Here is a 55,034-nt window from a genome sequence, read left to right as displayed (position 1 = left end):
AATGAGATAGGCGGTGCGCTCGACCGCCGTGCGCCGACCGACGCTGAGCAGGTTCTCGTCCAGCATGCGCTCCTCGCGCGACGCCAGCCAGGTAATGTCGTAAGCAAGGCCCGGATGGTTGCGGTAGAGCTCGTGCAGGTTTTCACGCTCGAAGACGCACAACAGCATGGGCGACAGCGCCTCGACCGAGTGCTGCATTTCGCCCATCAGGCTGCCCTGCAGCCCGATAAGATCGCCGGGCATGGAGTAGTTCAGGATCTGGCGCCTGCCGTCCGACAATAGTTTGTAGCGGAAGGCCCAGCCCGAAAGCACGGTGTAGAGATGAGCACTTTGGCTGCCTTCGACCAGCACTGTGGCGCCCTTGTCGACGGCCAGTTCGCCCTTCTTGAACATGCTGACATAGGCAAGCTCCTGCTTCTCGAATTCCCGGAACACCGGCAATGGCCGAAGCGGGCAGATCTCGCATGGGTACTGACGGCTGGAAAACGAACGACCATTCTGGCCAGACATTTCGATCCCTCTTTCGAAAGTCTCTTGCCAGAGACTGAGTGCTACGCCTTTGCAAGGCCGCGGTTCCGCTGCCGATGGCATGTCTTTTTTAAATGACAGGATAGCAAATAGCGATCATGACTCGCTACACTCCACTGAGGCGAATTCGAAGCTCGCTTGTGGAGTAGAGCCGGTGGGCGAACTTTTCGGATTAAGGCCTGACCGATCCCCCAAGGTCCGCGATGCGGTTGACTGGAGTCACTGTACCCGATGCTGCAAGAATTGAGGAGAGATTGCCAAGTGCCGCCATTGCTTGAGGGATTGCGAATTCTTGTCTTGGAGGATGAATTCCTGATCGCCATGGATGTCGAGCAGCTTTGCCGCGACCATGGCGCGAACGACGTAGTGATTGCCCGCGCTCTGGCCGAGATCGATGAGCAGAAGGTCGTTGGCGAGTTCGACGCCGCTATCGTGGACCTCATGCTGGGCGGAACGTCCACACTCGATTTCGCCGCGCGGCTGCGCCAATCGGGCCTGCCGTTTGTCTTTGCCTCCGGCTATTCGGACCCCGATGAGATCAAAGGGTCTTTTCCCGGCATCCGCCTGGTCACCAAGCCTTATTCGGGGACCGATCTCGTCGAGGCTCTGGCGGCGGCCTGCGGCCGCGCGCCAGTCTGAGATATCTTCGATGCGTATGTGTAAAGAGCCCAGGCCCGCAAACGGGCCTCCGCCGTCAGGCAGCGTTTGAACCCGTCACCTGGGACGAGATTGCGTCCGGCCCGTATTCGTCTTCACCGGAGATTTTCAGGATCTCCTGCAACCGCGTGCGGGCCCGGCTGACCCGGCTTTTGATCGTTCCGACCGCACAGCCGCAGATTTCGGCGGCCTCTTCATAGGAAAAGCCTGAAGCGCCGATGAGGATGATGGCTTCGCGCTGGTCCTCGGGGAGTTGCTCGAGCGCGCCGCGAAAATCCTTGAGGTCAAGCTGGCCGTGCTGAGCCGGATGAACGGCAAGCCTGGCCGTCATGATGCCGTCGCTGTCCTGCACCTCGCGGCCGCGCTTGCGCATCTGGGAATAGAACTCGTTGCGCAGGATGGTGAACAGCCATGCCTTGAGATTGGTGCCGGGCTGAAAGCTCTCATGCTTGTCCCAAGCCTTGACCAGCGTCTCCTGCACCAGATCGTCGGCCTTGTCGGCATTCTGCGTCAGCGACACGGCAAAGGCCCGCAGGCTCGGGATCGAGCCGAGCAGGTCGGTCTTGAACCCTTGTGAGACAGCTGCCATGCCTCAGTCCTTCTTCTGTGCAGGTTCGGCCTTTTCCAATTGGCTGAGCAACTGGGCAAAGCGATCCGGCACATTGTCCGAGACCAGCTCGTCATAATATTGTTTGAGTTTGCGGCCGATTTCCGAATTCGCCCCGAGCGGGTCGCCGGAATTGGCCCGGCGCCTGTCAGCGGCGCCAGCCAGCGTTTCTTTATTCATGTCCTTCATTTCGCCCTTAAATCCAGCGCCCCGAGCCGCCCCATTACACAACGCAAAGCGGCCCCCTCGTCTGGTTGCCCATCGCACCACAAACGTCGCCCGTACGGTTTCGTTCCACAAGTCTCGGAACTTTTTCGCAAAACCCGCGTTTGGGTGTTGGGGCTTGCAATCAGCTTGACCTGCACTCTATGCAATCACGTCATCTGAGGGAGACGTCTACCATGAGCCTTTCCGCAACCATCGCTCCGCACCTGCCGTTCCTGCGCCGCTTTTCACGCGCCGTATCCGGATCGCAGGAGAGTGGCGATGCGCTGGTAGCCGCGATGCTCGAAGCCATCATCGCCGACGTCGACATCTTCCCGCAAGCGTCAAGCGACCGCATCGCGCTCTACAAGGTATTCGCCAAACTGTTCACCTCCATTGCCATCCGCGTTCCGCAGGAGCAGGCACAATCGGCATGGGAGCAGCGCGCCGCCGCCAATCTGAACGCCATTGCGCCACGGCCACGCCAGGCTTTCCTGCTGGTCGCGGTCGAAGGCTTCGGTGAAGACGAGGCAGCTGAAATTCTCGATGTCGACGCCAGGGAATTTTCCGAACTGCTTGCCCAGGCGAGCAACGAGATCTCTCGCCAGGTGGCGACCGATGTGCTGATCATCGAGGACGAGCCGCTGATCGCCATGGACATCGAGGAAATGGTCGAGAGCCTCGGCCACCACGTGGTCGGAACCGCGCGCACCCATACCGAGGCGGTGGCGATGTTCGGCAAGACAAGGCCGAAGATGGTGCTGGCCGACATTCAGCTTGCCGATGGCAGTTCGGGTATCGATGCGGTCAACGAAATCCTGTCGTCGACTTCGGTGCCGGTAATCTTCATCACCGCCTTCCCCGAACGTCTGCTGACCGGCGAGCGGCCTGAACCGGCCTTCCTTGTCACCAAGCCGTTCAATCCCGACATGGTCAAGGCGCTGATCAGCCAAGCGCTGTTCTTCGACCGGCAGGCCAAGGCCGCCGCGTGAAGTAGGGCCTTCAATCTCCAACTTTTCGCCGCCTCGCAGGGTTGGCGGCACTGGCGATCGCCTAACCCGGCGATCGGCGGCTGCCCGTCGCGCCGTATGGCGCGCACGCGCGCGAATCAATTCGCGTCCGGGCCTCTTCCAAAGACCTTCTTTTTCGGCAAATGGTGGAACAAACAGCAATCACTCACGTTCTTGATCCAGTATCGGAAGGAGACAGATCATGCTCTACTGGGCGCTCGTATTTCTCGTCGTGGCGATCATCGCCGGCGCGCTTGGTTTCGGCGGCATCGCCGGTACCTCGGCCGGTATCGCGCAAATATTGTTCTTCATCTTTCTCGCCTTCCTCGTCATCTCGCTTCTGGCCGGCCTGTTCAGACGGGCATCGTAGGAGCGGGCGAACACTGGAAGCCGCACCCCTCAAACGGTTTCCAGCCACCGCCGGGCGATGTCCTCCAACGGGACATCGTCCGGCGGACCTTTTCTGGGGACCTACTCAGGAACTGAGTCCAAGTGAATCGTTCGGTCCTGATCAGGTGGACAGGTGATTGATGCGTTCCATTGGCGGAGGCGAGAGCGGACAGGGCGACGAGGTGATCGCACTGCACCCGGCTGAAAGCGGAATGCAGCTTGGCCGGGCCTTGCTTCACGCTCTGCACAATGCCGGCATTTCCGTCCTCTATCAGGATCGTGAATTGAAGACTGTATGGGCCCGCAACATGCGTGCGCCGTGGGTTTCCGACACAGCCGACAGCAACGGCGCGTTGCCACCGGCGCAAGCTGAGCAAATCGCCGCCGCCAAAAGCAATGTGATCGCTTCCGGCAATCCGGAACGCCTTGAACTGAGTGTTCCCACCGGTGATGGCATGCGCTGGTTCCAGGTATGGGTCGATGCCGATCGGGGCCATCGCGGCGACGTGCAGGGCGTCGTCACCACGATGGTGGAAACCACCGAGCAGAAACGCCGCGAACAGACGCTGAAGACGCTGTTGCGCGAAGTCAGCCACCGCTCCAAGAACCTGTTGGCCATCATCCAGAGTATTGCCACCCAGACCGGCCGCTATTCCGAGACACCCGACGATTTCCTGAAGCGCTTTCGCGGCCGCCTGCAGTCACTGGCTTCCTCCCAGGATCTGGTAACGTCGTCGAACTGGCGGGGTGCAGCACTTCGCGAGCTTATCCGCGGCCAGGTCGTTCGCTACGGCGCCGATCCCGCGCAGAGCCTGCGCTTCAATGGCGTCAACCCCTACCTCAATCCCAACGCCGCCATTCATATCGGACTGGCAATGCACGAACTCGCCGTCAATTCATTCAGCTACGGCGCCCTGGCGCGGCCGGACGGCTTTGTCGAGGTAACCGCCGATCTGTCGAACGTCGCAGAGGCCGCCGACAAGCCAGCTTTGTCGCTGACTTGGGTCGAGGCCATTGTCGCCAATGATAACAGACGCACCGAGAAACGCTTCGGCAGCGTTGCCCTCGAACGTGTCGTGCCGGCATCGCTGAACGGCACGGCGACGCTGGAGATCACCAGTGACCGCCTCGAATATCGCCTGGTGGTTCCGCACGGCAATTTCGAAACCGAATGAGCGGCGGGATTCCTTAACCGGCTGTTCACCATAAAATCCGATGCTGTGGTTCCCAGAGATTGCTGGATCTTGACCGATTCAACCGATGTTCGGCCGCGGCCTGCAACGCAAGTATGGGAGGAATGATCATGACGGTGGCCGATATGAACAGGCTGGAGCAGGCCGCGCGGGTCTCGATGAGCGGCTTTCAGGATCCTGATGCTTCAGCCTCGCCTTTGCAGCACGCCTGGCACCCCTTGCTTCGCTTCGCCGCTGTCGCGCTCGTCGCCGCTGTTGTGCTGATCGTGGCGTCGCAATTGGCCTGAGCCAGATGCTCAGGTTCACGCTGCTCCCAAGCAGCCTGGCTCAGAAGCTGTCCAGCTCGTAGCCGACCAATTATTAACGCCCCTTTCGGCACAGGAACTTTGACGGCTGTGGACCGTTCTTATGGCGAGAGGACGTGTCACCGTGGAACACATCGCCGCTTTGCTTTTGGTAATTGGCTGTTCGAACAACATGACCGAATGCCGTGAACTGCCGGTGCCGGTCAGTGTTTTCGAAACCGCCGAAGCATGCACGGCAGAACGTCCATTCGCTGCCGGCGACGTGCAGGGTCAGGCCGAGCACGTCGTTGCCAAATGTCTTACGGTGGACCCCGCGCTGGAGGATGATTACGACCAGATCGTCTGGAACGTGCGCCCGGACGGCACCCTCGACGCGTCTTTGCAGATTTCCAGTGTCGTGGTCGCGTCGAACGCCACGCGCCGCGAAAAAGACTCTCTTAGCCAACAATAAGATCGAGCGGGCAAAGGCTGCTGTTTCGTGCTAAATAGCGGCTGGAGCTTACTAAAGTGAGGACAAAAGTGAGGAGAGATTCTATGCGGAAATTGATTATTGCCATGGTTGCGGTGGTCGCCGTCAGCGGCTGCAGCACGACCGAGCAGGATGTCGGTGTCGGCGCCGGTGTCGGTGCTTTGGCCGGCGGACTGATCGGCGGCGGCAAGGGTGCGCTGATCGGCGCAGCCGTTGGCGCCGGTTCCGGCCTGCTGGTGCGCAACCTGCGCAACGGCTATTGCCAGTATCGCGACAATCGCGGCCGGCTCTACACCGCTCGCTGCTGATCCGCTTCAAAAGCATCAGACAATCGCGACGGAGACCGGTCAGCCGGTCTCCGTTTGTTTGACTGCATCAGGCTGCGGGATCCTGATTTCCACCGTAAGCCCATCGATGCGAAAATCTCGGGCAATCGTGCCGCGCAATTCGCGCGTGACATTGAGGTCGATCAGCTTGGTGCCGAAGCCGGTCTTCGCCGGCGCTTCGAGTTCCTTCTGCCCGGCCTCGCGCCAGTTCAGAACCAGCATCCGCTCGGACCCGCGCCCCTCGAACGACCAGTCGACCTTGAGCGCACCCACGGAATTGCCGGCCTCGCCATATTTCAGCGCATTCGTCGCCAGTTCGTGAAAGGTCAGGCCAAGCGCCTGCGTCGTCCTCTCGTCGAGCAGCACCTGAGGCCCTGACAATATCCCTTCCGGAAGCTCCTTGCCGAACACCTGGCCGAGCTCGATGCGCAGCAGGTCGCCAAGATCGGCCTTCTGCCAGCGCGAACGCGTCAGCATATCCTGGGAAGCCGCCATTGCCTGCAGGCGGGCTGAGAAGGAAGTTGAGAACTCCTTCACGTCGGTTGCTTGCGCTGCCGTCTGGCGCGCAATCGCCAGCACCCGCGTGATCGAATTCTTGATCCGATGCTTCATCTCCTGCAGCATCAAATCCTTTTCGAGCAGGCTTTTTTCCGTCGTTTCATGCAGCAGCGACTTGGCGTCGTAGGCGCGCTCCTGATAGCGCGCCACCAACGCGATGGCCCCAGCCAGAAGCAGGCCGAACAGCCCGAGCATGACCGGAATGGCGCGCGAGGACGGTTGCGAAAATGCACTTGTCGGCCGAAACAGCACCGTCCACGGCCGACCGGCGACGATGATCTTGCGCGTCACCAACAGCCTGTCGCCAAAGCTCGCAACCGGCGGCGTTTCCGACTGGAACAGAAGATTGTCGGCGTCGGCCGTGCCGTCATAGACCGCGGTGTTGACCGGCAGCAAAGGCGTGCGGCTGAGCGCGGTCTGGAACAGGTCGCGGGCGCGGAAGGCCGCGTAGAGAAGGCCTGATGTCGATGATCTGGACGCATTGATACCATCCGGCGCGGTTTCGACATTGAGCCTGACGAAGACCAGGAAACCGGTAAAGGTCTGCGCCGCGCCAGTGTCCTGGCCGAGCTGGACCAGACCGCTTGCGTGCTGTGCGTCATCGGCCATCGCTTTTTCGATCGCCTCGCGCCGCACCGGCTCGGTGAACATGTCGTAGCCGATGGTGGATTCGTTGGCAGGGTCGAGCGGCTCGAACAGCACGACGGGCGTGCGCCATGGCTGTGTCGTGTCCGGATAGACCGTGTGGGCGGCGCCGCGGTCGCGCAACATGTCGCGCTCGACCGCCGCTTCGTCACCGGTCTTGGCCAGCCTGAGATAGCCGATGCCGCGCAGGCCGGCGAAATTGTTATCGACATCGAGGGCGCTGAAGAAGGCCTTGAATTCGCTACCTGAAATCTCGCCATTGCGGGCGTCGAACAGCGCCTGCGTCGAGCGCAGCAGTGACAGATGCAGATCGATACGGCTTTCGATGCGGTTGAGCGCGTCGTCGGCCGTCGCCTCGAACTTGATGCGCGCCGCTTCCTGGGTCGCGAAATAGGCGAAGCCCGCCATCGTCAGGCTGATCAGTGCAACGGCAATGAAGGCAAGGATCGGGAAAAACTTCTTCAACGCAGGCCCATGGACGGTTCGGGACCTTTATGGGCAAGTCGCCGCGGCAAGACAATGGCGCGGCCAAGCCATAATGACAGCTGGCATATCATGCATATTTAGCCGGCTTATCGATCTCGAGCATCAGTGAACATGACAGCTGACGATAGCGTGGTCTCAGGCCGCGATCTTCAGCGCACCCGGACCGGGAATGGCGCCGGGCGGGCACTTTCCCAGGATGATCATGCCGAGCACTTCGTCCTGGGTCACATCGGTGGTGCGCGCGGTGCCGACGACCTGGCCGTTCTTCATTACGCAGACTCGGTCGGCAAGCTCGAACACGTCGTGAATGTCGTGGCTGATCAGGAAAATGCCGATGCCGTCGGCCTTGAGCTGCTTGACCAGTTCGCCGACCTGCGCCGTCTCCTGCGGCCCAAGCGCGGCCGTCGGTTCGTCCATGATCAGGATGCGGGCGTTGAACAGGATGGCGCGTGCGATCGCCACCGACTGGCGCTGGCCGCCCGAGAGCTTGATTACCGGCTCCTTGAACCGCTGGAAGCGCGGATTGAGCCGGCCCATCACCTTGCGCGCCTCGGCCTCCATGGCGACATCGTCGAGTGTCCCCCACGCGGTCATCAGTTCGCGGCCGAGGAAGAGGTTGGCGGCAGCGTCGACATTGTCGGCCAGCGCAAGCGTCTGGTAGATCGTTTCGATGCCGTATTTCTTGGCGTCGCGCGGATTGGAGATCGAGGCCTCCTGGCCGTTGACCAAGATCTGGCCGGCATCGCGCTTGTAGGCGCCCGACAGGATCTTGATCAGCGTCGACTTACCGGCGCCGTTGTGGCCAAGCAGCGCCACCACTTCGCCCGGGAAAAGATCGATGGACGCATCGTCGACGGCGCGAATGCCACCGAACGCGATCGAGATGTTGCGCATGTCGATCAGTGGCGTACCGGTGGGAGCAGTTTTTTCCATAATCGTTCCTCCCTAGACGCGCTGGCGGTAGACGGTGTCGAGCCAGACGGCGATGACCAGGACAGCGCCAACGACAATGCTCTGCAGCGGCGAGTCGATGCCGAGCAGCACCATGCCGGATTGCAGCGACTGCATCAGTAGCGCGCCGAGCATGGCGCCCATCACCGTTCCGGCGCCGCCCGCGAGCGACGTGCCGCCGATGACAGCGGCCGCGATCACCAAAAGCTCGTCCAGCGTGCCCAGCGCATTGGTTGACGCATTGAGACGGGCCGACGAGATCGCCGCGCTGATTGCAGCCAGCACACCCATGATCATGAACACCTTCATGGTCACCCAGCGCGTGTTGATGCCGGCGAGTTCCGCTGCCTCCGGATTGCCCCCGATGGCGAAGACATAGCGGCCGAAACGCGTGCGCTTGGTGATGAACGTCATGATGATGCCGACAATCACCGCCATCAGCACCGGTATGGCGATGCCATGCGCGATGAACAGCCCGCCTTCGGGAACGGTGATGCCGTTCTGCTGTGCGTACAGGCGCACGATGCCGATCGGCCATGGATAGGAATTGGCGATCCACACGGCGCCGAGGATGGCCGCGCAAGCGACCACGCCAAGCAAGGTCTCGGCCCAGACGGGGCGCAGTGGAAAGCTGAAGCGCTTGCGCTGTGAGCGACCGTTGAGCAGCGCGAAGGCGACCGCCGCGCAGGCGACGATGCCGACGATCCAGCTGGCAGCGGCGCCAATCGAGCCGCGTGGTCCGCCGCCCATCAGCTGGAAGGTGGCGTCGAGTGGCGCGACCGTGCGCCCGCTGGTGATGAGCCATGCCATGCCACGCCAGACCAGCAGGCCACCAAGCGTCACGATGAAGGCCGGAACCTGCATATAGGCGATGATGAAGCCCTGGAACGCGCCGATCAGCAGACCAAGCACCACGCCGGCGGCAAGCGCGACGACCCAGAGCCAGGGGTTTCCAAGCTGGAAGCCGATGACGCGAATCAGGAATTCGGCCTGTGCCACGCCCATGATCATGCCGATCACGCCTTCGACGGAGCCCACCGAAAGGTCGATGTTGCGCATGACGATGACCAGTACCATGCCGGTCGCCATGATCGCGACCGAGGACGTCTGCACCGACAGGTTCCAAAGATTGCGCGGCGTCAGGAAAAGCCCACCCGACAGCATATGTATGCCGACCCAGATGACCAGCAGCGCGCCGACCATGCCGAGCATGCGCGTGTCGAGCTCGGTCGCTTTCAGGAACCGGGCGACCGCGCCGAGTTCAGACGCTCGTGCCGTATCGGCCTGCGGATTTGAGGTCGTGTCGGTCATGATGTCCTCCAGCGGCTTGCCGTCTGGCGCGGATGCCGGACCACAGCCTAGAAGTTTGCCGCCGATGGCGGAAACACACAATTCTCGTAGAGAAAACGCCGCGGCTTGACAGCCGCGGCGCCTCATTTCTTCAAGTCGTCGAGATCAGTTGCAAGCCGCGACGCTGCCGGCGGCGACGCCCGTGCAGACTTCGTCCTTCTTGATCCAGCCGGCGTCGATGACGACGTTGAGGTTGTCCTTGGTGATCGCGACGGGGGTCAGGAACAGCGACTTGACGGTGTTGCCGCCAGGCGTGGTGAAGTCCTTGGCGCCGGCAATGTCGCCCGTCTTCTTGCCATCGGCAAGCTGCGAGGCGATCTCGGCGGCGTTCTTGCCGAGTTCGCGCGCGTCCTTCCACACCGACACCGTCTGCGTGCCGAGCGCGATGCGGTTCAGAGCGGCATGGTCGCCGTCCTGGCCCGAGACCGGAACCGTTCCGGCAAGGCCCTGCGCCGTCAGCGCGGCGACAACGCCGCCGGCGGTGCCGTCATTGGCCGCAACCACGGCATCGACCTTGTTGTCATTGGCGGTCAGGAACTGTTCCATGTTCTTTTGCGCGTTGGCCGGCAGCCAGCCATCGGTATAGGCCTCGCCGACATTCTTGATCTTGCCCGAGTCGATGGCTTCCTTGAGCACTTCCATCGAGCCCGAGAACAGGAAATCGGCATTCGGATCCGAGCCAGAGCCCTTGATGAAGACATAGTTGCCTTCGGGCTTCGCCTTGAACACTTCGCGGGCCTGCATGCGGCCGACTTCCTTGTTGTCGAAGGTCAGGTAGAAGACGTCCTTGTTCTCGATCAGGCGGTCATAGCCGACGACCGGAATGCCTTCGTCCAGCGCCTTCTGCACCGCCGGGCCGATGGCCGAGGCGTCCTGCGCCAGGATGATCAGCGAGTTGGCGCCCTGCGAGATCAGGCTTTCGACGTCGGTCAGCTGCTTGCCGGGATTGGACTGCGCGTCGGCGGAAATGTACTTGTCGCCGGCAGCCTCTATCGCCGTTTTCATCGCCGCCTCGTCGGTCTTCCAGCGCTCTTCCTGGAAGTTCGACCACGACACGCCGATGACCTTGTCCTTCGCCTGCGCGACCGACATCAGCGCCAGCGACATGGCGACACCCGCCAGCATGGCGGCTGCAAATCTGTTCATCATAATCCTCCCTGCGCCGCGTGCGGCGCGACAAAACTGGCCCGAGGGCCGGCACACAGAGGCGCTATTTTTTCGAGCCTCGAAAAAATACTGGTTCAATGATAACGCGCTGTCAACATCGATTCTGATGGATTCTGATGGCCGTGCCGAATTTTTTCGAGGTCCGCAATAAACAATGACAGGGCTGCCGGCGTCTGCCAATATTTGGCTGGTGCCGTCGAACGCCGTCACTATCATGAGGCGCGAGGAGGCCGGGAGGAAACAAATGTCGGTTGGAATCCGCCACGACGATCTGCGCCGTCGCAACCGTGCGATGGTGATTTCAGCCGTGCGCCGGGCCGGCCAGCCGTCGCGGACCGAGATTGCGGCGACCACCGGCCTCAGCCACTCGACCATATCGGCAATCTCGTCTGATCTGATTCAAGAAGGCATCCTGATTGAAGGCAAACCTGGCGAGACCGGCGCACTGAAACGCGGCCGGCCGCAGGTGGGCCTTGGTCTCAACCCGGAAGCGGCGGCGGTGATGACCGTCGTGCTGTCGCTCAATTTCCTGTCCGTCACCGTCATCGACTATGCCGGCCACGTCGTCGCCGAGGAACAGCGCCGGCTGGACACGCTGACCAAGCCGCGCGACGAGCTGATTGGCGAATGCGTAGCAATCGTCCGGCGGCGGCTTGAGGATCCCGACCTCGATGTCCAGAGCATCGCCCGCATTGCCATGGGCATCCAGGGCATCACCGATTCGCAGGCGCGCGCCATGCTGTGGTCGCCGATCACGCCACTGACCGACATTGCCTTCGCCGACATGTTGGAAGCGGAATTCGGCATTCCTGCCACCATGGAGAACGATTGCAACATGATGGCGGTGGCGCTGCAATGGCGCCAGCCCGAGCGCTACCGCGACAATTTTATCGCCATCCTCTTATCGCACGGCATCGGCATGGGCCTGGTGCTGAAAGGCGAACTGTTCACCGGCACCCATTCCTCGGGCGGCGAGTTCGGCCACATGATCCACCGTCCGGGCGGCGCGCTCTGCCGCTGCGGGCGGCGCGGCTGCGTGGAAGCCTATGCCGGAAACTACGCCATCTGGCGCAGCGCCAAAATGATGGGCGAGGATGCCGAGCCGGTCGATATCGGCGACGCTGATATGCGCGCACTCGCCGCGCGCGCCCGCGAAACCGACGGCCCGGAGCGCGAAGCCTATCGCAGGGCCGGCGAGGCGCTCGGCTTCGGCCTCGGCAGCCTGTTTGCGCTGATCGATCCGGCACCCGTCGCCATGGTAGGCGTCAGCGCCGCCGCCTTCGACCTGATCGAACCGGCATTGCGCGAAGCGATCGCCCAGACCGCCGGCGGCCAGCACTCGAAATCGATCTCCTTCGACACCGAGCCCAACGAGCTGCCGCTGATCCGCGAAGGCTGTGCCATGCGCGCGCTCGGCTTCGTCGATCAGGAGATTTTCGCGCCGGGCATTCAGGCCAAATCCGGCAAGCATGTCGCCTGAATGGCCGGCAACGGCGCGACGCGCAGCATCCTAATCTTCCCTGATCGCGTAGCCGGCGCCGCGAATGGTACGGATGACATCCGGCATGCGGCCGTTGTTGACCGCTTTGCGTAAGCGCCCGACATGGACGTCGACGGTTCGCTCGTCTATATAGATCGTCTCGCCCCAGACATTGTCGAGCAGTTGGCTGCGCGAGAACACGCGGCCGGGATGGCGCATCATGAATTCGAGCAGCCGGAACTCGGTCGGTCCGAGCCTGATCTCGCTCTTCTTGCGGTAGACCCGGTGCGATTCTCGATCGAGCACGATGTCGCCGACCTTGAGCACGCTCGACAGCACTTCCGGCTTGGCCCGGCGCAGCAGCGCCTTCACGCGCGCCATGAACTCCGGCGTCGAGAATGGCTTGACCAGATAGTCGTCGGCACCGGTGGACAGGCCGCGCACGCGATCGCTTTCCTCACCGCGCGCGGTCAGCATGATGATCGGCAGCCGCTCGGTTTCGGGCCGCACTCTAAGCCGCCGGCAGAGCTCGATGCCGGAAACAGCGGGCACCATCCAGTCGAGCACCAGGAGATCGGGCACGTTTTCCTGCAGGCGGATCTCGGCTTCGTCGCCGCGTGTCACCACCTCGACCTGATAGCCTTCGGATTCGAGGTTGTAGCGGAGGAGCACGCCCAGCGGCTCCTCGTCCTCCACGACCATGATGCGTGGCGCGATCATAGGCAGTTCACCCTCATCAGGCCGGCGTGGCCATCGCCGTCTCGTCCTGCTTCGGACGATTGGCGGGCAATTGCTGGCCGGTCAGCACATAATACGCATTTTCGGCGATGTTGGTGACATGATCGCCGATGCGCTCAAGATTCTTGGCGCAGAACAAGAGATGCGTGCAGGCGGTGATGTTGCGAGGGTCTTCCATCATGTAGGTCAAGAGCTCACGAAACACGGACGTGTATTTGACGTCGATGCGCTCGTCGTCATTCCTGAGTTTTGCAAGCGCTGCCGCATCGGTGGCGGCATATTCCTCGACGACGCCTTGCACCTGGATCAGCACCAGTTGCGCCATGGCATCGATGGAGTGCGAGAGGTCGCGCGGCGTGACGCTCAAGCCCACGGTGCCGACGCGTTTGGCGATGTTCTTGGCGAGGTCGCCGATGCGCTCGAGGTCGCCCGCCATGCGGATCGAGCCGACCACGGCGCGCAGATCGTTGGCCATCGGCTGGCGCTTGGCGATCAGCGTGATGGCGCGGTCGTCCAGTTCGCGCTGGCGCGCATCCATGATGGCGTCGTCGGAAACGACACGCTGTGCCAGCGCATTGTCCGAATTGAGCAGCGCCCTGGTCGAGCCGCTGACCATCGAGCCTGCCAGATCGCCCATGTCGCGGATCAGCTTGCTGATCTGCCCGAGCTCTTCATCGAAGGAGGCGACGGTATGTTCACCCATGATCTTGGTCCTCGTGCCTGAAAATTCACCCGCCGGACGGCTCAGCCGAAGCGGCCGGTAATGTAGTCCTGGGTGCGCTTGTCGTCGGGGTTGGTGAACATCTTGTCGGTGGCGCCCTCCTCGACGAGATAGCCGAGATGGAACATCGCCGTGCGCTGCGAGACGCGCGCCGCCTGCTGCATCGAGTGGGTGACGATGACGATCGTGTAGTTCTGGCGCAGTTCGTCGATCAGCTCCTCGACACGGGCGGTGGCGATCGGATCGAGCGCCGAGCAGGGCTCGTCCATCAGGATCACCTCCGGCGACACGGCGATGGCGCGCGCGATGCACAGGCGCTGCTGCTGGCCGCCGGACAGGCCGGTGCCGGGCTCCTGCAGGCGGTCCTTGACCTCGTTCCAGATCGCAGCCTTCTTCAGGCTCTGCTCGACGATCTGGTCCATGTCGGACTTGCGCTTGGCCAGCCCATGGATGCGCGGGCCGTAGGCGACGTTCTCGTAGATCGACTTCGGGAACGGGTTGGGTTTCTGGAACACCATGCCGACGCGGGCGCGCAGTTCGACGACATCGATGTTCTTGTCGTAGATGTCGTCTTCATCGAGCGTGATCTTGCCGGTCACCCGCGCCGAATCGATGGTGTCGTTCATGCGGTTGAGGCAGCGCAGGAAGGTCGACTTGCCGCAGCCGGACGGGCCGATCAGCGCCGTCACCTGGTTCTGGCTGATGTCGAGATTGACGTCGAACAACGCCTGCTTCTCGCCGTAGAAGACGCCGACCTTGTCGCCGCGCATCTTGATGACTTCGTTCGACTTGGCGTTCATTTTGTCGCCCACTGCATTCTCAAGGGACTGTTCGGTCATGATGTTCATACCAAATTGCCTTTTTTCTACCAGCGCCGCTCGAACCGGCGCCGGAGCACGATCGCGGTGATGTTCATGGCCATGAGGAAGACGAGCAGGATGATGATGGCGCCGGACATGCGCTCGACAAAAGCGCGCTCAGCCTCGTTTGCCCACATATAGATCTGAACCGGCAGCGCGGTCGCCGGATCGAAAGGCGTCGTCGGATAATCGGCGACGAAAGCGACCATGCCGATCAAGAGCAGCGGTGCTGTCTCGCCGAGCGCACGCGCCAGGCCGATGATGGTGCCGGTAAGGATGCCTGGGGCGGCAAGCGGCAGGATGTGATGGAACACCATCTGCATCTTGGAGGCGCCGAGACCTAGGGCCGCCGAGCGGATCGACGGCGGCACCGCGGCGAGGGCGGCGCGCGTGGCGATGATTATGGTCGGCAATGTCATCAAGGTCAGCACCAGGCCGCCGACGAAGGAAGCCGAGCGCGGCATGCCGAGGAAGTTGATGAACACGGCAAGGCCAAGCAGACCGAAGACGATCGACGGCACCGCCGCGAGATTGTTGATGTTGACCTCGATCAGGTCGGTGAAGCGGTTCTTCTTGGCGAATTCCTCGAGATAGATCGAGGCGGCGACGCCGATCGGCAGCGCCAGCAACAGCACGATCACCATCATGTAGAACGAGCCGATGATCGCCACGCCCATGCCCGACGTTTCGGGCCGGCTGGAGGCGCCATAGGTGAACAGGCCGGTGTTGAAATGCTCGGCCATCACGCCGTCGGCTTTAAGCTTGTTCATCCAGTCGATCTGCTGGTTGGACACCTTGCGGCGCGCTTCATCGACGCCGAGGTCGATCTGACCCTTGAAGGCCGAGTCGAGGTTCGCGGCAGCCAGGATGTCGACGTCACGCGTCCTGCCGATCACCGACGGATCGGCGGAGACGATGTCGCGCAGCTGGACGCGGGCGCCTTCCGACAGGAAGCCCCTGAGCTTCAGCATCATCGGCTTGTTGGCCGGATCGATGCCGAGCTTGGCCACCAGCGCGTTTTCGGCGAGCTTGGGATAGTTCGCCTTGATCAGCACATTCGGGTCTGTGGCACGCTTGTTCGAGGGGTCGATGACCTTCTCATCGAAGGTGATCGGAAGCGTCACCGTCGTCTGCCAGAAGGCGGTGTAGCCTTTCGAGACGATGGTGATCAACATGATGGCCAGGAACGCCAGGCCCACCGAGATCGCAATCACGCCATAGATGCGGAACCGGCGTTCGGCGGCATAGCGCGCCTTCAGCCCGATGTCGCGGCGCGGACGCGCGACGGCACCCGCCATCGTGTCCAGGGGGATGTCGGTCATTCGTACTGCTCCCGGTACTTGCGCACGATGTAGAGGGCGACGATGTTCATCACCAGCGTCAGCGCGAACAGCGTCAGGCCGAGCGCGAAGGCGACCAGCGTCTGCGGCGAGTTGAACTCGAGATCGCCGGTCAGCTGGTTGACAATCTTGACGGTGATGGTCGTCATCGCCTCGAACGGATTGGCCGTCAGATTGGCGGCGACGCCCGCCGCCAGCACGACGATCATCGTCTCGCCGATGGCGCGCGACGCCGTCAACAGGATGGCGCCGACGATGCCGGGCAGTGCCGCCGGCAGGATCACCCGCTTGATCGTCTCGGAGCGCGTGGCGCCGAGGCCGAGCGAGCCGTCACGCATTGCGCGCGGCACCGCGGTGATGATGTCGTCGGACAAAGAGGACACGACCGGGATCAGCATGACGCCCATCACCAGACCGGCGGTGAAGATGCTCTGGCCCTGGATGAAGGGCGAGCCGCCGGTGAGTGCCGCCGACAGGTCGCGCAAGAACGGTCCGAGCGTGACAACGGCGAAGATGCCGTAGACGATGGTCGGAATGCCGGCCAGCAGTTCCAACGCCGGCTTGACCACCGAGCGCACACCGCGCGAGGCATATTCGGACATGTAGACCGCCGACATCAGCCCGACCGGCACTGCGACCAGAAGCGCGACGGCGGCGATGTAGAGCGTGCCGGCGAGTAGCGGGATCAGGCCGAACTGACCCTGGCTGCCGCCGGAACCGGCGGCGGCGAAACGCGGATCCCACACCGTGCCGAAGAAGAAGCTCATCGGCGATACGCTCTCGAAGAAGGTGATCGTCTGGAACAGCATCGACAGCACGATGCCGACCGTGGTCAGGATGGCGATGGTCGAGGCCGCAAGCAGCCCCCACAGCATCAGCTTCTCGACATTGTTGCGCGCCCTGGCGCGCGGCGCGATCTGCCTCAGCGCATAGAAGGCGCCGGCGACCGACAGCGCGAAGGTCAGCACGGCGCCGAACAGGCCGAGCCGGTCCTGGACCTGGTTCGCCTCGACCGCGATCGGGATCATATAGTCCTGTGTGTCGCTGGCCAGTGCCACGCCCTTGGCGGCGAGCAGCGGCTGCAATTCGGCGAAAGTAGCGGGAAGTGCGGTATCGCCATCGAGCCGGCGCAGGCCCTTGGCCAGGCTCTTCACCATGCTGGCGTCGAGCGCTTCGCTGGCCACCTTTGTGTCGGCGGTGCGCTCGGGCAAAGCGGCATGGATGTGCCGGTCGAGATAGAAGGAAGAGCCGATATCCCAGACGGCGAGCAGCAGGACGGCAGGCAGGACCGCGAGCAGAAAGGCCCACCAGCCATGATAATGCGCGCGCGAATGCGGCTTGACCTTGCCGGTATCCTGCGCCGCTGCGCGCTGGCGGCCGATCACAAAAGCGACCACGCCTATGGCGATGACTATGGCGAGTACGAGCAAGGACGACATCACCCACCCCAGGGAAAATTCAGATCGCCGCCACCGTTGCGGCAAGCGGCGAAATCAGGGCGCGGATTTGGTCCGCGCCCTGATCCGGTCGGTTGATTACATCGTCTTTCCGGCGGCGAAGGCGTCGCGCTGGCCCTGACGTTCGGCGTCGGGAGCGGAAACCAGGCCGTACTGGGCGAGCGGGCTTTCCGGGCCGATCATCTGGTCATCAAGGAAGAACTCGACATATTCCTTGAGGCCGGGAACGACGCCCAGATGCGCCTTCTTGACGTAGAAGAACAACGGCCGCGACACGGGGTACGTGCCATCGGCGATGGTCTGCGTCGAAGGCACGATGCCTTCCACGGTAGCGACCTTCAGCTTGTCGGCATTGTTCTCGTAGAAGGCGAGGCCGAACACGCCAACGCCGGTCTTGTTGGAGTCGATGCGGGCCAGCGTCTCGGTGTAGTCGCCATCGATGTCGACAGCCTTGCCGTCCTTGCGGATGGCGATGCAGGTCTTGCCGATTTCCTTGTCGTCGGCGATGCCGGCAGCCTTCAAAGCGGCCTTGTCGCAGCCGGCGTCGAGCAGCTTGGTCTCGAACACTTCACGGGTGCCGTGCTTCTCACCCGGGATATAGGCGGCGATATCCCAGTCGGGCAGCTTCGGATTGACCTGGTTCCACTTGGTGTTCGGGTTGTCGACCAGCTTGCCGTCGACCACCAGCTTGGCGGCGAGCGCCTTGTAGATGTCGGCGGGAACCAGCGCCCAGTCCGGACCCTTGATGTCGGTGGCAAAGACGATGCCGTCATAGCCGATGCGGACTTCCTGGACGTCCTTGACGCCGGCGTCGGCGCAGGACTTCAGCTCGTCCTTCTTGATCGGGCGCGAGGAGTTGGCGATGTCGATCGTGTCTTCGCCGACGCCCTTGCAGAACTCCTTGATGCCGGCGCCGCTGCCGCCGGACTCGACCACCGGGGTCTTGAAGTTGGTGAAGGTTTCGCCGAACTGCTCGGCGACGATCTTGGCGTAAGGCAGCACGGTCGACGAACCGGCGACCTGGATCTGGTCACGCGCAGCGGCGACACCGGACGATGCGGCGAACGCTACCGCCACGGCCGATGCCGTAACGAGGAATTTCTTCATGTGGCCTGCTCCTGTTCGGAAGATGGTCTCTTGGCGCCCTCTTCAAACCGGCGCCCGCTGAGGCCAATAGCCTTCGATTATTACAGTCGCATGACAGTTTCGTGTCAGCCCGGTAACGTCGCACAGACGTCTTGTGGGCCGCACCCTTTAAGCCGGTTTGTGGGAATGGAAGTTGCCGCTGGAATCAGACGCTTGCGCAATTCGTGCTGGCATCAAGTCCCGGCACATCGCAGGCCGCGATGCCGAGAAAGAAAAACCGGACGGGAGCGCGTTGCCCGTGGCCAGAGCGAATCTTGGCCGAGCCATCGCCAAAAACAGGTCCGTTGGGGTAGATTCGACGCTGTTTCTTGTCGGCGGTCGCTTGCTCCCGCCCGTAACTGAATGAGCGGTTTCGTCGCGACCATTGTCCTGACTGGGCGCCAGCTTTGATATGGTGCGATCGCACCATAGCCTTGGCTGTTGCGGCGCGGCCGAATCCCGGCCGGCGCCGCAGGTTGCTATCCAGCGTCTCGTTGGGCTTCGCCTGATATGCCGACCCAGCGCTCGACCTTTTCGAGCAGCGCCCTGGGGCTGATCGGCTTGGGCAGATAGTCGTCCATGCCGGCTTCCAGGCAGCGCTCGCGGTCGCCCTTCAAGGCATGCGCGGTGACGCCGACGATCGGGATATGCATACCCGTATGTTCTTCAAGCCGGCGAATTGCGGCGGTGGCCTCGAGCCCGTTCATCTCCGGCATCGAGACGTCCATCAGGATCATGCGCGGATTAAGCCGGCCGAAGGCGTCGAGCGCCTTGCGGCCGTTGCCGACGATTTCGAAACTGTAGCCGGTTTCGCCGATTATCTGGGTGAACACCATCTGGTTCACCTCATTGTCCTCGGCAACGAGGATGTCGAGCCGGCGTTCATCCCCGGCGGCCCGGGCGCGGGCACGAACCGGCGGCGGTTCCAGCAAGGCGCGTTCCGAGGCAGCGAGCGGCGGCTTTGCCGGCGACGGTTCGTTCCTGCCGCCGCCGGAACCGCTGCTTGCCGCCGGCAGCACACGGCCCGTGATATTGTGATGGTGCCGCTGGATGGTGGCGACCAGCGTTTCCAGAAGCACCGAGGAACGCGCCGGCTTGATCAGTTGGGCGTCGATGCCGAGATCGCGATAGCTGGTGTTGGCGAGCGACTGGTCGACCGAGGTCAGCATGATGATCGGCGTGTCGGCCAGCCCTGCGGTGTTGCGCACGACGCGCGCCATTTCGGCGCCGCTCATCCCCGGCATCTGATAATCGAGCACGACGCAATCGACCGGCACGCCATAGGCAGCCGCGGCAACCAGCACCTTGAGCCCTTCGGGTCCGCTTTCGGCGGCGCAGGAATCGAAGGTCCATGACGCCATCTGCTCGCTCAGGATCGATCGGTTGACGGCATTGTCGTCGACGATCAGCACCCGTGAGCCGGTCACGTCGACCGGCATGATCCGCCGTCCGGTCTGTTCCTCGGCCCTGGGCAATGTCACGGTGAACCAGAAGGTCGAGCCCTTGCCTTCGGCGCTCTCGACACCGATCTCGCCGCCCATCAACTCGACCAGCCGCGAGGTGATGGCGAGCCCGAGCCCTGTGCCTTCGTGGCGTCTGGTCGACGAGGTGTCGGCCTGACTGAATTTTTCGAAGACGAGCTTCAGTTTCTGCTGCGGAATGCCGATGCCGGTGTCGGTGACCGAAACGGTAAGCTTTGTCCCCGTCGGCCCCCTTTGTCCGGTCACGTCGACCAGCACGTGGCCTTCGTCGGTAAACTTCACCGCGTTGCCGACCAGATTGGTGACGATCTGCCTCATGCGACCGACATCGCCGACGAACAGGCTTTCCAGGCCCGGCTCGACGCGCACGATGAGCTCGAGGTCCTTCTCCTTGGCGCGCGTCGATATCAGCGTCGCCACATCCTCGATTGCTTCGGGCAGGTTGAAGGGCGCAGGGTCGAGCACCAGCTGTCCGGCATCGATCTTGGAGAAGTCCAGTATGTCGTTGATGATGGTCAAGAGCGCGTTACCCGACTTGACGATGATATCGGTGAACGTCTTCTGCTTGGGATCGAGATCGGATTTGGCCAGCAACTCGGCCATGCCGAGTACGCCGTTCATCGGCGTGCGGATCTCGTGGCTCATATTGGCCAGGAATTCCGACTTGGCGCGGTCGGCCAGTACGGCGCGCTGGCGCGCCTCGCGCAGTTCGGCCTCGCGCAGCTTCAGTTCGGTGATGTCGGTGGTCGACCCAATCAGATAGAGCGAACCGTCGGACGCGATCATCGCGCCCTTGCGGGCGAACTGGTGGCGCACGCTGCCGTCGGCAAGCGTCACCGTTTCCTCGATCTCCTGTGTATCGCCTGTGCGCAGCACGGCGAGATCGCTGTTGACGAAGGCTTCGCCGTCCTCGCCGAAAATCTCGATGTCCGTCTTGCCGATCGCGTCTTCCCTGCGGAGGCCGGTGAGGTCGCACCAGCCCTTGTTGACGTAGAACTGCCTGAGGTCGGAGCGCTTGGCGTAGATCGACACCGGCACGTTGTCGATGAGATTGCGGAACACCTCGTTCTCGCGCATGCTCTCTTCCAACGCCTGCTCGCGCGCCTTGACGTCGGTGATGTCGGTGCTGGACCCGACCAGGTGCACCGACCCATCGAGCGCCACCAGCCGGCTCTTGCGCGTCATCAATTGCCGCACCGTGCCGTCGCGATGGGTAACGGGCTCCTCGATCTCGCGGCCGCGGCCGGTGACGACGACCTGGGTGTCGTCATGGGTGTAGGTTTCGGCGTCGTCTATGCCGAAAAGCTGGAGATCGGTTCGGCCGATGACCTCCTCCTTGGGGATGCCGGTCAGCGCGCACCAGGCCTTGTTGACGAATTCCATGCTCAGATCCTGCGCCTTGATGAAGGCGGCGACCGGCAGTTCGTCCATGACGTAGCGGAACAGGTCGATCTGGCGCATGCTTTCCTGCAGCGCCTTTTCGCGGCTCTTGATCTCCGAGATGTCGACGCGCACGCCGATGAAGGTGCCGTCCTCGGTGCGCATATCGTAGACCTGATACCAGCGGCCGTCGGGATTGCACCGTTCGTAGGAGGAGTTCGGCAGGCGGTAGCGGGCGAGAATGGCATCCAGCCAGATGTCTCGATCGCCGTCATAGAGCTTGTCGGTCTCCGGATCGCCACTGAAGCGGAAATATCCCACGGAATGTCCAAGTTCCAGGGCCTCGCGGAAGGTGCGGCCGGGCTGCCATGCCGGTTTCAGCGCCGGCAGCGTGTCCTGCAGCTTGCGATTGGCAAAGATGAACTTGTCGTCGCGGTCATAGATGATGACGGCCGCCGGCAGCGACTCCAGCACCGTGGCGAGGTTCTTGCGCGCGTCCTCGGCCTCGGTCTCGCGGCGCTTCATGTCGGAAATGTCGAACAGGAAACCGGCGACATAGTTGCGGCCACTGGGCATGCCGACGCGGTTCTTGCGCACGATGCGCGAGCGGCTGGCGCCCTCGGCGTCGAAAGTCTCCTCGACCTCGTAGGGCGTGCCGGTCGCCAGCACGGCGCGTTCGCTGTCTTCGAACTGCGCGGCGTCCTTTTGCTTGAGGAAGTCGCCGCCGGGCCTGCCCAGCATCGCTTGCGGGCTCTGTCCGAACAGTGCCGAAAACGCCTCATTGACGAAGACGAAACGCAGATTGTCGTCCTTGACGAAGATCGGGTCCTTGACGCCGTTGATCACCGCCTCGGCCAGCCGCGATTTCTCCAGCGCTTGGGCGAGTTCAGCCTCGCGATCCTTCATGTTGGTGACGTCGACATAGGAGATCAGCCTTTTGCCGCCGGCGAGCGGCGCCAGCGAGGCAATCAGCGTACGGCCGTCATTGCGTGGCAGTTGCCTTGAGCCCACCAGGCCAGCCGAGATTTCTGCTTCGCGCTCGGCGATGTGGCCCTGCCATTCCGCATCGTCAGCACCGTACGGGTCCATATCGCGGCTGGCCTGCATCAGTTCGCGGAAGCCGCAGCCGATCCTGGCGCGTCGGGGATCGATTTCCCAGAAATCATAGAAGGCGCGGTTGATCACCTCCGCGCGCATGTCCGCATCAAGGACGAGCACGCCGATCGGCATCTGGTCGACCATCGTGCGAAGATTGGCGAAGGTCTCCGTGATTTTGGCGTTGGCACTCTCGATCTCTGCGTCGCGACGCTTGAGCTCGGAGACGTCGTAGTAGGTCAACAGCCGCTTGCCGCCGGACAATGCCGTCACCGAGAACATCATCGTCCTGCCATTGGCATGGAGAAATTCGCGTGGCGCAACCGAGCCGGCGCTGATCTCCTCGATGCGGGTGGCGAGGTAGTGCCGCCACTGCTGTTCATCGAGATCGCCGTAGATGCCGTTGCGGCGGTTGAGTTCCATCAACAGACTGAACGGCGCGCCGACAGTGACGGCGCCATCGGGAATCCTGGAGAGCTCGCGATAGGCCTTGTTGACGATGAGTGTGCCGAGCTTTTCGTCAAGCAGCACGACGCCCATATGCATGGCATCCATCGTCCGCTCGAGATCGGCGAGGTGCTGCGTGGCCTCGCCGGCCGGCGGATCGCTCTCCTCCTCCCGCAGTTCGTCCAGCGCACCGGCCAGTGCCGTGACGTTGCGGCCGATGCCGCGATAGCCGATGAATTCGCCTTCGCCGTCGAACCGCGGGGAACCGGTGATCGAAACCCAGCGACAGCCGGGACCGCCGCCCTTCAACTCATAAACAAAGTCGCGAAACGGCCGATGCGCCTGCAGATCCTCCAGATGCGCGGCGGCGTGTCGATTGCCGTGCACCATCTGCTTGAGGAAATCGAAGCGGAAACGGCCAAGTATGCTGGCGGGATCGATGCCGGTGGCGGCCTGGTAGTTCTCCGAAAGCCAGGAAAAGCGCAGCTCGGCGTCGGTCTCCCAAACCCAGTCGGCGCCGGCCTCGACCAGTTCGCGCAGCGCTTCGGGCGAACCCCCGACGGACGTATCCTCGCCGTTCACCACCCCTTTTCGGGAACCGCGTCCGCCGCGTGTTCCAACAGTCCCGTCAGCCATCCCGTTCCCACCCCGAAAGCCAAGGCCGAACCCCCTCAGCGGTTCGCCGGCGGAATGTGCCCGAGAAGCATTAATGATCCGCTAACCATAACCAATCCAGACTGCGGCCAGAGCCACATTGCCCTGCGGTATTCCGCCGGTTGTCGGCGGAACCCCGGCCGGGCTATAAGTCGGCGGGGGTGTTGCTGATGACGGGTTGGATCGTGCCTTGTTTCCTGTGCCTGGCGCTGCTTGCGGGCAGCGGCTGCGCACGCAGCTATGACGGCACGGTGGTGATCCCGAAGCCGCTCGATATCAGGCGGGTCTGGGATCGCGATCCGTCGCAGACTGAGGCCAGCCGGATGCAGGCGGCAGCCGGTGTGTTTCCGACGCCGCCGCCGCAGGAGCCCTACCGGCCCGCGGCACGCAGGCACACAACACAAATAGCTGCGCCAAGGCGGCACGTCAGGTCCAGCCCTCCCAGCATGGCTTCCGAACCGGCCAATCCGCTCACCTGCAAGAATGTCAGCGAACCCGGCAAACGCTACAGGATGGTTTGCGAATAGCTGGTACTAGAGCAATTCCAGGAAAAGTGTGAAACGGTTTTCCGTCCGGAATTGCGTAAAACAAAGACATAGAGCGGTTCGCCGTTTCGGTGAAACGGTGAAACGCTCTAGGCGCAGGTTACTCCGCCGGGAAGAAAGCCGGCCCGACCACCCTGACCGGCCGCGAGCCGGCCAATGGCTCGACCGGTTGTCGCTGGGCGGCGCCCCTGGCCTCTGCAGCGTCTGCGCCAGGCTGGGGAAGTTGCGCCACGGTGCCAAGATCCGGCTTCGCTGACGGCAAAGGAATGATCGCGTTGGCCATATTGGCTGGCGTCACCGTGCGCGCTCTCAGCTCGGCAATGCGCCGGTGATAGCGCTTGAGGTCGCAGGCCCTGAAGTTCGCATCATCGCGATATTTGAAGGCCGTCGGCAGGTCCTTGTAGGATGTGCGCGTATCGAGCGCGACCATCTCTTCGGTTTCAAGGCTTGGGTCACTGAGCATGTACAGGTCGACGCCGGCATCGTCGCAGATGTAGCGGCACTGATCGACCATCTCCTTGACATCGCCGCCTTGCACGAACTGCGATTTCGGCGCCGGGAAGAAATAGCCGTCGGAGAGACGAACGCAAAACAGCATCGAATTGCTGCCGATCATGGCACCAGCCGGACGCTGTCTTTGTTGCCCGGCGGCGGGCCTGCAGCCGAGCGCGACGAGCCTGGCCTGCAGTCCGGACGTATCCCGGCGCGAAATCGCGGCGCCGGCGATCTGGCGTTGCACCCGAGTGTATTATGCCGGTTCCTGTAAATTCGCTATTACACTTTTGTTTCAAGATTGAGACGTAGCCAGGCTTGGGCGAGCCCAGGCCCCCGCAATCATCGATCCCGCGTTGTCGGCCCTTGCGGATGAAACCTTTCTCCGGTGTCTCGCGTTGTGTCGGGCAAAGGAGACGAAGATGTCTATTCACTTCACTGTCTCTGGCCTGACCAGGAACCTGTTCCACTCGCTGGGGCTGGACCATGAGCGGGCGCCGAGAGCGCTCGATCCCGAACAGAGCCTGTTGCTGGAATGCTATCTGGCCGGACAGATTCCGGAATCCGCCTGGGCCGACTACGTCTTCGAGACGCCGGAACTGCAGCGGCATGTCGATATCAGACGCCCGCACAACTGATCAGAGCAACTTCAGGAAAAGTGTGAGTCGTTTTTCCGCGAAAAGCGCGTAGCGCTTTCCCCTGGGAATTGCGTCAAGACAACGAGAGAGGGGGTCGCCGTTTCTGTGAAACGGTGAAACGCTCGCCCGCTCGCCTACTGCTTGGGCGAAGCGAATTGCACGGTGAAGACATTGCCCGCGACGCCTTGCGCCAGCGTCGGCGAGAAGCTCAACGGCAGGCACTTTTGCAGGGCAGTGGTTGCGGCGTCGACGAACGACTTCCTGGTATCCGCATCGCCATCGACCTTGATCGCCGTCGGCCGCGGCGGACCGATCAGCGTGCCGTCGCGCTTGAAGCTGAAGCTCAAGGTGACGCTGGCATTTCCAGCACCCGCCGGCGGCGTCCAGCACGCCTGGATGGCATCGCCGACCTCCGCCATCGTGTCGAGCGGCGCGGCATTGCACGGGTTGCCTCCGACCGACACAACACCGGCAATCGCAAACACTCTCGCTACGCCCTTCATCGCAAAGCTCCTCGTGTGTCGTCCGCCGACCATGATGGTAGGGTCGAAGCAGACGATGGCAATATGCCTGATGTCTTACAGCATGAGGCGCGCCTGATGGCGCATCGGCGAAAAGCAAAAGGCCGGCATTGCGCCGACCTTTCCCTTCACCCTTGCGCCAGTACATCCGTGGTCGCGCGGTGCCCTCAATAGACAGCGTTCTGGTTAATGAATCCTTAGCTTTGCGCGCTGGCCTGCGACTTCACATAGGCGATGTAGCCGCGCACGTCGCCGGCCGGCTCGGCATAGGCCTGGCCGAGTTTCTTCTCCATCGCCGCGACATACTCCTTGGCCCATTTTGGCAGCGCATAATCGATGACGGCCAGGAACTCCAGCGTCGATGCCAGGCGTATGTCGGCGATCGACGGGTGCTTGCCGCCGATGAACGGCTTGCCGTCCCTGAAGAAGGAGTGAAACACCTCCAGCGGCTCGGCAATGGCGGCCATGGCGGCCTTCTGCGCCTCGGACTTCTTCTCCGGATGAGCGTCGCTATGGCCGACCTCGCCGGCGTAATGCGGAAAACCCAGCGCCGGATAGGTGGCGCGCGCCACATACGGGTAGAGCGTGCCGATCAGGTAGAACATGGCGCTGTCGACCATCGCCCGCTTGGCCGGCGCCTTGGGATAGAATTTCTCCAGTCCGTGCTTGTTGGCGAGATACTGCATGATGGCACAGCTCTCCCACAGCACGCCGCGCGGCAGCCCCTTGTCCTCGATCATCGGCGTCAGATGCGCCGGATTGCGCGCCATATATTCCGGCGACCGCGTGTGGCCCCAGGCGTCGGTCTCGGCGGCGTCGAACCCGGCCGCACGGGCAAACACCCGGACGGTCATGTTGTTGACGCTCGGCTTCAGCATCGAGAGCTTCAGCGCCGGTTTTTTCGCCCCCTTGGCCTTCGGCCCCGACATCTTAGTAGCCGGCTTTGTCGCGGCTTTCGCGGCCGGCTTCGCGGCTGCCTTCGGCGCGGCCTTTACGGCCGCCTTTGCGGCCGGCTTCGCTGCCGCTTTTGCTGCTGGCTTGGCCGCTGGTTTGCCAGCGCTCTTAACTGTCTTTGCCATATGGTCCTCCCCTTTTGCTGGCCGTCAGTATGGATTCTTCGGCGTCCGGTCGTCCGACAAGGTCGCGCGCGACCGTTCGACCAGCGTCTGGATCGCATCGGCAAGGTGCACTTCGGCGATGTTGTAGTGGCCGCGCGCAACGCGCAGCTTGTGCGCCTGCATCAAGACGTCGGCATGGGTGAAGCCGGCCGGCGGCTCGAAGCGGTAGGACGCCAGCTCGATCAGAAGGCCGAGCGGATCCTCGAAATAGATCGAATCCATGAAGCCGCGATCCTTGACGCCGCTGTGCTTGATGGCGCGCTCGTCGAGCCGGGCGACCGCCTGCAGGAAGGTCACGCGCGACACCGAGAACGCAATATGATGGACGCAGCCCGGTTCGGTGGGCGTGCGCCGCTTGACCGGCGTGCGGCTCTCGTCGGTGAAGACGGTGATCAACCTGCCGTCGCCGGGATCGAAATAGAGATGGCTTTCGCTTGGCTTGTCGAGATTGGGTTGCTCGAAAATGAACGGCATGCCGAGCACGCCCTCCCAGAAATCGATCGAGGTCTGGCGGCCGGCGCCGACGAGGGTGATGTGATGGACGCCCTGCGACTGCAGTTTCTGCATCGGTCTCCTCCTCGCCGACCCTCGCCTATGTTCCCCGGCGTCTTGCGCGCCGCAACGAGCCCTTTGGCAAGGCTTCGTACATGATGCTAGTGCAATTGGCAGCGCCGCGCCAGAAGCTCGCGGAGACTGCCGGCGCTGGATGGTGAAAGAGGCTTAAGGTTGCATGACCTGAGGCTACGCGACCGCTCTGAGCTCGGCTTCCGCCAGCGTGCCCAGGCCCGCGCATTCGGCGCATGCCATGGTCTGCCCGGGACAGCCGGCCCGATGCGTGCCTTGCGGGCAGCAATGCCCTTTCGACTCGCGCCATTTCAAGCAATCGAAAACCTGCCCGCTGCCGTGACAGCACGGGCATATCATTTTTGCCGAACTCATACCTGCTATGCCCAACCAAATCCGCGTTGCCGCAGATGCTATCCCCGCACCGCAAGTAACAGAGATCGCTACGCTTTCAAGCGTCGCGGTCTGACTTAAATTGGGTGTATCTGTGACGCGGATTTGCCGGGTTTTCGCTTATGCCGCCGGCCCTCGCGGTCACACGCGATCCGCGCGGCTGCTGCCCGAAATTGTCGATGATGCGGAAGGAAAGCGGTTGCTTGGTACGCCCAAGGGGAATCGAACCCCTGTTCCCGCCGTGAGAGGGCGGTGTCCTGACCGCTAGACGATGGGCGCGTTCAAGAACCGGCGATATAGGCTGACGCTTGGGAAAAAGCAACTGGGCTTCGAGCGCTTCCGCCGAACCATTGATTTGCGTTGTTCATGCCTGCCGTTTGGGCTCGATCAGATCCCACAGATTGCCGTAGAGATCGGCGAACACCGCCACCGTGCCGTAGGGCTCGAAGCGCGGCGCTTCGCGAAAGTCGACGCCCTTCGCAAGCATCGCTTTGTGGTCGCGGGCAAAGTCATCGGTTTCGAGGAACAGGAAGACGCGGCCGCCGGTCTGGTTGCCGATGCTCTTCTCTTGCGCCGCGCCGTCAGCTTCGGCCAGAAGCAGCCTTGCGCCCTGACCGTTCGCCGGCGCCACCGTCACCCAGCGCTTGCCGCCGCCGAGATCGACATCTTCGGCAAGCAGAAAGCCGAGCCGTTCGACATACCAGGCAATCGCCTCATCATAGTTGGCGACGACCAGCGCGACGGTCGCGACCCGGCGATGTTCGGCGAAGCCGCTCACAATTGCCGCCCGCTCATTTGTTGCGGATGGCGAAGCGGCCGATGATACGGCGCTCGGCGATGTCGTAGACGAAGATGGTGCGGCTGCCGTCGCTGAGCTCGGCGTCGATCGAAATGCGATTGCCCGACAGAGCCTGGCTGATCACCTTGGCTCCGACCGGGAGCACTATGTCAGCCGCGAGCGGCTCGCCGGGCGGAACTGGAATGTCGTTGGCGAGCGGCGGGTTCGCGGGCGGCGCCTTGCGGGATTTGTAGACAATGGCCGCGATCACCACCATAAGGGCCAGCAAAAGCAGGCCGAGATTGATGGCCATGAAACGGATGAGCCTGCCGCGCACCTTTTCGATCTCGGGATCGAGCGGCTTTTCTTCTTCATCGGCAACGGGCCGGGCCATGGCAGAACTTCCGGAACTTTTTTCGATGAGCGCTCATAGCGAAGAGACCCCTGAATTGATAGAGGCTGGACAATTCATAGAGGCGGCGCCAACCGTGCTCGAAGCCGGCGCGGAAGCGGCCGGCCAGCGCCTCGACCAGTGGCTGGCGAGCGCCCTTGGTCCCGACATGTCGCGCAGCCGGGTGCAGATGCTGATCCGGCAAGGTGCCGTTTCGATCGACGGCAAGCCGGTCGACGAGACCAAGCGCAAGATGAGTGCCGGCGAGCGCGTATCGGTCGTCATGCCCGAGCCGGAACCGGCCGAACCGCAAGGCGAGGCCATCGTGCTCGACGTGCTTTATGAGGACGACGAGCTGATCGTCATCAACAAGCCGGCCGGCCTCGTCGTCCATCCCGGCGCCGGCAACTGGACCGGCACGTTGGTCAATGCCCTGATCCACCACTGCGGCGACAGTCTTTCAGGCATTGGCGGCGTCAGGCGGCCGGGCATCGTCCATCGGCTGGACAAGGAAACCAGCGGCGTCATGGTGGTGGCCAAGACCGACCGCGCCCACAAGGCGCTGTCGGAGGCCTTTGCCGACCACGGCCGCACCGGCGACCTCGAACGTGCTTATCTGGCGCTGGTCTGGGGAATCCCGTCGCGGCCGACCGGAACGGTCGACGCGCCGCTTGGCCGTGCCGCCGACCGCGTGCGCCGCGCCGTCGTGTCGGAAGGCCGTGACGACGCCCGCCACGCCGTGACCCATTTCACCGTCAAGGAGCGTTTCGGCGAAAACCAGCAGCCGTTCGCCGCCGCCAGCCTGGTCGAATGCCGGCTGGAAACCGGCCGCACCCACCAGATCCGCGTCCACATGGCTCATATCGGCCACCCCGTCATCGGCGACCCGGATTACGGCCAGGCCTTCCGCACCAAGGCCAACCGGCTGCCCGAGCCGCTGAAAACCCAGGTCAAGGCATTTTCCAGGCAAGCTTTGCATGCCTGGCTCCTTGCATTTCGGCACCCGGCTACCCATTTATCGATGAGGTTCGAGGCGCCGATACCGGGGGACATGGAGGAACTCGTCGGCGGCTTCCGCAAGCTCTGAACCAGCCAGCTAAAACCTGAGCGGCATTGTTCACTTCAGCGTGACACACTGTTTCGTGTTGAACAAATGCCTGTCTTTTCTGGTTTTGTTCCTATATAAATCAGTTGCCGCGGGCGAGCCTTTTGGTGCTCGCGTCACATGCCCGCCGCGTTTCGGGGGCATCACTCCAATAGAGAGGGGGCGCAATCATGGCCCAGTCACTACCCAGTATTGTTTCCGGCGAAGGCGGCCTCAGCCGCTACCTGGAAGAAATCCGCCGCTTTCCCATGCTTCAGCCGCAGGAAGAGTACATGCTCGCCAAGCGCTACGCCGAGCATGAAGACACTTCCGCTGCGCACAAGCTCGTCACCAGCCATCTTCGGCTCGTCGCCAAGATCGCCATGGGCTATCGCGGCTACGGCCTGCCGATCGGCGAAGTGATCTCGGAAGGCAATGTCGGCCTGATGCAGGCCGTCAAGAAATTCGAACCCGAGCGTGGCTTCCGCCTCGCGACCTACGCCATGTGGTGGATCAAGGCCTCGATCCAGGAGTACATCCTGCGCTCGTGGAGCCTGGTCAAGATGGGCACGACCGCCAATCAGAAGCGCCTGTTCTTCAACCTGCGCAAGGTGAAGGGCAAGATCCAGGCGCTGGACGATGGCGACCTCAAGCCCGACCAGATCACCGAGATCGCCACCCGGCTGAACGTGTCGGAAGCTGAAGTCGTGTCGATGAACCGCCGCCTGTCCGGCGACGCGTCGCTGAACGCGCCGATCCGCGCCAGCGAAGGTGAATCCGGCGAATGGCAGGACTGGCTGGTCGATGACCACGAAAGCCAGGAAGACATGCTGATCGAGCAGGACGAGCTGGAAAACCGCCGCGGCATGCTGTCGGGCGCTCTGGCCGTGCTCAATGATCGTGAGCGGCGCATCTTCGAGGCCCGCCGCCTCGCCGAGGAGCCGCTGACGCTGGAAGAATTGTCGTCCGAGTTCGACATCAGCCGCGAGCGCGTGCGCCAGATCGAGGTGCGCGCCTTCGAAAAGGTGCAGGACGCGGTCAAGGCCGCCGCCAAGCGCCAGATGCAGGCCCTGCGCACGATCGAGGCGCAGCCCGCGGCGTAAAGCTGGGTTCGGCTAAGGAACAGAAGGCGGCGTCGGGAAACCGGCGCCGCCTTTTTTTATGTCTTACGCTTACGCTGGCGATTGGCGAAAGCATTCTTGACATCCAATCTCCCCCCTTGCGGGGGAGATCGGCAGCTTCGCCAACTGCCCTCTCAAAGCCCATCAAGCGGAAACTTCAGATACCGCCTCCCATTGGCCTCCGGTTCCGGCAGCCGTCCACCATTCATGTTGACCTGCAGCGCATGCAGGATCAGCCGCGGCATCGGCAGTGTCTTGTCGCGCGCTTCGCGCAAGTCGACGAACTCGGCTTCGCTGCGCGCCGCAACGAGGTGGATATTCTTTGCCCTCTGCTCGGCGACCGTGCTCTCCCAGCACGGCTCGCGGCCGCCGGCCTGATAGTCGTGGCCGACAAACACCCGCGCTTCGTCCGGCAGCGCCAGAATGCCCTGGATCGAATGCCACAGCCGCGCGGCACTGCCGCCGGGAAAGTCCGTCCTTGCCGAGCCGCTGTCGGGCATGAACAGCGTGTCGTGGACGAAGGCTGCGTCGCCAATGACATAGGTGATCGAGGCGAGCGTGTGGCCGGGCGAGAACAGCACCTTGACCGGCAGGTTGCCGATCATGAACGTTTCGCCTTCCCCAAACAGCCGGTCCCACTGCGAGCCGTCTGCGGGGAAATCCGGCCAGTTGTAGATCGCCTTCCACAGCGCCTGGACTTCGATGATCCTGTCGCCGATCGCCGTCGGCGCGCCGGTCTTTTCCCGGAGATAGTGCGCCGCCGAGAAATGATCGGCATGCGGATGGGTGTCCAGGATCCACTCGAGCTCCAGCCCGTTTTCGCGGATAAAATCCAGCAAGGCGTCGGCATTCTTCGTCGCCGTCGCGCCGGATTTTTCGTCGAAATCGAGGATCGGGTCGATGACGGCGCAGCGTCTCGTCACCGGGTCGGTGACGACATACTGGATGGCGCCGGTCGGCTTGTCGTAGAAGCCGGCGACCTCAGGTTTGGCCGAAGCGATGTCCAATGTCCGGCCCCCCTGCCCCTTGCCCGACAGGAACCGTTTTCTCCGTCGGGTTGAACAAGAGCATGGTCATCTGGCAAAGCGCGCCGGTCAAGCACGCCTTGCCACAAATAGGACTGAAGCCCCAAATAGCTCCGACGGAGAAAACCTAGGCTGACGGCTGCTTGGTCTTCCTGAGATAGGGCAGGATCGTCTCGAAAGCGCCAAAACGCTTGACCGCATCTTCGTTCGAAACCGCGGCGGTGATGATCACATCCTCGCCCTGCTTCCAGTTGGCCGGCGTCGCCACCTGGTGCTTGGCCGTCAGCTGCATGGAATCGACCGCGCGCAGGATCTCGTCGAAGTTGCGGCCCGTCGTCATTGGGTAAGTCAGCACCAGCTTGATCTTCTTGTCCGGCCCGATGACATAGACCGAGCGCACCGTGGCGTTGTCGGCCGGCGTGCGGCCTTCCGACGTCTCGCCGGCGCCCGCCGGCAGCATGTCATAAAGCTTGGCCACCTTGAGGTCCTTGTCGCCAATCAGCGGGTAGTTCACCGTCTGGCCGGTCGCCGTCTTGATGTCGGCCTGCCACTTGTCGTGGCTCGCAACGGGATCGACGGAAATGCCGATGACCTTGACGTTGCGCTTCTTGAACTCGCCTTCGAGCCCCGCCATCGTGCCCAGCTCGGTGGTGCAGACCGGGGTGAAATTCTTCGGATGGCTGAACAGGATCGCCCAGCCGTCGCCGATCCAGTCATGAAACTTGATCGGCCCTTGCGTGGTCTCGGCGGTGAAGTCAGGCGCGATGTCGTTGATACGAAGGCTCATGGCATTATTTCCCCAGCAACAGATTTCGTCAGGAGCGGCCGTGGACGGCGTCAACGCTCCGGCATTCCCGCATCTTAGCGCAAAAATCGCGGCTGCAGGACAATAGAAAACTATTATTGGCGACGGAACGAGCACTTTCGTTCTACGGACCGACGTTGGGCCGACAATCTTTCGTTTGTGCGGGAAAGGCTCAGGCCTTGTTGACCGCCAGCGACGTGGCCAGGTCTTCCATGCGCTGGGCGAGCGCGCCGAGCGCGCTGGTCAGCACAGTGTCGTTCTTGTCGGCCTTGGTCAGCGCTTCGTCGCGCGTCTTGCGCAGCGTCTGCACTTCGGTCTCCATGCCCTTGACCCGCTTCTGCAGCTCCGAAAGCTCGTCCATCACCATGATGCCGGCCATCACCGTCAGCCGCTGGTCGCCGATCTCGCCGAACGAATCCTTCAGATGCGAGACATAACGGTCGAACCGCTCGGCGAGGTCGATCAGGTGCTCTTCCTGACCCTCGTCGCAAGCCATGCGATACTGCTTGCCGTCGATGGAAACCGTGACCTGTGCCATGGCCTGCAGCTCCTACCTGTCCAGCACCGCGCGGATGGTTTCCATGGCGGTCACCAAGCGGCGCGACACTTCCTTGTTGGCATCTTCCAGCCGTTCGGCGCGGGCTTCGGAATTGTCGAGTTCCTGCGCCAGCCGTGAACGGTCGGCGTTCATGCGCTGCACCTCAGCCTCGGCTTCGGAATAGTCGCGCTCGTGCTCGAGCTTGGCCGCGACGGCGTTTTCCAGCCCCTCGATGGCCTTGCCCAGCCTGTGGATGACTTCCTTGAGTGTGGTTTCGCCGGTCATGGCCTTCGTCCTGTGCCCTGCCCATCACCGAATCGCTTCGCGTTCAGAACGCGTTAACAAGGAAACATTAGGCACCGGGTGAAGGCAACGTCAACAAAGCTCTCGCGACTGTCCCCCGCTAACGCTAATGTAGGTCGCCCCATAAGGTCTCAAAGCCATCACAAGACCGGCAAATGTGCAGCCGATTTGTTGACTAAAAGCCCGTGGCTGCTATGTGTCGCGCACTCTTTCCTGGGCTCTGCCAAGCCCACAAATCCCCACCCCGGAGGTACCATGACGTCGCGTGAACAACATGACCGGATGGCCAATGCGATCCGTTTTCTCTCCATGGACGCCGTCGAGAAGTCCCAGTCCGGCCATCCCGGCCTGCCCATGGGCTGCGCCGACATCGCCACAGTGCTGTTCACCCGCTTTCTGAAATATGATCCGAAGAACCCCCATTGGCCGGACCGAGACCGCTTCATCCTGTCGGCCGGCCACGGTTCTATGCTGCTCTACTCGCTGCTGCATCTGACCGGTTACGAGGACATGACCCTCGACCAGATCAAGCATTTCCGCCAGCTGGGTTCCAAGACTGCCGGCCATCCCGAATACGGCCATGCCACCGGCATCGAGACGACGACCGGCCCGCTCGGCCAGGGTCTCGCCAATTCGGTCGGCTTCGCGCTCGGCGAGCGCATCATGAACGCCGCCTTCGGCAACGACCTCGTCGACCACTACACCTATGTGCTGGCCGGCGACGGCTGCCTGATGGAAGGTGTTTCCCAGGAAGCCATCGCGCTGGCCGGCCACCTCAAGCTCAACAAGCTGATCGTCTTCTGGGACAACAACAACATCTCGATCGACGGTCCGGTTTCGCTTGCAGACAACACCGACCAGGTCGCCCGCTTCCAGGCCTCGGGCTGGAATGCCAGCCACATTGACGGCACCGACCCCGAGGCGATCGCCTACGCCATCGAAGCCGCCCGCCATTCCGACAAGCCGACGATGATCGCCTGCAAGACGACCATCGGCTTCGGCGCCCCGACCAAGGCCGGCACCAACAAGGCGCACGGTTCGCCGCTCGGCGCCGACGAGATCGCAGGCGCGCGGAAATTCTTCAACTGGGACTCGCCGCCCTTCGAAATTCCGGCCGACATTCTCGACGCCTGGCGCACCGCCGGCAAGGCCGGCGCCAAGCCGCGCACCGACTGGGAAGGCCGGCTCGCCAAGGCCAAGCCCGAGCTGAAGGCCGAGTTCGAGCGCCGCCTCGCCGGCAAGCTGCCGTCGAATTTCGATGCCGTCATTGCCGACTACAGGAAGAAGCTGTCGGCCGACAAGCCGAAGGTCGCCACCCGCAAATCGTCGGAAATGGCGCTGGAAGTCATCAACGGCGCGGTGCCGGAAACCATCGGCGGCTCTGCCGACCTGACGGGCTCCAACAACACCAAGACCAGCCAGACCAAGAACATCACGCCGGACGATTACGGCCAGCGCTATGTCCACTACGGCATCCGCGAGCATGGCATGGCGGCCGCCCTCAACGGCCTGACGCTGCATGGCGGCCTCATCGCCTACGGTGGCACCTTCATGTGCTTCTCTGACTATGCCCGTCCGTCGATGCGGCTGGCGTCGCTGATGGGCATCCGCTCGATCTTCGTCATGACCCATGACTCGATCGGTTTGGGCGAAGACGGCCCGACCCACCAGCCGGTCGAGCACCTGGCGGCGCTCCGCGCCATCCCCAACCACAATGTCTTCCGTCCGGCCGACGCGGTGGAAACCGCCGAATGCTGGCAGATTGCCATTGAATCGGAAAAGACCCCGTCCACCCTGGCGCTGACCCGCCAGAACCTGCCGACGGTGCGCACCGAGCACTCGGCCAGGAACCTCTCGAGCCAGGGCGCCTATGAACTGGCCGCGGCGAGCGGCGAAGCGGCGGTGACGATCTTCGCGACCGGCTCCGAGGTCGAGATCGCGCTCGGCGCCCGTGATTTGCTTGAAAAGCATGGGCACCCGACCCGCGTCGTCTCGGTGCCTTGCTTCGAACTGTTCGACCAGCAGAGCGACGCCTACCGCAAGGAGACGATCGGCAACGCGCCGATCAAGATGGCGATCGAGGCCGGCATCCGCCAGGGCTGGGATCACCTGATCGGCTCCGACGGCATCTTCATCGGCATGACCGGCTTCGGCGCTTCCGGCACCATCGAGCAGCTCTACCCGCATTTCGGCATCACCGCCGAAGCCGCGGCCAAGGCGGCGGAAGCCCGCCTGCACGGCAAGTAAGATCAGGGTCAGTCCCGCGCACCTCCAAGGCGGATTCGCGGGGCTGGACCAACCTAATCGATTTAAATTCGGCCTTCTGCGGCTGGATTCTTGTGCCATCCGCCGCTATGAAGCTGCGGACCCATCTGCCGCCTCCAGCTCCCAGGGAGAGTAAAATGACCGTCAGAGTTGCCATCAACGGATTTGGCCGCATCGGCCGCAACATCCTGCGCGCCATCCATGAATCCGGCCGCAAGGACATCGACGTCGTCGCCGTCAACGACCTCGGCCCGGTCGAGACCAACGCGCATCTGCTGCGCTATGACAGCGTGCACGGCCGCTTCCCGCACGAAGTGTCGGTCTCGGGCGACCAGATCACCGTCGGCAAGGAGACCTTCAAGGTCACCGCGATCAAGGACCCGGCGCAGCTGCCGTGGAAGGAGCTCGGCATCGACATCGCGCTCGAATGCACCGGCATCTTCACCGCCCGCGACAAGGCTGCCGCGCATTTGACCGCCGGCGCCAAGCGCGTCGTCGTCTCCGCGCCTGCCGAAGGTGCTGACCTCACCGTCGTCTACGGCATCAACCACGACAAGCTGACCAAGGACCACATCGTCATTTCGAATGCGTCCTGCACCACCAACTGCCTGGCGCCGCTCGCCGCAGTGCTGCACGAGACCGTCGGCATCGAAAAGGGCATGATGACGACGATCCACTCCTACACCGGCGACCAGCCGACGCTGGACACCATGCACAAGGATCTCTACCGCGGCCGCGCGGCTGCCCTGTCGCAGATCCCGACCTCGACCGGTGCGGCCAAGGCGATCGGCCTGGTGCTGCCCGACCTCAAGGGCAAGCTCGACGGCATCTCGATCCGCGTGCCGACCCCCAACGTCTCGGTCGTCGACTTCAAGTTCATCGCCAAGCGCGCCACCACCGTGCAGGAGATAAACGAAGCGGTGATCGCCGCCTCCAACGGCAAGCTGAAGGGCATTCTCGGCGTCACCCATCATCCGAATGTGTCGATCGACTTCAACCACGATCCGCGCTCGTCGATCCTGGCGCTCGACCAGACCAAGGTCATGGACGGCAACTTCGTTTCGGTGCTGTCCTGGTACGACAATGAGTGGGGCTTCTCCAACCGCATGGCCGACACCTCGGTCGCCTTTGGCAAGACCATCGCCTGACCTGAAGGCATCGTCTCGCAGCTTCGAACGCCCGGCTGTGCCCGGGCGTTTTTCGTCAGCGCGCCGGGCAAGGCGCGCCGAGCCGCCAAACGCCGGAAAATCAGCGGCATAAGGCAAAAAGCCATCCTTGCGCCTTGCACCGGCCATGCCTTCGCCCCACTCTCCCGTGAATCGGTAGAAAGAGGAATTCGAGGGGCAAATCACGGATGGAGCATGCGATCTATCTCGTCACGCTGGTCGGCACAGCGCTAGTCGTCGCCGCAGCGTTCTCGAGCCTGATCGCCTTCCGCTTCGGCGCCCCTTTGCTGCTGCTCTTCCTCTGCATCGGCCTCGCCAGCGGCGTCGATGGTCTCGGCATCGAATTCGACAATGCGCGCGTGGCATATTTTGCCGGCTCGCTGGCGCTGGCGGTCATCCTGTTCGATTCCGGTTTCGGCACGCCGCTCAACGCGCTGCGCCAGGCGACCGGACCGGCGGTGTCGCTGGCGACCTTCGGCGTAATCCTGACCACTGGCCTGTTCGGCGCCGCCTCCTATTACCTGCTCGACCTCAGCTGGCTGGAATCCTTCCTGCTCGGCGCCGCGGTCGCCTCGACCGATGCGGCGGCCGTCTTCTTCCTGCTACGCGCCGGCGAGATCAATCTGCGCGAACGCGTGCGCGCGACACTGGAAGTCGAATCCGGCACCAACGACCCGATCGCCATCTTCCTGACCATCACGCTGGTCGAGATCATCGCCGCCCACGCCAATCCCGAGACCCATGTGCTGGTCACCGACCTGATCCTCGGCTTCCTGCTCAATATGGGGCTCGGCGCCGTCGTCGGCGTGCTTGGCGGGCTCGGCATCGTGCGCCTCGTCGACCGGCTCAACCTTGACCATGGCTTGCTGCCGATCTTCGTGCTGACCCTGTCGCTGATGGTGTTCGCCGCCGCCGGCGCCATTGGCGGCTCGGGCTTCCTGGCGGTCTATCTCGCCGGGCTGATTGCCGGCAACTCCGACATCCGCGCCGTCACCATCCTGAAGCGCTTCCAGGACGGCATGTCGTGGCTGGCACAGATCATCATGTTCCTGATCCTCGGCCTGTTCGCGACACCCTCGCAGTTTCCGGCGATCATGGTGCCGGCGGTGCTGCTCGGCCTGTTCCTGATGTTTGTCGCGCGCCCTGTCGCCGTCTGGCTCTGCCTGATCCCGTTCCGCCTGCCGCGTCCCGAGATCGCCTTCGTCTCCTGGGTCGGCCTGCGCGGCGCCGTGTCCATCCTGCTTGCCATCACCCCGCTGCTCGGCGGACTGGAGAACGGCCGCACCATCTTCAACGTCGCCTTCATCATCGTGCTGGTATCGCTGGTGGTGCAGGGCTGGTCGGTCGGTCCGCTGGCGCGCCGGCTCGGCCTGATCGTGCCGGCGAGGCTTGGGCCGCTCGACAAGGTCGAACTCGAACTGCCGGGCTCCGCCCACCACGAACTGCTCGCCTACCGCGTCGCGCCCGGCAGCCCGGTGGCGCGCGGCGAGCGTATCCCGCGCTGGGCACGGCCCTCGTTGGTGCTGCGCGACGGCCGCTCGATGCGTTTCCAGGACATGGGCCGGCTCGCGGCCGGCGACCAGGTTTACATCTTCGTGCCCGACCGCTATCCGCGCCTGCTTGACAAGCTGTTTGCCAGCCGCGCCGTAGTCGACCCCGAGGATGCCGACTTCTTCGGCGCCTTCGCCGTCGATCCCGCCCGCTCGGCCGCAGAGCTCGAGGCCGCATACACTCCGGGATTGAGCGAAGCCGAGCAGAAGCTCACCGTCGGCGCGCTGGTGACGGCGCGGCTCGGCGGCCATGCCGAATATGCCGACCGGGTGCTGATCGGCCCGATCGAATTGATCGTCCGCGACGTCGACGACAAGGGCAAGATCACCGGTCTCGGCCTCTCCTTCGAGCCGACCGCGCCGGTGGCGCGGGTTCCGGTGTTCCTGAGCGCCGGCGAGATCGGCGATCGTGTCTCCGCCTTCATCCGCAACTGGCGCAAGCCGACCGAGACGCAGACTGCAGAGGCGACAGCCAATGAGAAGGCCCTTGAGCCGACGGCGGAAAAGATAACGACAGAAGGCTGACAAGCGATCGGTTCACGCTGACGTCCCGCATCATCACGACAGCCTTCGCCTTGATCTCAAAATTTAGCTCGCACCCCGGCTCAAGCCTTGCATCGTCATCGATGCGAGGTATGGTCCCGGCGATTTTCCACGGAAAGGAACCCGCATGGCCGCCTTCAAGACACTCGACGATATCGGCAATATCAGCGGCAAGCGCGTGCTGGTGCGCGTCGACCTCAACGTTCCCGTCGCCGATGGCAAGGTCACCGACGCCACCCGAATCGAACGCATCGCACCGACCATCGCCGAACTGTCCGGCAAGGGCGCCAAGGTCATCCTGCTCGCGCATTTCGGCCGCCCGAAGGATGGTCCCTCGCCCGAATTCTCGCTGAGGCCGATCGCCAAGGCTACCGCGGAGGTGCTTGGCCGCCCGGTCGGCTTTGCCAGCGATTGCGTCGGCGACACGGCGGGCAGTGCGGTCGCCGCCATGAACAAGGGCGATGTGCTGCTGCTGGAAAACACCCGCTTCCACAAGACCGAGGAGAAGAACGATCCTGATTTCACAGAGCGGCTCGCCGCCAATGGCGACATCTTCGTCAATGACGCCTTTTCCGCCGCCCACCGGGCGCACTCCTCGACCGAAGGCCTGGCGCGGCTGTTGCCGTCCTATGCCGGCCGCACCATGCAGGCCGAGCTCGAGGCGCTGGAGAAGGGGCTCGGCAATCCGGTCCGCCCTGTCGTCGCCATTGTCGGCGGCGCCAAGGTGTCGACCAAGATCGACCTGTTGATGAACCTGGTGAAGAAGGTCGACGCGCTGGTGATCGGCGGCGGCATGGCCAACACTTTTCTCGCCGCGCGTGGCACCGCTGTCGGCAAGTCGCTGTGCGAGCATGACCTTGCCGCGACCGCCAAGCAGATCATGATCGAGGCCGCCGAGGCCGGCTGCGCCATCATCCTGCCTGTCGACGGTGTCGTCGCCAAGGAATTCAAGGCGGGTGCGGCCAGCGAGACCGTTGCCATTTCGGATGTCCCGGCTGACGGCATGATCCTCGATCTCGGCGAAAAGACCGTGAAGACGATCGGTGAATGGATCGACCGCGCCGCGACGCTGGTCTGGAACGGCCCGCTCGGCGCCTTCGAGATCGAGCCTTTCGACCACGCCACGGTGGCGGCGGCCAGGCACGCGGCGGCCCGCACCAGGGCCGGCAAGCTGGTCTCGGTCGCCGGTGGCGGCGATACGGTGGCCGCCCTCAACCATGCCGGCGTCGCCGACGACTTCACCTATGTCTCGACCGCCGGCGGCGCTTTCCTCGAATGGATGGAAGGCAAGCCGCTGCCCGGCGTCGACGTCCTGAAGAAGCAGGCCTGATCGGGACGAGGGCGTCAAACGAGGCGCTGGAAACTTTCAATCGATTCGAGCTTTCCGATCCCATTCCTTTGGCGGTAGACTTCCGTTACGCGCGGAACGTACCCCCTTAGGAGAAGAAAAATGAGCGAACGTCTCGAAGACATTGCCGCCGCGATGGTGGCCGGCGGCAAGGGCCTGCTGGCCGCCGATGAGAGCTCCGGCACCATCAAGAAGCGCTTCGACGTTATCGGCGTCGAATCGACCGCCGATAGCCGCCGCGACTACCGCGAGATGATGTTCCGCGCCAAGGACGCAATGACGAAGTACATCTCCGGCGTCATTCTCTACGACGAGACCATCCGTCAGAAGGCTGCCGACGGCACGCCTCTGGTCGACATCATCAAGGCGGCGGGCGCCATTCCCGGCATCAAGGTCGATGCCGGCGCCAAGCCACTCGCCGGCTTTCCCGGCGATACCGTTACCGAAGGCCTCGACGGCTTGCGCGAGCGGCTCGCGGATTATTACAAGCTCGGCGCCCGCTTCGCCAAATGGCGCGCGGTGATCGACATCGACACCGGCAAGGGCGTGCCCTCGGTCAATTCGATTGCCTCCAACGCCCATGCGCTGGCCCGCTATGCCGCACTGTGCCAGGAGGCCGGCATCGTGCCGATCGTCGAGCCGGAAGTGCTGATGGACGGCGCGCACGACATCGACACCTGCTACGACATCTCGAAGGCAACGCTGATCAAGCTCTATGACGAGCTGCATGCGGCGCGCGTTGTGCTGGAAGGCACCATCCTGAAGCCGAACATGGTGCTGGCCGGCAGGAAGTCGGGCAAGGTGAGCAGCCCCGAAGAGGTCGCGGAAAAGACCATAAAACTGTTCCGCGAAACCGTACCGGCAGCGGTGCCGGGCATCGCCTTCCTTTCGGGCGGGCAGTCGGACGAGGAGGCGACCGCCAACCTCAACGCCATCAACGCCATCGGGCCGCATCCGTGGAAGCTGACCTTCTCCTATGGCCGCGCCTTGCAGGCCGCCCCGCAAAAGGCCTGGAGCGGCAAGGCATCGAACGTCGCCGCCGGCCAGGCCGCCTTCACCCATCGTGCCCACATGAACCATCTGGCGGCGCTGGGACAATGGAAGGCGAGCCTCGAACAGGCCGCCTGAGCGCAGTCCTCCCGTTGTCATACAACCCGGGCCGATGCGCCCGGGTTTGTTTATGCAAAGCCCGGCTTGGACGGAGTTCGTCCATCCTTATCTCCTTTTCGGCAAAAGCTGACGGCGATGTCGGTTTCTGCCCACCCCAAACGTCCTTGGGTGAACAGACAGGGAGAACTTCATGGCTCGCAGCAAGGTGGTTTCGCGTGAAGACTGGTTTGAGGCGCACAAGGCGCATCTGGCGCGCGAGAAGGAATTGACACGGTTGCGTGAGCGCATCGCCGCCGAGCGGCGTGAACTGCCCTGGATGAAAATCCGCAAGGACTATGTCTTCGAGACCGAGCAGGGTCCGAAGAACCTGGCCGGACTGTTCGGCGCCAACAGCCAACTGATCGTCTACCACTTCATGATGACGCCAGGATCGAACCATCGCTGCGAAGGCTGCTCCTTCCTTGCCGACCATATAGACGGCGCCGATCAGCATCTCAGGCACCACGACGTGTCGCTGGTGGTGGTTGCGCGCGCGCCGCTGGCGGAACTGCTGCCTTACAAGCAGCGTATGGGCTGGAAATTCGACTGGGTGTCGTCCTACGCCTCGGATTTCAACTTCGACATGCAGGTCTCCTTCACCGACAAGCAGATCGCGGGCGGCGACACCACCTACAATTTCGAGACGCGTCCGCGCACGTCAAAGGACCTTCCCGGCACCAGTGTTTTCTACAAGGAAGAGAACGGCGACATATTCCTTACCTTTATGTCGCGCGCCCGCGGCGGCGAGGCCCAGATCGGCACTTACGACTATCTCGACATGACACCGAAGGGCCGCGGCGAAAATGGCCCTTATCATAGCCTGATGGACTGGGTGCGGTTGCATGACGAATATCAGGACAAGCAGGCGGACAAGCCGAACTGCTGCGACTAGAAGCTCGTTCACCTCAGGCGAAACTTGCGCTAAGGCTGCCGCTGATCTCTAAACGGTATCGCCATGCGCTTCCCGGCCCTTCTTACCTGGCTCGCCTACCCCGTTTATGTCTGGCAGGGCCTCGGCGTGCGCCGCCGCACCACCCGCATGCTGCCGGCACAAGGGCCGGTCATGCACGAAATATCGGGCAAGGCGCCGGCCATCTCGCTGCTGGTGCTGGGCGATTCCTCGGCCGCTTCCGTCGGCATCGGCAATTCCGAGAACGGGCTTGCCGCGCAGCTTGCAATGCTGGTCGCAAAACGAACCGGCCTTGCCGTGCGCTGGCGCGCCGCCGGATTCAACTCGGCAACGTCGGGCCAGATCCGCGACCATGTGCTGCCCAATCTGTCGGCCGATCGGTGGACGCACATCGTGCTCGCCATCGGCACCAACGACACCAAGAATTTCCACTCGGTACCGCGCTTCAAGAAGGAGTTCGGTGGCCTGCTCTACGCCCTGCGTGCCAAATGGCCGGAGGCGCGCGTGGTGTGGTCGCCGGTGCTGGAGTTCACCCGCGCGCCGGCCATGCCGCCACTGCTCGGCAAGATTCTCGAAATCCGCGCTACCGCAATGAACCGCATGGGCGAGCGCCTGTGTTTCGAGCGCGGCGCCATGCCGGCGCCACGGCTGCCGATCACCAACCCTGAGGCCGGCTTTGCCTCCGATGGCTTTCATGCCTCGGAAGCCGGTTACCGCGCCTGGGCCGAACATCTGGTCGGATGGGTGCTCGCCGATTGACCTGAGGGGGCACAAGCTCGGACTGGTGGGCTTCAGAGAACTGACGCGAGTATTTCCAAATACTGTTGATTGCAGCCTGCTTCCAATGGATCTGAGCCAGAATATCATCCAGCAGCAATGGATGAGCTACGGCCTGGATTCCGAAACCGGCAACGACACCTGCACGCTGACCGGCAACCGTGCCGAATCGAGCAAGCATGTCATTCCGGCCGGCCCGGCCAACGCCACGCCTTTTATTGCGGCGAACCTGCCGGAATTCATGACGACGCGCGGTGGCGATTACTTCTTCGTGCCCAGCCTCAACGCCATCCGGATGATTGCCATGGGAACGGTGGACCCGACCTGACCCTCAAGGCTATGCCCAGTGCCCCAGCGCACCCGCCAGCGCGATGGCCGCCATGGCGATCAGGGCCAGCTTCCAGAAATCGCCGCGCCGCTTCAGGCCCGGCCAGCCGAGCGGCTTGATCAGCTGAATGGCCATCATGCCGATGATGACGAGCGCGAGGAGTTTCGACATGCCCGCCTTTGAGCAGCATCGCGACAGGCTGTCAAAGCGGTTCTTGCATGGTCTCGGTCGACTTGGCCATTCCTGACAAAAGGCTCGTTTCCGAACCGACCGCCAAGCACCTCGCAGCTTTCTTCAACGACCTGACATGCTCCTGACAGACTGCTGTCAGGAGGGGTATGCGATAGTGTCTCCATCAGAGAAGAGGAGATGGTCATGAACAGCTTTGGTATTTTGAACAGCGTACAGCACTATGTCGGCAAGATCCGCACGATGCGCAATGAAGTTCGTACCCAGCGCTTCCTGAACTCCTTGCCGGCGGACATCCGCAAGGACATTGGCTGGCCGGATATGTATGAGGGTCACAGCCGCATTCGCGAGATCTGAGGCGTTTTACATGACAATGCTTGGATGCGGACCCCGCAACGCCCGGATCATTGACATCGACCCCCGGGCGGCGACCCCTCGGGCTGGCGCAAAGACTTTTGGCGCCTGCTGCGGACAATGCTGAAGGCTCCTGACAGAATGCTGTCAGGAGCACCATGCCATAAACGTGTCAGGAGACATGAATGGTGAAAAGCTGGAACGACAGGCTGAACACGCCGGGCGTCAACGGCGTGAAGCCGACGCCACGCACAATGGGCGACGTCGTCGAGGGCCAGCCGATGCTGGTGCCGACGGCCCGTCAGGTCGATGATTTCATTCGCACGATCCCCAACGGCGTCGAGATGGATGTACGCGCCTTGCGCACCGCCCTCGCCATCGAGCATGGGGCGCAAGTGACATGTCCGGTCACCATCGGCTATCATCTGCGCACCGTCGCCGAAGCCGCCAATGAGGATCTCGAACGCGGCATGACGCTGAACGATATCACGCCGTACTGGCGTGTGCTCGACGTGAACACGCCGACAACGAAGAAGTTGTCCTTCGGCGCGGAATTCGTCGCCGTGCAGCGCAAGCGCGAAGGACTTAAACCATAATGCGTGTCGCCCAAAAGTGCGCAGCGGTTTTTGGGAGAACGACAAGCATAAAACAGGACATGGATGTCACCCGGAACCGGTTTTGGGACCATGACATTCATAGACAAGCAGCCGAGGGACCATACGATGCGACGTGCCGACAGGCTCTTTCAGATCGTGCAGCACCTGCGTGGCGGCCGGCTGGTCACCGCCCAGAAGCTCGGCACATGGCTCGAGGTTTCCGAGCGGACCATCTACCGCGATATCGCCGATTTGCAGTCGACCGGAGTGCCGATCGACGGCGAGGCCGGCGTCGGCTACATGATGAGGGAGGGTTTCGACCTTCCGCCGCTGATGTTCACGCGTGACGAAATCGTCGCGCTGGTCGCTGGCGCCCGCATGGTGCGGGCCTTTGGCGGCGCTGCTATGGCGCGAGCGGCCGACGAGGCGCTGGTCAAGATCGGCGCCGTCCTGCCCGACGCCGAGAAGGACCGCATCGCCCGCACCGAGATCCACACGCCGATGTGGGTGGTGAGCGACGCCGCGCGTGAGGCGATCGACGTGATCGAGCGCGCTGTCGAGAAGCGACAGGTGCTGACCATCGACTACCGCGACGAGGCCGGCCGCGGCACCGGGCGTGACATCCGTCCGCTCGGTCTGTGGTTCTGGGGCAAGGTATGGACGCTGGTTGCCTGGTGCGAGATGCGCGACGATTTCCGCGCCTTCCGCATCGACCGCATCGCCTCGGTGGTCATCGCCGGCCGCATCTTCAAGCCGGAGCGCGGCAAGCAGCTTGCCGACTTCTACCGCGCCGTCGAACGCTCGGAGGACTATGGCATGACGCCGGACCGGGCGGCGCGCAGCTGAGACTTCGACAATCAATGAAAAAGCCCGCTCGATGAACTGACCCCCGAAAGTTGGACACAACCTTCGGGGGTTTTGCATGTCCAGACACGGCGAGAGTTTCAAGCGCTCGGTTGTCGATAGCTATTTAGGCGGGGATGAGAGCTACGCGAGTGCGGCGTCGATGCATGGCGTTGATGCGGCCACTGTTCGCAAGTGGGTTGCGTTGTACCAGGCGCATGGCGATGCCGGGCTATCTGGTAAGTACGGTCGTTACGACGCGGCGTTCAGGCTGTCGGTGCTTGAGCGAATGTGGGAGGAAGGTCTGTCGTATCGGCAGACGGCTGCATTGTTCAATATCCGCAATGCCAGTTGCCTGACGGGCTGGGAGAAGCGCTATCATGCGGGCGGGATAGAGGCGCTCGGCCCGCGTCCCAGAGGACGACCCATGTCAAAGCCGCCGTCCCCCGCAGTGCCTGTTGCAGCCAGTGACGAGGCCAAAAGCCGCGAAGAACTGCTGGCTGAGCTGAAGCATCTGCGGATGGAGAACGACTACCTAAAAAAACTGGAGGCCTTAACGCAGGGACATGCGCTCAAAAAGCGCAAGCCGTCCAGGCGTTAAGGCCGTTGCATTCGCTTGAGGGGCTGCTCGAACTGGCGAAGCTTGCGCGCAGCACGTTCTATTACAGACAGAAAGCAGCGAAGCGCTCGGACCGCCATGCGGCGCTGAAGGCGGCGATCAAGGCCATCTTCGACAGCCACAAGGGTCGCTACGGCTATCGCCGGGTGACTGCGCAACTGCACCGGTTGGGCCGGCGCGTCAACCACAAGACCGTCCAGAGCCTGATGGCCGGGATGGGATTGAAGTCGCTGGTCAGGCCGAAGAAGTATCGCTCCTACAGGGGTGAGGCTGGGCGGACCGCTCCCGATCTGTTGCAGCGCAAGTTCGGCGCCGACCGCGCCAACCGCAAATGGGTGACCGACGTGACGGAGTTCAGCCTGGCCGGCGACAAGCTCTATCTGTCCCCGGTCATGGATCTCTACAATGGCGAGATCGTCGCGTTCGAGACGGCGCGGCGGCCACGCTTCAAAATGGTGGACAATATGCTGACCAAAGCCCTCGCCCGGCTTGGTGAGAACGAAAGGCCGATCCTGCATTCCGATCAGGGATGGCAGTATCAGATGTCGGCATTCCAACGCAGGCTGGAAGCCAGAGGCCTCCAACAGAGCATGTCACGCAAAGGCAATTGCCTCGACAACGCCCCAATGGAGAGCTTCTTTGCCATCCTCAAATCCGAGCTCTTCCATCCCGGAACCTTCGACACCCTTCAAAGCCTGGACGACGCCATCACGGACTACATCGACTATTACAACCACCGCCGCATCAAACTGAAACTGAAAGGGCTGGCCCCTGTGCAATACAGGAACCAGCCCTTAAACCTGCCAACTCAATGAACCGTCCTACTTTATGGGGTCAGTTCACTCGCGCCGGGCTTTTTTGATGAACTGTCGCAAACCTTACTCGTCGTCCGCATCTTCCTTCTTGGACTTGAGCGCCGAGAGCTTGGCGAACACGGCGTTTGCGTCGAGCTCGGCATCCTCGTCCTTCGGCTTCTCCGGCGCCGGCACCAGGCGCTCGGTCACGGCAGCCGGCAGCAGCGTGTCGCCGACAGGCTGCGCCTGCTCGCGGCCGCGCGAGGCGCGGTTGACTTCCATGTCGAGGTCGATCTGCGAAGCGAGACCCAGCGTCACCGGGTCCATCGGCTGCAGATTGGCCGAATTCCAGTGCTTGCGCTCGCGGATCTGTTCGATCGTCGACTTGGTCGTGCCGACCAGGCGCGAAATCTGCGCGTCCTTCAATTCCGGATGGTTGCGGACCAGCCACAGGATGGCGTTGGGCCGGTCCTGGCGCTTCGACAGCGGTGTGTAGCGGGGACCCTTGCGCTTGGATTCCGGCACCCGCACCTTGGGGTCGGACAGTTTCAGGCGCTGGTTCGGATCCTTCTCGGCGCGCGCGATCTCGTCGCGGGTCAGCTGTCCGGTCATGATCGGATCCATGCCCTTGATGCCCTGCGCCGATTCGCCGTCGGCGATCGCCTTGACCTCGAGCGGATGCAACCCACAGAACTGCGCGATCTGCTCGAAGGAAAGCGCGGTGTTGTCGACCAGCCAGACGGCGGTCGCCTTGGGCATCAGCAGCGTATTGGCCATTTCAAAAATCCTTCTCGTTCGCCCGCGTTCCCGCGCGGGCGGTGGTTTAGAGCCACCAAAATGGGAAATTCGCGGCCTGTATAACCGCTCCGCTGCCGTTTCGCAATGTTTTTGGCGCAGGGCGCAGCCGTCGGACACCGGACAGCGGGGGAGGCCAGGAGGACCTCGGCTCCGGCGATCATTGATGCCGAGTTGTACAGGGGGTCCAAAACGACAAAACCCGCCGGACAGGGTCCAGCGGGCTCGGAACCGGCGACGGGATACCGTCTGCGGCGGCTCTTGCTTCTGCCGCGTGGTCAGGCCTCATCGGCCGACCAGGCTTCGAATTAGATGGCCTTGCGGGCAATCCTCTCGATGTCGCCGCGGCTGATGCCGAGGTCGCTGAGCTGACGGGCGTTGAGCTTGTTCAGCTCGCGCACGGTTTCGTTGTACATACGCCAGTTACGGAAAGCGCGGATCGGGTTCATGGTTGTCCTCCAGTTGTTGGATCAAATCGTTTCGATGACGCTTAGATAGGCAGTGCTGCCCACGAATTGAACAGACGTCTTTGCATAGCCGCAATGCAAATGCTGCATTGCAGCATTAAGCTTCTGTTCATCTTGCCGACAGGCTGAGCGCGGAGCATGGCGCGAGGTTCAGGTCAGGCCGAGCAGAGAATGGCGGCTCCCGAGAACCGGCCTACGCCCGCCGTAGCCTTCATAGAGCGGAGGCATTTATGACGGCTTCGGCCGGCGAAGGCCGGAGCGGAGCGTACTTCAGTACGAAGCCCGGCCTACGCCGGCCGTAGCCTTAACTGCCGCAACCCCTCTGAGGGCTTCGGCCGGCGAAGGCCGGAAGCGCAGGGAGCCGCCATTCGCAGGCCGGCCTCACCTGAATCTCGCCCCAACTAGCCGACGTCGAGAACGATCTTGCCTATATGCTCGCCCTCTTCCATGCGCTCATGCGCCCGCCAGGCGTCGGTCAGCGGGAAGATCATGTCCATCACCGGCGCTACCTTCCGGGTGCCGAGCAGCGGCCACACCTGTGCTTCCAGTGCGGCGGCGAGCGCCGCCTTGAATTCGACCGTGCGAGGCCGCAGCGTCGAGCCGGTGTGGGTCAGCCGCTTGACCATGATTTTCGAGAAATCGGCGCTCGCCACCGCGCCGGCCTGGACGGCGATCTGGACGATCCTGCCCTCGACCGCGGCGGCCTCGTAGTTGCGCGCGATATAGTCGCCGCCGACCATGTCGAGAATGACGTCGGCCCCCTTGCCACCGGTCGCATCCTTGACCGCCGCGACGAAATCCTCCTCGCGGTAGTTGATCGCCCGGTCGGCGCCGAGCTTCAGGCAGGCGTCGCATTTCTCCTTCGAGCCGGCGGTGGTGACGACATACGCGCCGAAGGCCGACGCCAGCTGGATCGCCGTGGTGCCGATGCCCGATGAGCCGCCATGGACCAGCAGCGTCTCACCCTTTTTCAAGCCGCCGCGCTCGAACACATTGTGCCAGACGGTGAAATAGTTTTCCGGAACCGCGGCCGCCTCCGTGTGGGTGAAGCCGGCGGGCAGCGGCAGCACGCTGCCGGCATGAACCTTGACATATTCGGCATAACCGCCCCCCGGCGTCAGCGCGCAGACCCGGTCGCCGATGCGCCAGCGCGATATCTCGTCGCCAAGGGCGGCCACTTCGCCCGATGCCTCGAGACCGGGCAGGTCGGAGGCGCCGGGCGGCGCCGGATAGGCGCCCTTGCGCTGCTGCACGTCGGGGCGGTTGACGCCGGCCGCACGCACCCGGATCAGGATTTCGCCGGGACCAGGCACCGGCACGTCGCGCGTTTCCGGTTTCAGCACCCGCGGCCCGCCCGGTTGCGAGATTGCGATGGCCGTCATCGTGGCTGGAATTTTATGTCCGCTCGCCATGAAATTTCCCGTCTCGGTCCGCCGGTCTGTCGCCGGCTGCCAGCTTCTTGCCGGCTGTTTGCATCTGCGCCCCTGCCCTATGTATGCTGATTGCCGGATCAGGCAAATGGCCAAATCAGCCCAATACTGAATAGGGAGGAGCGACGATGGCGATCTTCGACGACGAACCCAAAAAGAAAGCCCGCCCGCATGAGATCGGACAGGATCTGTCGCTGCTTTCGGTCGGTGACCTTACCGAACGGATCAGCATCCTGCGCGAGGAGATTGCCCGGCTCGAAGCCGAGCTCCAGACCAAGGGCAGCACCAAATCGGCGGCCGAAGCCCTGTTTCGCCGCGGCTAGTTTTCGCGTTAGTTTCGGCGTTGAGCATCCGCCGCCGAAAAGCCCGAATGCGCCTGTCTTCAGACCCCGCCACCGAATCTCCAGACGGATCAAACAATGTTTGCAAGCTACAGGCCGATCCTCTCGCTGCTTCGCGGCACCGCTTTCCTGCTTGCGGCGTCGGGATTGCACGGCCTGTTGTTGCCGTTGCGCGGCCAGATCGAAGGGTTTTCGACCGCATCGCTCGGCCTGATGGGCACGGCCTGGGCCGGTGGCTTCGTCACCGGCTGCTTCTTCGCACCGCGCCTGGTGCGCCGCGCCGGCCACGTCCGGGCGTTCGGCGCCTTTGCCGCTTCGGGCGCCATCGTGGCGTTGCTTACCGGCCTGATCATCGACGAATATGTCTGGATCCTGCTGCGCGCCTTCACCGGCTTCACCATGGCCGGAGCCTTCATGGTCATCGAAAGCTGGCTGAACGAGAAGGCCACCAACGAGAACCGCGGCACCGTCTTCGGCCTCTACATGATGGTCACCTATGCCTCGATCATGGGCGGCCAGATGATCGTTGCGGGCGGCGACGTCAGATCGGCGTCGCTGTTCATGATCACCGGCATATTGTTCTGCCTGTCGCTGATCCCGACCGCGGTGTCGTCGGCTTCGTCTCCCAAGCCTTTGCAGGACGTCAAGCTCGATGTCAAAGGTCTCTACGCCAACTCGCCGGTGTCGGCGATCGCCTGCCTGTTGGTCGGCATCGCCAATGGCGCCTGGGGCACGCTTGGCGCCGTCTACGGCGCCCGTATCGGCATCTCCACCGCCCAGATCGCACTGATGATGAGCCTTGTCGTTATTGCCGGCGCGGCCATGCAGCTTCCGGCCGGACGCCTCTCCGACAAGACCGACCGCCGTTTCGTGCTGGCGGGCGCGGCTTTCGGCGCCGCACTGTTCGCCATCCTGATCTTCCTGTTCGAACCGCGTTCCGCCGTCCTCGTCATTGTCTTCGCCGCCGCCTACGGCGCCTTTGCCTACACGCTCTATTCGATCGCCGTGGCGCATGCCAACGACCACGCCCGATCGGAGGATTTCGTCAAGGTCTCGGGCGGCCTGCTGCTTCTGTATGGCTTTGGAACCATGATCGGGCCCTTGCTGGCTGCCGCCCTGATGGGCTGGCTCCGCCCCGAAGGCCTGTTCCTGGCCACCGCGCTGGCGCATCTCAGCCTCGCCGCCTACACGTTGCTGCGCATCAGCCGCCGCGCGCCGGTGCCGATCGAAGACCGCGATGCCTTCAAGACCCAGCCGGCCGATCGCTCGGTCACCCCTGAAGCACTGCGGCTCAGAAAAGCGGAAGCCGACGGTTGAGATTTGAAAAGCTTTGCCCCACAAGTATAGGCATGATCTTTTCTGACGCCTTCATGGCGATTGCCGACCCCAACCGGCGCTATCTTCTGGAAGAGCTCCGGCGTGGCCCGAAAACCGTCAACGAACTGGCTTCGGGCCTGCCAGTCTCCCGCCCGGCCGTGTCCCAGCATTTGAAAGTGTTGCTGGACGCCGGTCTGGTTCAGGCCAAGGCTGAGGGCACGAGGCGGGTCTATACAGTCAGCAGTGGCGGCTTCCTCAAGCTCAATATTTGGCTTGATCAGTTCTGGGAAGCATAGGCCGCGATTCCAGCTCGCCTCCCTGGCTTTCAAGTGTCCGTTGCCAGCGCCTTGCCCAGCGCATCGAGCAGGAATCCGGTACCATGCTCGCGCGATGACGGTGTGTCGTGCCCATCGAGAAACGCGCCCTGCTCGGTCAGCACCAGACGCGTGCCCGTGCCTTCCGGGCGAAGCTCAATTGTCGCCAGCGAAACCGAGATTCTGACATCACCGAACAGCATGTCGTAGCTGTAGACGATGCGCTGGTTGGGCACGATGTCCTGATAGGTGGCGGTATAGGTGTGGATCGGCCCGTCCTTCGGCCCGCCGGCATTGACCTCCTGGCCGCCAACGCGAAAATCCATTTCGTGCCTGTGGGTCATCGGGTTGTCGGGGTCGGCGAACCAGCGCCGCTTGGCGGCCGGATCGCTGAGCGCGAAATAGACTTTCGCCGGTGCAACTGGATAGAGGCGCTCGAGGACGAAGGTGGAGTGGACGACGGATCGTTCGGCCATGTCAGGTCCTCTTGGTCAGCTTGATGGTTTCTGCGCGACGAAGACGCCGTCGCGATAGGACGCGCCGAAATAGACTTCGACGGCGCGCAACCTGTCGTCATGGAACAGATGCAGTTCAGTGTTGCGGAAGGTCTTTCCGTCCGCCGTCTCGCAGCGATAGAGGACAAAGGCGGCGTCCTCGTCCTCGCATATCCGCTCGATGACGATCGAGCTGAAGGCCGGGCTGTCAGGCCAGCAGCGCTCGAAATAGGTCGCACGGTCGATGGCGTCGTCATAGGGGCTGGTGAAGGTGAAATCGTCGGCGAGCACCGCCGCGACGGCAGCCTTGTTATTCGCCTGGTAGGCGGAAAAATAGCCGCGGATCAACTCCGCTCTGCTTTTGCCGGGCATGGTCATTTCTCCTCTGCTTCAGGTCATTCGGTCCCGGCGAGAAAATCGCCGAGCCGGTCGAGCCGACGCTCCCATGTCAGCCGCCGTTCGTTGATCCAGTGTTCTGCGCTGCGCAGCGCCTGCGGCGCGATCTGGCAGGTGCGCACGCGGCCGAGCTTTTCCGAGCGCACCAGCCCGCTTGCTTCGAGCACGTTGAGATGCTGGACGACGGCCGACAGCGACATCGCCAGCGGTTCGGCCAACTGGCTGACCGAGGCTGGCCCACGCGACAGCCGCTCGACCATGCTGCGCCTGGCCGGGTCCGCGAGCGCCTGGAACATCAGGTCGAGCTGGGCGGGATCGTGCAGCATCGCGATCAGCCGTTATTGTAGGGAAAGAACTTGAAGTAGGGCTGCGCCTCCTCGACCACCCGGGCGAAGGACGGCCGCTTGAGCAGGCGGTCGTGGTAGTGTTTCACGGCCGGATAGCTGTCGCCGAACGGCTCGACCTTGTTGGCGTAGAACAGCGCCGGCGAGGCCGCGCAGTCGGCCATGGTGAAGGTAGGGCCGGCCGCCCAGATTTTCGAACGCATCTCCTCCTCGATGATCGCATAGGCGTTGCGCAGTTGCGCGCGCGCCTCGTCGACCCCGAACGGGTCGGTCTTGTCCTGCGGGCGCAACCTGTCGCCGACGATCTTCTGCATCGGCGCCTGCACGTAGAAATCGTAGAAACGGTCGGCCTGGCGGACCTGGAGGGCAAGGTCGGCCTCGGCCGGGATGAGCTCGACCGGCCCGGGATAATGCGCGGCCAGATATTCGATGACGATGGTCGATTCCAGCACCGTGCGGTTGCGTGCATCGTCACGCAGCGCCGGCATCTTGCCGGTCGGCGACACCTTCAGGAATGCTGCCCGCGACTGCTCGTCGCCGAGGTCGACGATAACCGGCGTAAAGCGCGTATCGTTCTCGTAAAACGCAATCAGCGGTTTCCAGCAGAACGATGCCAGCGGATGGAAATGGAACGTCAGGGACATTTTTTGCTTGTCTGTTTGCGGTTCGTCGATGCTGGAGCGGTGCCAGCCAGCGCCGACACTGAAGCATTTACTTAACTATTTCCATGAGGCGAATGTGTCAAGGTTCCAGACTGCCTTCAGGGTTCGGTATGCGCCACGATGGCGGCGACGATCGTGCCCCAGTCGTCGGGATGCAGTTCGTGGCCACCGCCTTCGACGCGGACAAGCCGCCCGCCGGCAACAGCGTCGGCAAGGACTGCGCCATGCTCGACCGGAAAGATCGGATCCGATGTCCCGTGAATGACGAGCAGCGGAACTTTGATCTCGCGCAGGCGTCCTTTCAGATCCTCGCCGCCCTTCAGCATGAAATGGTTGGTCGCGCTCAGGAAGCCGCCGGATCGGTCGTAGTCCTGTTGGACGAACGCCCGCATCGCCTTCTCGTCGAACGGATGCGCGGTGCTGGCGATCGCACGCGCATCCTTGACGACGAAGCCGATCACCTGGTCGCGGTCCGACCAATCGACCTTGGCGCCATCGGCCGAGTGCTCCATATAGGCCTCGGTCGTCGCCGGCAGGTGCGATGTATCGATCCCCACCGGCGAACTGCTGATCACCGTCAGTGTGATGACACGCGAGGGATGTCTCAACGCCAGTCGTTGCGCGATCATGCCGCCCATTGACATCCCGACCACATGCGCCTTGCCGATGCCGCAACCGCCGAGGACGCGCACCGCATCGTCCGCCATGTCGTCGAACGTATACGGCGGCTCGCCCGTCGCATATTTGGTCGACAGGCCGGTATCGCGATTGTCGTAGCGGATCACGAAACGGCCCTCGCCGGCGAGTTTTTTGCAGAGCGCCTCCGGCCACCAGAGCATCGAGGCCATGGCGCCCATGATCAGCAGAATGGCTGGATCTCCGGGATCGCCAAACGTCTGGGAGACGATTTCGGGTGCTGCGGCCCTTGTCATGGGACTCTCCTCCTATCGGCCAATCAAAGGCCAATCAAACTGGTTGCATTTTGCAATCGGTTGCACGATAATAAAACTGATACGATTATGCAACCGGTTTTTTGAGGAGAGTCGGATGAACACCGAACACCGCTCGGGATGCCCGATCAATCTGTCGCTGGAAGTGTTCGG

General features: G+C 62.9%; 60 protein-coding genes, 1 tRNA gene and 1 pseudogene (2 of these 62 cut by a window edge). 28 read left to right on the top strand and 34 right to left on the bottom strand.

Translation table 11 applies throughout. From position 1 onward, the window contains the following. Positions 1-510: the 5' portion of a Crp/Fnr family transcriptional regulator gene (locus tag X727_RS140385; RefSeq protein WP_023670093.1), read on the bottom strand. 252 nt of this gene lie to the left of the window's left edge; only the first 510 of its 762 coding nucleotides appear in the window; its start codon is at positions 508-510; the stop codon falls past the left edge of the window. A 339-nt stretch (positions 511-849) separates the two neighbouring features. Between X727_RS140385 and X727_RS140390 the strand changes: the two genes are divergently transcribed. Continuing rightward, entirely contained in the window at positions 850-1,167 is a 318-nt protein-coding gene (locus tag X727_RS140390) for a response regulator (RefSeq protein ID WP_050485906.1), read from the top strand. A gap of 55 nt (positions 1,168-1,222) precedes the next feature. Here X727_RS140390 and X727_RS140395 read toward each other — a convergent pair whose 3' ends face one another. Both X727_RS140395 and X727_RS140400 read right to left on the bottom strand, forming a co-directional pair. Beyond that, positions 1,223-1,774 (bottom strand): sigma-70 family RNA polymerase sigma factor, encoded by a 552-nt coding sequence (locus X727_RS140395; RefSeq protein ID WP_023670095.1) that lies wholly within the window; start codon positions 1,772-1,774, stop codon positions 1,223-1,225. A 3-nt stretch (positions 1,775-1,777) separates the two neighbouring features. Further along, positions 1,778-1,981 carry a NepR family anti-sigma factor gene (locus X727_RS140400; protein ID WP_023670096.1) on the bottom strand — a complete coding sequence of 68 codons (204 nt, stop codon included), beginning with the start codon at positions 1,979-1,981 and terminating at the stop codon, positions 1,778-1,780. 212 nt (positions 1,982-2,193) lie between these two features. Here X727_RS140400 and X727_RS140405 point away from each other — a divergent pair, with 212 nt between their 5' ends. The 6 genes from X727_RS140405 (at position 2,194) to X727_RS140430 (ending at position 5,671) form a co-directional block, all read left to right on the top strand. After that, the gene (locus tag X727_RS140405) at positions 2,194-2,988 is read left to right on the top strand and encodes a response regulator (protein WP_023835001.1); all 795 of its coding nucleotides are present in this window, start codon (positions 2,194-2,196) and stop codon (positions 2,986-2,988) included. A gap of 220 nt (positions 2,989-3,208) precedes the next feature. Then, complete coding sequence (locus X727_RS1000000167005) at positions 3,209-3,376, top strand: DUF1328 domain-containing protein (RefSeq protein WP_023670098.1); 168 nt, start codon at positions 3,209-3,211, stop codon at positions 3,374-3,376. 160 nt (positions 3,377-3,536) lie between these two features. After that, positions 3,537-4,571, top strand: a complete 1,035-nt coding sequence (locus tag X727_RS140415; protein ID WP_023670099.1) for a PAS domain-containing sensor histidine kinase — start codon at positions 3,537-3,539, stop codon at positions 4,569-4,571. Between the two features lie 128 nt (positions 4,572-4,699). Next, on the top strand, positions 4,700-4,876 hold the full coding sequence (locus X727_RS1000000168635) for a hypothetical protein (protein ID WP_023690108.1): 177 nt from the start codon (positions 4,700-4,702) through the stop codon (positions 4,874-4,876). Positions 4,877-5,018: 142 nt separating this feature from the next. Beyond that, a complete protein-coding gene (locus X727_RS140425) occupies positions 5,019-5,345 on the top strand; it encodes a hypothetical protein (RefSeq protein WP_023670101.1) in 327 nt (108 codons plus the stop codon). Positions 5,346-5,428: 83 nt separating this feature from the next. Beyond that, complete coding sequence (locus X727_RS140430; protein ID WP_023670102.1) at positions 5,429-5,671, top strand: YMGG-like glycine zipper-containing protein; 243 nt, start codon at positions 5,429-5,431, stop codon at positions 5,669-5,671. Between the two features lie 39 nt (positions 5,672-5,710). Here the strand turns inward: X727_RS140430 and X727_RS140435 are convergent, their stop codons facing one another. The 4 genes from X727_RS140435 to xylF form a co-directional block, all read right to left on the bottom strand. Further along, positions 5,711-7,357, bottom strand: a complete 1,647-nt coding sequence (locus X727_RS140435; protein WP_023670103.1) for a CHASE domain-containing protein — start codon at positions 7,355-7,357, stop codon at positions 5,711-5,713. 156 nt (positions 7,358-7,513) lie between these two features. Next, positions 7,514-8,311 carry an ATP-binding cassette domain-containing protein gene (locus tag X727_RS140440; protein ID WP_023693682.1) on the bottom strand — a complete coding sequence of 266 codons (798 nt, stop codon included), beginning with the start codon at positions 8,309-8,311 and terminating at the stop codon, positions 7,514-7,516. 12 nt (positions 8,312-8,323) lie between these two features. Continuing rightward, positions 8,324-9,640, bottom strand: coding sequence for a sugar ABC transporter permease (locus X727_RS140445; protein ID WP_023835000.1), 1,317 nt, complete (start codon positions 9,638-9,640; stop codon positions 8,324-8,326). 144 nt (positions 9,641-9,784) lie between these two features. Then, complete coding sequence (gene xylF, locus X727_RS140450; protein ID WP_023683968.1) at positions 9,785-10,825, bottom strand: D-xylose ABC transporter substrate-binding protein; 1,041 nt, start codon at positions 10,823-10,825, stop codon at positions 9,785-9,787. Positions 10,826-11,090: 265 nt separating this feature from the next. On the opposite strand from xylF, the gene X727_RS140455 reads away from it, so the two are divergent. Then, a complete protein-coding gene (locus tag X727_RS140455) occupies positions 11,091-12,326 on the top strand; it encodes an ROK family protein (protein ID WP_023834999.1) in 1,236 nt (411 codons plus the stop codon). 30 nt (positions 12,327-12,356) lie between these two features. On the opposite strand, the gene phoB is transcribed toward X727_RS140455, so the two are convergent. From phoB to X727_RS140490, 7 genes are all read right to left on the bottom strand, one after another. Then, complete coding sequence (gene phoB / locus X727_RS140460) at positions 12,357-13,046, bottom strand: phosphate regulon transcriptional regulator PhoB (protein ID WP_023822590.1); 690 nt, start codon at positions 13,044-13,046, stop codon at positions 12,357-12,359. Positions 13,047-13,062: 16 nt separating this feature from the next. Continuing rightward, on the bottom strand, positions 13,063-13,767 hold the full coding sequence (gene phoU, locus X727_RS140465) for a phosphate signaling complex protein PhoU (RefSeq protein ID WP_023670109.1): 705 nt from the start codon (positions 13,765-13,767) through the stop codon (positions 13,063-13,065). A 41-nt stretch (positions 13,768-13,808) separates the two neighbouring features. Beyond that, entirely contained in the window at positions 13,809-14,633 is an 825-nt protein-coding gene (pstB, locus tag X727_RS140470; protein WP_023834998.1) for a phosphate ABC transporter ATP-binding protein PstB, read from the bottom strand. Between the two features lie 17 nt (positions 14,634-14,650). Next, positions 14,651-15,967 carry a phosphate ABC transporter permease PstA gene (gene pstA / locus X727_RS140475; RefSeq protein WP_023834997.1) on the bottom strand — a complete coding sequence of 439 codons (1,317 nt, stop codon included), beginning with the start codon at positions 15,965-15,967 and terminating at the stop codon, positions 14,651-14,653. Then, on the bottom strand, positions 15,964-17,424 hold the full coding sequence (gene pstC, locus X727_RS140480; RefSeq protein WP_023834996.1) for a phosphate ABC transporter permease subunit PstC: 1,461 nt from the start codon (positions 17,422-17,424) through the stop codon (positions 15,964-15,966). Before pstC ends, pstA begins: the two co-directional genes overlap by 4 nt. Before the next feature lie 96 nt (positions 17,425-17,520). Beyond that, positions 17,521-18,549, bottom strand: coding sequence for a substrate-binding domain-containing protein (locus X727_RS140485; protein ID WP_023670113.1), 1,029 nt, complete (start codon positions 18,547-18,549; stop codon positions 17,521-17,523). Between the two features lie 497 nt (positions 18,550-19,046). Further along, on the bottom strand, positions 19,047-23,552 hold the full coding sequence (locus tag X727_RS140490; RefSeq protein WP_196815017.1) for a PAS domain-containing protein: 4,506 nt from the start codon (positions 23,550-23,552) through the stop codon (positions 19,047-19,049). 242 nt (positions 23,553-23,794) lie between these two features. Between X727_RS140490 and X727_RS140495 the strand changes: the two genes are divergently transcribed. Next, positions 23,795-24,151 (top strand): hypothetical protein, encoded by a 357-nt coding sequence (locus X727_RS140495; RefSeq protein ID WP_023693676.1) that lies wholly within the window; start codon positions 23,795-23,797, stop codon positions 24,149-24,151. A gap of 118 nt (positions 24,152-24,269) precedes the next feature. Here X727_RS140495 and X727_RS1000000165720 read toward each other — a convergent pair whose 3' ends face one another. Then, a complete protein-coding gene (locus X727_RS1000000165720) occupies positions 24,270-24,785 on the bottom strand; it encodes a DUF2865 domain-containing protein (RefSeq protein ID WP_245274203.1) in 516 nt (171 codons plus the stop codon). Between the two features lie 298 nt (positions 24,786-25,083). Between X727_RS1000000165720 and X727_RS140500 the strand changes: the two genes are divergently transcribed. After that, positions 25,084-25,299: a hypothetical protein gene (locus X727_RS140500; RefSeq protein ID WP_023690098.1), complete on the top strand. Its 216-nt coding sequence runs from the start codon at positions 25,084-25,086 to the stop codon at positions 25,297-25,299. Between the two features lie 134 nt (positions 25,300-25,433). Here the strand turns inward: X727_RS140500 and X727_RS140505 are convergent, their stop codons facing one another. The 6 genes from X727_RS140505 to X727_RS140530 form a co-directional block, all read right to left on the bottom strand. Further along, positions 25,434-25,802 carry a hypothetical protein gene (locus X727_RS140505; protein ID WP_023834993.1) on the bottom strand — a complete coding sequence of 123 codons (369 nt, stop codon included), beginning with the start codon at positions 25,800-25,802 and terminating at the stop codon, positions 25,434-25,436. A 215-nt stretch (positions 25,803-26,017) separates the two neighbouring features. Continuing rightward, positions 26,018-26,899: a glutathione S-transferase family protein gene (locus tag X727_RS140510; protein ID WP_023834992.1), complete on the bottom strand. Its 882-nt coding sequence runs from the start codon at positions 26,897-26,899 to the stop codon at positions 26,018-26,020. A 24-nt stretch (positions 26,900-26,923) separates the two neighbouring features. Next, the gene (locus X727_RS140515) at positions 26,924-27,505 is read right to left on the bottom strand and encodes a VOC family protein (RefSeq protein ID WP_023834991.1); all 582 of its coding nucleotides are present in this window, start codon (positions 27,503-27,505) and stop codon (positions 26,924-26,926) included. Positions 27,506-28,099: 594 nt separating this feature from the next. Further along, positions 28,100-28,174 (bottom strand) — tRNA-Glu (locus tag X727_RS140520). Positions 28,175-28,259: 85 nt separating this feature from the next. Further along, entirely contained in the window at positions 28,260-28,673 is a 414-nt protein-coding gene (locus X727_RS140525; protein WP_023690094.1) for a VOC family protein, read from the bottom strand. Between the two features lie 13 nt (positions 28,674-28,686). After that, on the bottom strand, positions 28,687-29,067 hold the full coding sequence (locus X727_RS140530) for a hypothetical protein (protein WP_023690093.1): 381 nt from the start codon (positions 29,065-29,067) through the stop codon (positions 28,687-28,689). 25 nt (positions 29,068-29,092) lie between these two features. Between X727_RS140530 and X727_RS140535 the strand changes: the two genes are divergently transcribed. Beyond that, positions 29,093-30,151: an RluA family pseudouridine synthase gene (locus tag X727_RS140535; protein WP_023706286.1), complete on the top strand. Its 1,059-nt coding sequence runs from the start codon at positions 29,093-29,095 to the stop codon at positions 30,149-30,151. Between the two features lie 188 nt (positions 30,152-30,339). Then, positions 30,340-31,251, top strand: coding sequence for an RNA polymerase sigma factor RpoH (gene rpoH, locus X727_RS140540; protein ID WP_023670124.1), 912 nt, complete (start codon positions 30,340-30,342; stop codon positions 31,249-31,251). Between the two features lie 152 nt (positions 31,252-31,403). Here the strand turns inward: rpoH and X727_RS140545 are convergent, their stop codons facing one another. The 4 genes from X727_RS140545 to X727_RS140560 form a co-directional block, all read right to left on the bottom strand. Continuing rightward, positions 31,404-32,276 (bottom strand): MBL fold metallo-hydrolase, encoded by an 873-nt coding sequence (locus tag X727_RS140545; RefSeq protein ID WP_023834990.1) that lies wholly within the window; start codon positions 32,274-32,276, stop codon positions 31,404-31,406. A gap of 145 nt (positions 32,277-32,421) precedes the next feature. Next, positions 32,422-33,081 (bottom strand): peroxiredoxin, encoded by a 660-nt coding sequence (locus X727_RS140550; protein ID WP_023670126.1) that lies wholly within the window; start codon positions 33,079-33,081, stop codon positions 32,422-32,424. 190 nt (positions 33,082-33,271) lie between these two features. Further along, positions 33,272-33,637, bottom strand: a complete 366-nt coding sequence (locus X727_RS140555; protein ID WP_023670127.1) for a cell division protein ZapA — start codon at positions 33,635-33,637, stop codon at positions 33,272-33,274. Positions 33,638-33,649: 12 nt separating this feature from the next. Beyond that, entirely contained in the window at positions 33,650-33,922 is a 273-nt protein-coding gene (locus tag X727_RS140560) for a DUF4164 domain-containing protein (RefSeq protein ID WP_023670128.1), read from the bottom strand. Positions 33,923-34,195: 273 nt separating this feature from the next. Between X727_RS140560 and tkt the strand changes: the two genes are divergently transcribed. The 8 genes from tkt (at position 34,196) to X727_RS140600 (ending at position 43,976) form a co-directional block, all read left to right on the top strand. Next, entirely contained in the window at positions 34,196-36,187 is a 1,992-nt protein-coding gene (gene tkt / locus X727_RS140565) for a transketolase (protein WP_023834989.1), read from the top strand. Between the two features lie 155 nt (positions 36,188-36,342). Continuing rightward, positions 36,343-37,353: a type I glyceraldehyde-3-phosphate dehydrogenase gene (gap, locus tag X727_RS140570; protein WP_023683984.1), complete on the top strand. Its 1,011-nt coding sequence runs from the start codon at positions 36,343-36,345 to the stop codon at positions 37,351-37,353. A 206-nt stretch (positions 37,354-37,559) separates the two neighbouring features. Then, on the top strand, positions 37,560-39,446 hold the full coding sequence (locus X727_RS140575) for a potassium/proton antiporter (RefSeq protein ID WP_023745779.1): 1,887 nt from the start codon (positions 37,560-37,562) through the stop codon (positions 39,444-39,446). A 145-nt stretch (positions 39,447-39,591) separates the two neighbouring features. Beyond that, the gene (locus tag X727_RS140580) at positions 39,592-40,794 is read left to right on the top strand and encodes a phosphoglycerate kinase (protein ID WP_023745778.1); all 1,203 of its coding nucleotides are present in this window, start codon (positions 39,592-39,594) and stop codon (positions 40,792-40,794) included. A 120-nt stretch (positions 40,795-40,914) separates the two neighbouring features. After that, entirely contained in the window at positions 40,915-41,940 is a 1,026-nt protein-coding gene (locus X727_RS140585) for a class I fructose-bisphosphate aldolase (protein WP_023834988.1), read from the top strand. A gap of 172 nt (positions 41,941-42,112) precedes the next feature. Further along, positions 42,113-42,853 carry a thioredoxin family protein gene (locus tag X727_RS140590; RefSeq protein WP_023734664.1) on the top strand — a complete coding sequence of 247 codons (741 nt, stop codon included), beginning with the start codon at positions 42,113-42,115 and terminating at the stop codon, positions 42,851-42,853. A 63-nt stretch (positions 42,854-42,916) separates the two neighbouring features. After that, the gene (locus X727_RS140595; RefSeq protein WP_023734665.1) at positions 42,917-43,630 is read left to right on the top strand and encodes an SGNH/GDSL hydrolase family protein; all 714 of its coding nucleotides are present in this window, start codon (positions 42,917-42,919) and stop codon (positions 43,628-43,630) included. A gap of 25 nt (positions 43,631-43,655) precedes the next feature. Further along, positions 43,656-43,976, top strand: a complete 321-nt coding sequence (locus X727_RS140600; RefSeq protein WP_155922469.1) for a hypothetical protein — start codon at positions 43,656-43,658, stop codon at positions 43,974-43,976. A 9-nt stretch (positions 43,977-43,985) separates the two neighbouring features. Here the strand turns inward: X727_RS140600 and X727_RS1000000167000 are convergent, their stop codons facing one another. After that, entirely contained in the window at positions 43,986-44,147 is a 162-nt protein-coding gene (locus X727_RS1000000167000; protein ID WP_023683991.1) for a hypothetical protein, read from the bottom strand. A 204-nt stretch (positions 44,148-44,351) separates the two neighbouring features. Here X727_RS1000000167000 and X727_RS1000000166995 point away from each other — a divergent pair, with 204 nt between their 5' ends. The 4 genes and pseudogenes from X727_RS1000000166995 to X727_RS1000000168105 all read left to right on the top strand — a co-directional run bounded on the left by X727_RS1000000166995 (position 44,352) and on the right by X727_RS1000000168105 (position 47,392). Then, a complete protein-coding gene (locus tag X727_RS1000000166995) occupies positions 44,352-44,522 on the top strand; it encodes a hypothetical protein (protein WP_023670139.1) in 171 nt (56 codons plus the stop codon). Positions 44,523-44,704: 182 nt separating this feature from the next. After that, positions 44,705-45,115, top strand: coding sequence for a hypothetical protein (locus X727_RS140605; RefSeq protein ID WP_031193200.1), 411 nt, complete (start codon positions 44,705-44,707; stop codon positions 45,113-45,115). 126 nt (positions 45,116-45,241) lie between these two features. After that, complete coding sequence (locus X727_RS140610) at positions 45,242-45,961, top strand: YafY family protein (protein ID WP_023683994.1); 720 nt, start codon at positions 45,242-45,244, stop codon at positions 45,959-45,961. 76 nt (positions 45,962-46,037) lie between these two features. Then, positions 46,038-47,392, top strand: a pseudogene (locus X727_RS1000000168105) (IS3 family transposase). 63 nt (positions 47,393-47,455) lie between these two features. Here X727_RS1000000168105 and X727_RS140625 read toward each other — a convergent pair. The 3 genes from X727_RS140625 to X727_RS140630 all read right to left on the bottom strand — a co-directional run bounded on the left by X727_RS140625 (position 47,456) and on the right by X727_RS140630 (position 50,045). Continuing rightward, entirely contained in the window at positions 47,456-48,148 is a 693-nt protein-coding gene (locus tag X727_RS140625; protein WP_023670142.1) for a DUF1013 domain-containing protein, read from the bottom strand. Between the two features lie 326 nt (positions 48,149-48,474). After that, on the bottom strand, positions 48,475-48,615 hold the full coding sequence (locus X727_RS1000000166990) for a DUF1127 domain-containing protein (RefSeq protein WP_023670143.1): 141 nt from the start codon (positions 48,613-48,615) through the stop codon (positions 48,475-48,477). Between the two features lie 419 nt (positions 48,616-49,034). Next, on the bottom strand, positions 49,035-50,045 hold the full coding sequence (locus tag X727_RS140630; RefSeq protein WP_032887144.1) for an NAD(P)H-quinone oxidoreductase: 1,011 nt from the start codon (positions 50,043-50,045) through the stop codon (positions 49,035-49,037). 146 nt (positions 50,046-50,191) lie between these two features. Here X727_RS140630 and X727_RS140635 point away from each other — a divergent pair, with 146 nt between their 5' ends. The 3 genes from X727_RS140635 (at position 50,192) to X727_RS140645 (ending at position 52,017) form a co-directional block, all read left to right on the top strand. Then, positions 50,192-50,386 carry a DUF1192 domain-containing protein gene (locus tag X727_RS140635; RefSeq protein ID WP_023670145.1) on the top strand — a complete coding sequence of 65 codons (195 nt, stop codon included), beginning with the start codon at positions 50,192-50,194 and terminating at the stop codon, positions 50,384-50,386. Between the two features lie 96 nt (positions 50,387-50,482). Beyond that, a complete protein-coding gene (locus X727_RS140640; RefSeq protein ID WP_023670146.1) occupies positions 50,483-51,721 on the top strand; it encodes an MFS transporter in 1,239 nt (412 codons plus the stop codon). A 32-nt stretch (positions 51,722-51,753) separates the two neighbouring features. Then, the gene (locus X727_RS140645; protein ID WP_023670147.1) at positions 51,754-52,017 is read left to right on the top strand and encodes a metalloregulator ArsR/SmtB family transcription factor; all 264 of its coding nucleotides are present in this window, start codon (positions 51,754-51,756) and stop codon (positions 52,015-52,017) included. A 29-nt stretch (positions 52,018-52,046) separates the two neighbouring features. On the opposite strand, the gene X727_RS140650 is transcribed toward X727_RS140645, so the two are convergent. The 5 genes from X727_RS140650 to X727_RS140665 all read right to left on the bottom strand — a co-directional run bounded on the left by X727_RS140650 (position 52,047) and on the right by X727_RS140665 (position 54,863). Continuing rightward, positions 52,047-52,511 carry an SRPBCC family protein gene (locus X727_RS140650; RefSeq protein ID WP_023715031.1) on the bottom strand — a complete coding sequence of 155 codons (465 nt, stop codon included), beginning with the start codon at positions 52,509-52,511 and terminating at the stop codon, positions 52,047-52,049. 15 nt (positions 52,512-52,526) lie between these two features. Further along, positions 52,527-52,901: a nuclear transport factor 2 family protein gene (locus X727_RS140655; protein ID WP_032887163.1), complete on the bottom strand. Its 375-nt coding sequence runs from the start codon at positions 52,899-52,901 to the stop codon at positions 52,527-52,529. 23 nt (positions 52,902-52,924) lie between these two features. Then, positions 52,925-53,251, bottom strand: coding sequence for a metalloregulator ArsR/SmtB family transcription factor (locus tag X727_RS0134485; RefSeq protein WP_023699361.1), 327 nt, complete (start codon positions 53,249-53,251; stop codon positions 52,925-52,927). Between the two features lie 5 nt (positions 53,252-53,256). Next, positions 53,257-53,913 carry a glutathione S-transferase family protein gene (locus X727_RS140660; protein WP_023733049.1) on the bottom strand — a complete coding sequence of 219 codons (657 nt, stop codon included), beginning with the start codon at positions 53,911-53,913 and terminating at the stop codon, positions 53,257-53,259. A gap of 116 nt (positions 53,914-54,029) precedes the next feature. Further along, positions 54,030-54,863, bottom strand: a complete 834-nt coding sequence (locus tag X727_RS140665) for an alpha/beta hydrolase (RefSeq protein WP_023733048.1) — start codon at positions 54,861-54,863, stop codon at positions 54,030-54,032. A 115-nt stretch (positions 54,864-54,978) separates the two neighbouring features. Here X727_RS140665 and X727_RS140670 point away from each other — a divergent pair, with 115 nt between their 5' ends. Then, positions 54,979-55,034: the beginning of a helix-turn-helix domain-containing protein gene (locus tag X727_RS140670; RefSeq protein WP_023733047.1), read on the top strand. It continues 472 nt past the right edge of the window; 56 of the gene's 528 nt are visible here — the first part of the coding sequence; it begins with the start codon at positions 54,979-54,981; its stop codon lies beyond the right edge, outside the window.

The sequence above is a fragment of the Mesorhizobium sp. L103C105A0 genome (assembly GCF_000502215.1).
Classification (GTDB): domain Bacteria; phylum Pseudomonadota; class Alphaproteobacteria; order Rhizobiales; family Rhizobiaceae; genus Mesorhizobium.
The sequence above is the reverse complement of the archived record's forward strand: the minus strand, read 5'-3'. Positions and strand labels throughout refer to the sequence as shown.

Bases quoted from the DNA above. Each gene is read 5' to 3' on its own strand.
- X727_RS140390 (WP_050485906.1), top strand. From the start codon at position 850: ATGGATGTCGAGCAGCTTTGCCGCGACCATGGCGCGAACGACGTAGTG.
- X727_RS140395 (WP_023670095.1), bottom strand. From the start codon at position 1,774: ATGGCAGCTGTCTCACAAGGGTTCAAGACCGACCTGCTCGGCTCGATC.
- X727_RS140400 (WP_023670096.1), bottom strand. From the start codon at position 1,981: ATGAAGGACATGAATAAAGAAACGCTGGCTGGCGCCGCTGACAGGCGC.
- X727_RS140405 (WP_023835001.1), top strand. From the start codon at position 2,194: ATGAGCCTTTCCGCAACCATCGCTCCGCACCTGCCGTTCCTGCGCCGC.
- X727_RS1000000167005 (WP_023670098.1), top strand. From the start codon at position 3,209: ATGCTCTACTGGGCGCTCGTATTTCTCGTCGTGGCGATCATCGCCGGC.
- X727_RS140415 (WP_023670099.1), top strand. From the start codon at position 3,537: ATGCGTTCCATTGGCGGAGGCGAGAGCGGACAGGGCGACGAGGTGATC.
- X727_RS1000000168635 (WP_023690108.1), top strand. From the start codon at position 4,700: ATGACGGTGGCCGATATGAACAGGCTGGAGCAGGCCGCGCGGGTCTCG.
- X727_RS140430 (WP_023670102.1), top strand. From the start codon at position 5,429: ATGCGGAAATTGATTATTGCCATGGTTGCGGTGGTCGCCGTCAGCGGC.
- X727_RS140440 (WP_023693682.1), bottom strand. From the start codon at position 8,311: ATGGAAAAAACTGCTCCCACCGGTACGCCACTGATCGACATGCGCAAC.
- X727_RS140445 (WP_023835000.1), bottom strand. From the start codon at position 9,640: ATGACCGACACGACCTCAAATCCGCAGGCCGATACGGCACGAGCGTCT.
- xylF (WP_023683968.1), bottom strand. From the start codon at position 10,825: ATGAACAGATTTGCAGCCGCCATGCTGGCGGGTGTCGCCATGTCGCTG.
- X727_RS140455 (WP_023834999.1), top strand. From the start codon at position 11,091: ATGTCGGTTGGAATCCGCCACGACGATCTGCGCCGTCGCAACCGTGCG.
- phoB (WP_023822590.1), bottom strand. From the start codon at position 13,046: ATGATCGCGCCACGCATCATGGTCGTGGAGGACGAGGAGCCGCTGGGC.
- phoU (WP_023670109.1), bottom strand. From the start codon at position 13,767: ATGGGTGAACATACCGTCGCCTCCTTCGATGAAGAGCTCGGGCAGATC.
- pstB (WP_023834998.1), bottom strand. From the start codon at position 14,633: ATGAACATCATGACCGAACAGTCCCTTGAGAATGCAGTGGGCGACAAA.
- pstA (WP_023834997.1), bottom strand. From the start codon at position 15,967: ATGACCGACATCCCCCTGGACACGATGGCGGGTGCCGTCGCGCGTCCG.
- pstC (WP_023834996.1), bottom strand. From the start codon at position 17,424: ATGTCGTCCTTGCTCGTACTCGCCATAGTCATCGCCATAGGCGTGGTC.
- X727_RS140485 (WP_023670113.1), bottom strand. From the start codon at position 18,549: ATGAAGAAATTCCTCGTTACGGCATCGGCCGTGGCGGTAGCGTTCGCC.
- X727_RS140495 (WP_023693676.1), top strand. From the start codon at position 23,795: ATGACGGGTTGGATCGTGCCTTGTTTCCTGTGCCTGGCGCTGCTTGCG.
- X727_RS1000000165720 (WP_245274203.1), bottom strand. From the start codon at position 24,785: ATGATCGGCAGCAATTCGATGCTGTTTTGCGTTCGTCTCTCCGACGGC.
- X727_RS140500 (WP_023690098.1), top strand. From the start codon at position 25,084: ATGTCTATTCACTTCACTGTCTCTGGCCTGACCAGGAACCTGTTCCAC.
- X727_RS140505 (WP_023834993.1), bottom strand. From the start codon at position 25,802: ATGAAGGGCGTAGCGAGAGTGTTTGCGATTGCCGGTGTTGTGTCGGTC.
- X727_RS140510 (WP_023834992.1), bottom strand. From the start codon at position 26,899: ATGGCAAAGACAGTTAAGAGCGCTGGCAAACCAGCGGCCAAGCCAGCA.
- X727_RS140515 (WP_023834991.1), bottom strand. From the start codon at position 27,505: ATGCAGAAACTGCAGTCGCAGGGCGTCCATCACATCACCCTCGTCGGC.
- X727_RS140530 (WP_023690093.1), bottom strand. From the start codon at position 29,067: ATGGCCCGGCCCGTTGCCGATGAAGAAGAAAAGCCGCTCGATCCCGAG.
- X727_RS140535 (WP_023706286.1), top strand. From the start codon at position 29,093: ATGAGCGCTCATAGCGAAGAGACCCCTGAATTGATAGAGGCTGGACAA.
- rpoH (WP_023670124.1), top strand. From the start codon at position 30,340: ATGGCCCAGTCACTACCCAGTATTGTTTCCGGCGAAGGCGGCCTCAGC.
- X727_RS140550 (WP_023670126.1), bottom strand. From the start codon at position 33,081: ATGAGCCTTCGTATCAACGACATCGCGCCTGACTTCACCGCCGAGACC.
- X727_RS140555 (WP_023670127.1), bottom strand. From the start codon at position 33,637: ATGGCACAGGTCACGGTTTCCATCGACGGCAAGCAGTATCGCATGGCT.
- X727_RS140560 (WP_023670128.1), bottom strand. From the start codon at position 33,922: ATGACCGGCGAAACCACACTCAAGGAAGTCATCCACAGGCTGGGCAAG.
- tkt (WP_023834989.1), top strand. From the start codon at position 34,196: ATGACGTCGCGTGAACAACATGACCGGATGGCCAATGCGATCCGTTTT.
- gap (WP_023683984.1), top strand. From the start codon at position 36,343: ATGACCGTCAGAGTTGCCATCAACGGATTTGGCCGCATCGGCCGCAAC.
- X727_RS140575 (WP_023745779.1), top strand. From the start codon at position 37,560: ATGGAGCATGCGATCTATCTCGTCACGCTGGTCGGCACAGCGCTAGTC.
- X727_RS140580 (WP_023745778.1), top strand. From the start codon at position 39,592: ATGGCCGCCTTCAAGACACTCGACGATATCGGCAATATCAGCGGCAAG.
- X727_RS140585 (WP_023834988.1), top strand. From the start codon at position 40,915: ATGAGCGAACGTCTCGAAGACATTGCCGCCGCGATGGTGGCCGGCGGC.
- X727_RS140590 (WP_023734664.1), top strand. From the start codon at position 42,113: ATGGCTCGCAGCAAGGTGGTTTCGCGTGAAGACTGGTTTGAGGCGCAC.
- X727_RS140595 (WP_023734665.1), top strand. From the start codon at position 42,917: ATGCGCTTCCCGGCCCTTCTTACCTGGCTCGCCTACCCCGTTTATGTC.
- X727_RS1000000167000 (WP_023683991.1), bottom strand. From the start codon at position 44,147: ATGTCGAAACTCCTCGCGCTCGTCATCATCGGCATGATGGCCATTCAG.
- X727_RS1000000166995 (WP_023670139.1), top strand. From the start codon at position 44,352: ATGAACAGCTTTGGTATTTTGAACAGCGTACAGCACTATGTCGGCAAG.
- X727_RS140605 (WP_031193200.1), top strand. From the start codon at position 44,705: ATGGTGAAAAGCTGGAACGACAGGCTGAACACGCCGGGCGTCAACGGC.
- X727_RS140610 (WP_023683994.1), top strand. From the start codon at position 45,242: ATGCGACGTGCCGACAGGCTCTTTCAGATCGTGCAGCACCTGCGTGGC.
- X727_RS140625 (WP_023670142.1), bottom strand. From the start codon at position 48,148: ATGGCCAATACGCTGCTGATGCCCAAGGCGACCGCCGTCTGGCTGGTC.
- X727_RS1000000166990 (WP_023670143.1), bottom strand. From the start codon at position 48,615: ATGAACCCGATCCGCGCTTTCCGTAACTGGCGTATGTACAACGAAACC.
- X727_RS140630 (WP_032887144.1), bottom strand. From the start codon at position 50,045: ATGGCGAGCGGACATAAAATTCCAGCCACGATGACGGCCATCGCAATC.
- X727_RS140635 (WP_023670145.1), top strand. From the start codon at position 50,192: ATGGCGATCTTCGACGACGAACCCAAAAAGAAAGCCCGCCCGCATGAG.
- X727_RS140640 (WP_023670146.1), top strand. From the start codon at position 50,483: ATGTTTGCAAGCTACAGGCCGATCCTCTCGCTGCTTCGCGGCACCGCT.
- X727_RS140645 (WP_023670147.1), top strand. From the start codon at position 51,754: ATGATCTTTTCTGACGCCTTCATGGCGATTGCCGACCCCAACCGGCGC.
- X727_RS140650 (WP_023715031.1), bottom strand. From the start codon at position 52,511: ATGGCCGAACGATCCGTCGTCCACTCCACCTTCGTCCTCGAGCGCCTC.
- X727_RS140655 (WP_032887163.1), bottom strand. From the start codon at position 52,901: ATGCCCGGCAAAAGCAGAGCGGAGTTGATCCGCGGCTATTTTTCCGCC.
- X727_RS0134485 (WP_023699361.1), bottom strand. From the start codon at position 53,251: ATGCTGCACGATCCCGCCCAGCTCGACCTGATGTTCCAGGCGCTCGCG.
- X727_RS140660 (WP_023733049.1), bottom strand. From the start codon at position 53,913: ATGTCCCTGACGTTCCATTTCCATCCGCTGGCATCGTTCTGCTGGAAA.
- X727_RS140665 (WP_023733048.1), bottom strand. From the start codon at position 54,863: ATGACAAGGGCCGCAGCACCCGAAATCGTCTCCCAGACGTTTGGCGAT.